The sequence below is a fragment of the Nitrospirota bacterium genome, assembly GCA_020851375.1.
In the GTDB taxonomy this organism is placed as follows: Bacteria; Nitrospirota; 9FT-COMBO-42-15; order HDB-SIOI813; family HDB-SIOI813; genus RBG-16-43-11.
Genome location: JADZCV010000025.1, coordinates 57,672 through 115,342 on the forward strand (window position 1 = coordinate 57,672; position 57,671 = coordinate 115,342).

At 44.7% G+C, this 57,671-nt stretch carries 55 protein-coding genes (2 of these 55 cut by a window edge); 37 read left to right on the plus strand and 18 right to left on the minus strand.

The genetic code is table 11. The features are described from left to right. Together mnmG and mnmE are read right to left on the minus strand one after the other, a co-directional pair. Positions 1-521, minus strand: partial view of a tRNA uridine-5-carboxymethylaminomethyl(34) synthesis enzyme MnmG gene (gene mnmG / locus IT393_05420; GenBank protein ID MCC7202091.1) — the beginning only. 1,483 nt of this gene lie to the left of the window's left edge; only the first 521 of its 2,004 coding nucleotides appear in the window; the start codon lies at positions 519-521; the stop codon falls past the left edge of the window. Between the two features lie 90 nt (positions 522-611). Then, entirely contained in the window at positions 612-1,985 is a 1,374-nt protein-coding gene (mnmE, locus tag IT393_05425) for a tRNA uridine-5-carboxymethylaminomethyl(34) synthesis GTPase MnmE (protein ID MCC7202092.1), read from the minus strand. 162 nt (positions 1,986-2,147) lie between these two features. Between mnmE and IT393_05430 the strand changes: the two genes are divergently transcribed. From IT393_05430 to yidC, 9 genes are all read left to right on the plus strand, one after another. Next, the gene (locus IT393_05430; GenBank protein ID MCC7202093.1) at positions 2,148-2,654 is read left to right on the plus strand and encodes a TlpA family protein disulfide reductase; all 507 of its coding nucleotides are present in this window, start codon (positions 2,148-2,150) and stop codon (positions 2,652-2,654) included. 12 nt (positions 2,655-2,666) lie between these two features. After that, positions 2,667-2,888 carry a DUF4266 domain-containing protein gene (locus tag IT393_05435; GenBank protein MCC7202094.1) on the plus strand — a complete coding sequence of 74 codons (222 nt, stop codon included), beginning with the start codon at positions 2,667-2,669 and terminating at the stop codon, positions 2,886-2,888. Further along, a complete protein-coding gene (locus IT393_05440; protein ID MCC7202095.1) occupies positions 2,875-4,059 on the plus strand; it encodes a DUF3570 domain-containing protein in 1,185 nt (394 codons plus the stop codon). Before IT393_05435 ends, IT393_05440 begins: the two co-directional genes overlap by 14 nt. Positions 4,060-4,076: 17 nt before the next feature. After that, a complete protein-coding gene (locus IT393_05445; GenBank protein ID MCC7202096.1) occupies positions 4,077-4,805 on the plus strand; it encodes a cytochrome c biogenesis protein CcdA in 729 nt (242 codons plus the stop codon). Continuing rightward, positions 4,780-5,781 carry an FAD:protein FMN transferase gene (locus tag IT393_05450; protein MCC7202097.1) on the plus strand — a complete coding sequence of 334 codons (1,002 nt, stop codon included), beginning with the start codon at positions 4,780-4,782 and terminating at the stop codon, positions 5,779-5,781. Before IT393_05445 ends, IT393_05450 begins: the two co-directional genes overlap by 26 nt. 257 nt (positions 5,782-6,038) lie before the next feature. Further along, the gene (rpmH, locus tag IT393_05455) at positions 6,039-6,173 is read left to right on the plus strand and encodes a 50S ribosomal protein L34 (GenBank protein MCC7202098.1); all 135 of its coding nucleotides are present in this window, start codon (positions 6,039-6,041) and stop codon (positions 6,171-6,173) included. Positions 6,174-6,192: 19 nt separating this feature from the next. Beyond that, on the plus strand, positions 6,193-6,531 hold the full coding sequence (gene rnpA, locus IT393_05460) for a ribonuclease P protein component (GenBank protein MCC7202099.1): 339 nt from the start codon (positions 6,193-6,195) through the stop codon (positions 6,529-6,531). Between the two features lie 2 nt (positions 6,532-6,533). Beyond that, positions 6,534-6,749, plus strand: coding sequence for a membrane protein insertion efficiency factor YidD (gene yidD, locus IT393_05465; GenBank protein ID MCC7202100.1), 216 nt, complete (start codon positions 6,534-6,536; stop codon positions 6,747-6,749). Between the two features lie 21 nt (positions 6,750-6,770). Further along, positions 6,771-8,375, plus strand: coding sequence for a membrane protein insertase YidC (gene yidC, locus IT393_05470; protein MCC7202101.1), 1,605 nt, complete (start codon positions 6,771-6,773; stop codon positions 8,373-8,375). Between the two features lie 137 nt (positions 8,376-8,512). Here yidC and IT393_05475 read toward each other — a convergent pair whose 3' ends face one another. Further along, the gene (locus IT393_05475; protein ID MCC7202102.1) at positions 8,513-9,049 is read right to left on the minus strand and encodes an O-acetyl-ADP-ribose deacetylase; all 537 of its coding nucleotides are present in this window, start codon (positions 9,047-9,049) and stop codon (positions 8,513-8,515) included. Between the two features lie 70 nt (positions 9,050-9,119). On the opposite strand from IT393_05475, the gene IT393_05480 reads away from it, so the two are divergent. The 5 genes from IT393_05480 to IT393_05500 are packed head-to-tail and all read left to right on the plus strand — an operon-like array spanning position 9,120 to position 14,174. Beyond that, entirely contained in the window at positions 9,120-9,317 is a 198-nt protein-coding gene (locus tag IT393_05480; protein MCC7202103.1) for a uracil-DNA glycosylase, read from the plus strand. Between the two features lie 2 nt (positions 9,318-9,319). Then, a complete protein-coding gene (locus IT393_05485; protein ID MCC7202104.1) occupies positions 9,320-9,643 on the plus strand; it encodes a divalent-cation tolerance protein CutA in 324 nt (107 codons plus the stop codon). Then, the gene (locus IT393_05490; protein ID MCC7202105.1) at positions 9,619-10,290 is read left to right on the plus strand and encodes an endonuclease III domain-containing protein; all 672 of its coding nucleotides are present in this window, start codon (positions 9,619-9,621) and stop codon (positions 10,288-10,290) included. Before IT393_05485 ends, IT393_05490 begins: the two co-directional genes overlap by 25 nt. A 3-nt stretch (positions 10,291-10,293) precedes the next feature. Next, on the plus strand, positions 10,294-13,038 hold the full coding sequence (gene secA / locus IT393_05495) for a preprotein translocase subunit SecA (GenBank protein ID MCC7202106.1): 2,745 nt from the start codon (positions 10,294-10,296) through the stop codon (positions 13,036-13,038). A 59-nt stretch (positions 13,039-13,097) separates the two neighbouring features. Beyond that, positions 13,098-14,174, plus strand: a complete 1,077-nt coding sequence (locus IT393_05500) for a sensor domain-containing diguanylate cyclase (GenBank protein MCC7202107.1) — start codon at positions 13,098-13,100, stop codon at positions 14,172-14,174. Positions 14,175-14,190: 16 nt separating this feature from the next. Here IT393_05500 and smc read toward each other — a convergent pair whose 3' ends face one another. The 8 genes from smc to IT393_05540 all read right to left on the minus strand — a co-directional run bounded on the left by smc (position 14,191) and on the right by IT393_05540 (position 25,154). After that, positions 14,191-17,850 (minus strand): chromosome segregation protein SMC, encoded by a 3,660-nt coding sequence (smc, locus tag IT393_05505; GenBank protein MCC7202108.1) that lies wholly within the window; start codon positions 17,848-17,850, stop codon positions 14,191-14,193. Positions 17,851-17,950: 100 nt separating this feature from the next. Further along, positions 17,951-18,346 carry a PaaI family thioesterase gene (locus IT393_05510; GenBank protein MCC7202109.1) on the minus strand — a complete coding sequence of 132 codons (396 nt, stop codon included), beginning with the start codon at positions 18,344-18,346 and terminating at the stop codon, positions 17,951-17,953. Continuing rightward, on the minus strand, positions 18,333-18,737 hold the full coding sequence (locus IT393_05515) for a HEPN domain-containing protein (GenBank protein ID MCC7202110.1): 405 nt from the start codon (positions 18,735-18,737) through the stop codon (positions 18,333-18,335). Before IT393_05515 ends, IT393_05510 begins: the two co-directional genes overlap by 14 nt. After that, positions 18,734-19,051, minus strand: coding sequence for a nucleotidyltransferase domain-containing protein (locus tag IT393_05520; GenBank protein ID MCC7202111.1), 318 nt, complete (start codon positions 19,049-19,051; stop codon positions 18,734-18,736). Before IT393_05520 ends, IT393_05515 begins: the two co-directional genes overlap by 4 nt. A 130-nt stretch (positions 19,052-19,181) precedes the next feature. Beyond that, positions 19,182-20,942: an N-6 DNA methylase gene (locus tag IT393_05525; GenBank protein MCC7202112.1), complete on the minus strand. Its 1,761-nt coding sequence runs from the start codon at positions 20,940-20,942 to the stop codon at positions 19,182-19,184. Positions 20,943-20,950: 8 nt separating this feature from the next. After that, positions 20,951-21,319 (minus strand): endonuclease domain-containing protein, encoded by a 369-nt coding sequence (locus tag IT393_05530; GenBank protein MCC7202113.1) that lies wholly within the window; start codon positions 21,317-21,319, stop codon positions 20,951-20,953. 90 nt (positions 21,320-21,409) lie between these two features. After that, the gene (locus tag IT393_05535) at positions 21,410-22,624 is read right to left on the minus strand and encodes a restriction endonuclease subunit S (protein ID MCC7202114.1); all 1,215 of its coding nucleotides are present in this window, start codon (positions 22,622-22,624) and stop codon (positions 21,410-21,412) included. A 172-nt stretch (positions 22,625-22,796) separates the two neighbouring features. Continuing rightward, the gene (locus tag IT393_05540; GenBank protein ID MCC7202115.1) at positions 22,797-25,154 is read right to left on the minus strand and encodes a DEAD/DEAH box helicase family protein; all 2,358 of its coding nucleotides are present in this window, start codon (positions 25,152-25,154) and stop codon (positions 22,797-22,799) included. A 140-nt stretch (positions 25,155-25,294) separates the two neighbouring features. Between IT393_05540 and IT393_05545 the strand changes: the two genes are divergently transcribed. Then, entirely contained in the window at positions 25,295-25,978 is a 684-nt protein-coding gene (locus IT393_05545; GenBank protein ID MCC7202116.1) for a hypothetical protein, read from the plus strand. A gap of 21 nt (positions 25,979-25,999) precedes the next feature. Here IT393_05545 and IT393_05550 read toward each other — a convergent pair whose 3' ends face one another. After that, positions 26,000-26,437 carry a hypothetical protein gene (locus tag IT393_05550; protein ID MCC7202117.1) on the minus strand — a complete coding sequence of 146 codons (438 nt, stop codon included), beginning with the start codon at positions 26,435-26,437 and terminating at the stop codon, positions 26,000-26,002. Between the two features lie 139 nt (positions 26,438-26,576). Between IT393_05550 and tsaA the strand changes: the two genes are divergently transcribed. Then, the gene (gene tsaA, locus IT393_05555) at positions 26,577-27,020 is read left to right on the plus strand and encodes a tRNA (N6-threonylcarbamoyladenosine(37)-N6)-methyltransferase TrmO (protein MCC7202118.1); all 444 of its coding nucleotides are present in this window, start codon (positions 26,577-26,579) and stop codon (positions 27,018-27,020) included. A 31-nt stretch (positions 27,021-27,051) separates the two neighbouring features. Here tsaA and IT393_05560 read toward each other — a convergent pair whose 3' ends face one another. After that, positions 27,052-28,077 (minus strand): ketoacyl-ACP synthase III, encoded by a 1,026-nt coding sequence (locus IT393_05560; GenBank protein MCC7202119.1) that lies wholly within the window; start codon positions 28,075-28,077, stop codon positions 27,052-27,054. Between the two features lie 54 nt (positions 28,078-28,131). On the opposite strand from IT393_05560, the gene bamD reads away from it, so the two are divergent. After that, entirely contained in the window at positions 28,132-28,842 is a 711-nt protein-coding gene (gene bamD / locus IT393_05565; protein MCC7202120.1) for an outer membrane protein assembly factor BamD, read from the plus strand. Positions 28,843-29,002: 160 nt separating this feature from the next. Here bamD and larE read toward each other — a convergent pair whose 3' ends face one another. From larE to IT393_05585, 4 genes are all read right to left on the minus strand, one after another. Continuing rightward, positions 29,003-29,770 (minus strand): ATP-dependent sacrificial sulfur transferase LarE, encoded by a 768-nt coding sequence (larE, locus tag IT393_05570; protein MCC7202121.1) that lies wholly within the window; start codon positions 29,768-29,770, stop codon positions 29,003-29,005. A gap of 68 nt (positions 29,771-29,838) precedes the next feature. Further along, the gene (locus IT393_05575; GenBank protein ID MCC7202122.1) at positions 29,839-31,188 is read right to left on the minus strand and encodes an insulinase family protein; all 1,350 of its coding nucleotides are present in this window, start codon (positions 31,186-31,188) and stop codon (positions 29,839-29,841) included. A gap of 17 nt (positions 31,189-31,205) precedes the next feature. Beyond that, on the minus strand, positions 31,206-32,522 hold the full coding sequence (locus tag IT393_05580) for an insulinase family protein (protein MCC7202123.1): 1,317 nt from the start codon (positions 32,520-32,522) through the stop codon (positions 31,206-31,208). 57 nt (positions 32,523-32,579) lie between these two features. Further along, positions 32,580-33,572 (minus strand): hypothetical protein, encoded by a 993-nt coding sequence (locus IT393_05585; protein ID MCC7202124.1) that lies wholly within the window; start codon positions 33,570-33,572, stop codon positions 32,580-32,582. 94 nt (positions 33,573-33,666) lie between these two features. On the opposite strand from IT393_05585, the gene IT393_05590 reads away from it, so the two are divergent. Both IT393_05590 and IT393_05595 read left to right on the plus strand, forming a co-directional pair. Then, a complete protein-coding gene (locus IT393_05590) occupies positions 33,667-34,824 on the plus strand; it encodes a transglycosylase SLT domain-containing protein (GenBank protein ID MCC7202125.1) in 1,158 nt (385 codons plus the stop codon). 123 nt (positions 34,825-34,947) lie between these two features. Then, entirely contained in the window at positions 34,948-35,316 is a 369-nt protein-coding gene (locus IT393_05595; GenBank protein ID MCC7202126.1) for a hypothetical protein, read from the plus strand. A 12-nt stretch (positions 35,317-35,328) separates the two neighbouring features. Here IT393_05595 and IT393_05600 read toward each other — a convergent pair whose 3' ends face one another. Next, positions 35,329-36,699 (minus strand): MFS transporter, encoded by a 1,371-nt coding sequence (locus IT393_05600; protein ID MCC7202127.1) that lies wholly within the window; start codon positions 36,697-36,699, stop codon positions 35,329-35,331. A gap of 87 nt (positions 36,700-36,786) precedes the next feature. On the opposite strand from IT393_05600, the gene IT393_05605 reads away from it, so the two are divergent. The 18 genes from IT393_05605 to IT393_05690 all read left to right on the plus strand — a co-directional run. Further along, positions 36,787-37,593, plus strand: coding sequence for a phosphatase PAP2 family protein (locus IT393_05605; protein ID MCC7202128.1), 807 nt, complete (start codon positions 36,787-36,789; stop codon positions 37,591-37,593). A gap of 24 nt (positions 37,594-37,617) precedes the next feature. Further along, entirely contained in the window at positions 37,618-38,730 is a 1,113-nt protein-coding gene (locus IT393_05610; protein ID MCC7202129.1) for an MltA domain-containing protein, read from the plus strand. Positions 38,731-39,048: 318 nt separating this feature from the next. Beyond that, positions 39,049-39,699, plus strand: a complete 651-nt coding sequence (locus IT393_05615; GenBank protein ID MCC7202130.1) for a PEP-CTERM sorting domain-containing protein — start codon at positions 39,049-39,051, stop codon at positions 39,697-39,699. Positions 39,700-39,939: 240 nt separating this feature from the next. Beyond that, positions 39,940-41,643 (plus strand): sugar transferase, encoded by a 1,704-nt coding sequence (locus tag IT393_05620; protein ID MCC7202131.1) that lies wholly within the window; start codon positions 39,940-39,942, stop codon positions 41,641-41,643. Beyond that, entirely contained in the window at positions 41,643-42,434 is a 792-nt protein-coding gene (locus tag IT393_05625) for a polysaccharide export protein (GenBank protein ID MCC7202132.1), read from the plus strand. Before IT393_05620 ends, IT393_05625 begins: the two co-directional genes overlap by 1 nt. A 33-nt stretch (positions 42,435-42,467) precedes the next feature. Further along, positions 42,468-43,988, plus strand: a complete 1,521-nt coding sequence (locus IT393_05630; protein ID MCC7202133.1) for a B12-binding domain-containing radical SAM protein — start codon at positions 42,468-42,470, stop codon at positions 43,986-43,988. A gap of 14 nt (positions 43,989-44,002) precedes the next feature. Further along, a complete protein-coding gene (locus tag IT393_05635) occupies positions 44,003-44,755 on the plus strand; it encodes an NTP transferase domain-containing protein (GenBank protein ID MCC7202134.1) in 753 nt (250 codons plus the stop codon). Continuing rightward, complete coding sequence (locus IT393_05640) at positions 44,683-45,699, plus strand: GDP-mannose 4,6-dehydratase (GenBank protein MCC7202135.1); 1,017 nt, start codon at positions 44,683-44,685, stop codon at positions 45,697-45,699. The genes IT393_05635 and IT393_05640 overlap by 73 nt, the downstream gene beginning before the upstream one ends. Continuing rightward, entirely contained in the window at positions 45,689-46,519 is an 831-nt protein-coding gene (locus tag IT393_05645; protein ID MCC7202136.1) for a sulfotransferase, read from the plus strand. Before IT393_05640 ends, IT393_05645 begins: the two co-directional genes overlap by 11 nt. Before the next feature lie 17 nt (positions 46,520-46,536). Continuing rightward, a complete protein-coding gene (locus IT393_05650; protein ID MCC7202137.1) occupies positions 46,537-47,826 on the plus strand; it encodes a methyltransferase domain-containing protein in 1,290 nt (429 codons plus the stop codon). A gap of 143 nt (positions 47,827-47,969) precedes the next feature. Continuing rightward, positions 47,970-48,986 (plus strand): radical SAM protein, encoded by a 1,017-nt coding sequence (locus IT393_05655; GenBank protein ID MCC7202138.1) that lies wholly within the window; start codon positions 47,970-47,972, stop codon positions 48,984-48,986. A 55-nt stretch (positions 48,987-49,041) separates the two neighbouring features. Beyond that, on the plus strand, positions 49,042-49,884 hold the full coding sequence (locus IT393_05660) for a methyltransferase domain-containing protein (GenBank protein MCC7202139.1): 843 nt from the start codon (positions 49,042-49,044) through the stop codon (positions 49,882-49,884). Between the two features lie 60 nt (positions 49,885-49,944). Next, positions 49,945-51,768: a glycosyltransferase gene (locus tag IT393_05665; protein MCC7202140.1), complete on the plus strand. Its 1,824-nt coding sequence runs from the start codon at positions 49,945-49,947 to the stop codon at positions 51,766-51,768. Then, the gene (locus tag IT393_05670; GenBank protein ID MCC7202141.1) at positions 51,765-52,886 is read left to right on the plus strand and encodes a glycosyltransferase family 4 protein; all 1,122 of its coding nucleotides are present in this window, start codon (positions 51,765-51,767) and stop codon (positions 52,884-52,886) included. Before IT393_05665 ends, IT393_05670 begins: the two co-directional genes overlap by 4 nt. 21 nt (positions 52,887-52,907) lie before the next feature. Then, positions 52,908-54,065 (plus strand): radical SAM protein, encoded by a 1,158-nt coding sequence (locus IT393_05675; GenBank protein ID MCC7202142.1) that lies wholly within the window; start codon positions 52,908-52,910, stop codon positions 54,063-54,065. A 31-nt stretch (positions 54,066-54,096) separates the two neighbouring features. Then, positions 54,097-55,530 (plus strand): SGNH/GDSL hydrolase family protein, encoded by a 1,434-nt coding sequence (locus IT393_05680; protein ID MCC7202143.1) that lies wholly within the window; start codon positions 54,097-54,099, stop codon positions 55,528-55,530. Beyond that, positions 55,508-56,647, plus strand: a complete 1,140-nt coding sequence (locus tag IT393_05685; protein ID MCC7202144.1) for a sulfotransferase domain-containing protein — start codon at positions 55,508-55,510, stop codon at positions 56,645-56,647. The genes IT393_05680 and IT393_05685 overlap by 23 nt, the downstream gene beginning before the upstream one ends. A 27-nt stretch (positions 56,648-56,674) precedes the next feature. Next, positions 56,675-57,671: the 5' portion of a glycosyltransferase family 4 protein gene (locus IT393_05690; GenBank protein MCC7202145.1), read on the plus strand. Its footprint extends 128 nt past the window's final position; only the first 997 of its 1,125 coding nucleotides appear in the window; its start codon is at positions 56,675-56,677; its stop codon lies off the right edge, out of view.

The window sequence follows — 57,671 nt, forward strand, 5'->3', positions numbered from 1 at the left end:
GCCCTCCCTGCCGGATAGCTTGTAAGGCCAACATGTATTAGTCCCCGGAGGAATGTGCCTGTTGTCAGAATAACCGCCTTGGCGGTGTACTGCATGCCAAGGTTTGTCTCCACGCCCCGGACACGGTCGCCCTCAATAATAAGCCTCTCGACGACCCCCTGAACAATATCAAGATTGTTCTGTGATTCCAGTAGGTTACGCATGGCGAGCTTATATGCATTTCTGTCAGCCTGGGCGCGCAGTGCCTGTACTGCCGGACCTTTGCTGGTGTTCAGCATCCGGAACTGGATGCCAGCTGCATCTGTTACCCTTCCCATTTCACCGCCAAGTGTATCAATCTCGCGCACGAGATGGCCCTTCGCAATTCCTCCAATTGCAGGATTACAGGACATCAGGGCTATATTGTCTATATTGAGCGTAATGATGAGGGTTTTGCACCCAAGCCTTGAAGATGCCAATGCTGCCTCGCACCCGGCATGTCCGGCGCCGACTACAATTACGTCGTAACATACGTTTGACATAGTGGGTTATACTATCATAATCCAACATGTTACAACAAATTCAGCAATATGTTCCACGTGGAACATTCCTGTGTAAGGCCTTGCATGATATTACTTTCCAATACAGAACTCGCTGAAAATCCTGTTTAGGATGTCTTCTGCTGATACGACCCCTGTTATCTGTCCAAGGCTATCAAGGCTGCCGCGAAGGTGAAGTGCAAGTATTTCCAGCGGTAATTTATTGTGAAGGGCTTTGAGAAAGTTGTTAAGTTCATTCCTCGACTCTTCTAATGCGTTCTTATGTCGCAAGTTGGTAACAACTGCCTCCCCAGCGGTTAAGTTGTCATTTCCGGCTACGGTATCACGTATAACCTTCCTGAGCGATTCCACCCCTTCACCCCTTATTATTGATGTATGAGCGATAGGGGTGTTACATTTGATTAACTCATGTTCGATGAGGTTGCCTTTGTCTATCTTATTGATTATAAAAACCCTTTTCTTTCCGTTTGTCTTTTTGATAAGTTCTAAATCCCATTCCGTCAGTGTCTCACTTCCATCAAATACAATTAATACGAGTTCAGCAGAGCCTATTGACCGGTACATCCGTCTGATCCCTTCCTCTTCAACTGTGTCTGTGGTGGAACGGAGTCCGGCTGTATCCAGGATTCTAAGGGGGAGTCCGTGAACAACGGTAGTGCCATCCACTATATCCCTTGTTGTTCCGGGGTAAGGGGTCACTATGGCGCGCTCTTCACCCAATAGCATATTCAGCAGGCTTGACTTCCCAACATTTGTCCTGCCGACTATTGCTGTTACTACCCCTTCCTTCAGGGGCTTCCATCTGTAGTAACCCTCAATTAGCATGTCTATTAGTTCTATTGATGAACGGACGCGCCCTTCGGCATCATTCATGACAGCGCCTGTGTCTTCTTCCGGGAAGTCAATAAATGCCTCGATAGATGCTGCTGCACTGGTTAGGTTATTGCGTAACTCATTGATAATGCGTGATAATCTGCCTTCAAGCTGCCACAATGCAGTTTTGAGGCCTTCCTCTGTTTTGGCATTTATTATATCAACAACTGCCTCAGCCTGAGCCAAGTCAATCCTTCCATTTAGAAATGCCCTCTTCGTAAATTCCCCTGGCTCTGCAAGTCTTGCGCCTTCCCTGACAATGACTTCGAGAATTTTATCAGTGACCAAAGGACCACCATGGCAACTTATTTCAACCACATCCTCACACGTATAACTATGAGGGGACTTCATAATACTTACGATGACTTCATCAATAGCGTCTAATGATGAGCCCACGACATTACCATAATAAATGCTATGTGTTTTTGCATTACTAAGTGACTTGCCTGACTTGCTTCGAAAGACCCTGGATGCTATATTTAGCGCATCCTTTCCGCTAAGCCGTATAACACTAATTCCCCCAATGCCTGGAGGTGTAATTATTGCACAGATTGTGTCTTCCTGCCTGATCATACTCCATATATTATCATAATCGGCTTGATTAACAACAAGCGCCTTAAGCAACTCATGAGACGTGCAGGAGTATTATTTCTTAATAATATTTAATATCCCTTTAATCTATTTTTAATCCAGACAAGATAAAATCATCTCATTTTGAATAAAGGAGAATCTTTTATGGTCAGGAATGTTATCGGAAGCATAATCTTTGCCTGTCTGTTTCTTGTAACACAGCTCTCCTGGGGGGCGTGGCTTAATGACAGGGCACCCGATTTCAGCCTTCAGGATCGTTATGGAAAGACCATCTCATTGGGAGACATGAAGGGCAGGGTGGTCTTTGTTAATTTCTGGGCCAACTGGTGTCCCCCATGCAAAAAGGAATTCCCTGAACTTAACAAACTCTCAAAAAAATACAAAGAAGCAGACTTTGTTATCCTTGCCATAAACCTTGATAAACAGAGGGCCAATGTGGATGATTTTTTGGGTAAACTACCAGAGCCCCTTTCAGACAGAATGATCATACTGTTAGATCCCCGGTCCAGGGTTGTCTCATCATATGGCGCAAGGGCAATGCCTACATCTTTTATAATTGATAAGCAGGAGACCATCCGGTATGTCCACCTTGGCTTTAATGAATCAGACCCCGGCAAGTGGATAACTGAGATAGACTCACTAATAAAGTAGGATGACGGCCCAATGAAACAAAAGTTTATACTCAGACTTATACTCATTATAATTATTCCAATATTGTCAGGTTGTGCCATGGTCAAACCCTGGGAAAGGGAATATCTGGCAGATCCCATTATGCAGTTTGACTACTGTAAGGAAGAAAAGGCTGTGCGGGAACACTTCCTCGCTACACGGGAGGGAAGCTCAGGTAGTTTCAGTGTTAGTGGAGGCGGTTGTGGCTGCAATTAAGGCAATGAAAAGAACTGGTTATAGATACTTTTTCATTCTTACCTGCCTCTTCCTTCTTACATTTTTTTCAAAAAACTCCAGGGCAGAGGATTATGCGAATGCAGATACATATATCCATGACTTCAATAACGGGATAATTGTCTATAGCGGTGTCTTTGCATTGAATAAGGATATTACACTGGATACATCTGCATATTTTAAGTATACGTTGGACCTTATCAATCCCAGCTTCTTCAGCGAGGAAGGTGAAGGCGAGGATGAAGGTCATGTGAAGGGTGATAAACCTGTGGCAGCCATTTCAGGAGCATCTGCCGCCTCTGGCAGAGGAGGGGATACGAGGAATGAGTTAACAGCAGGTATTACTCATAACTTTGCTGATGTGATTGGTATTGAAATGTATTATGATTACAGCAAAGAAGGTGATTATACATCAAACACGCCCACTGTAACCTTTAAGAAAGACCTCTTTGAAAAGAACACAACACTTACCTTAGGCTACTCAAAGAGCATGGATCAGGTTTATGGAAAATTCATGACCGGTACGAAAGACAGGGATACGGACAACTATTTTTTCGGTATTACTCAGGTCATCTCCCCTGTCACTGTAGCACGGGCTGGATATTCAAGGAGTAAAGTAACAGGTTTTACCTCTGAAGGGATTAGGTTGGTACCGATAGACGGGGCCACACAGGCATCATGCACTGACAAATCCGTCACATGTGTTGACGAGGTATTTCCAGACGCACGTTCAAGGAATGCCTACTTGTTTGGCATCAATTACTACTTCAAAGATGGTTTTATAGATCTTCTGAAGAGGTCGGCCCTCAGGCTCACATTGCGCTATTACAGTGATGACTGGGATATCCACTCTCACACAGAAGAGGTTGAGTATTATAAGTACCTGTCAGATCAGAACATCATCCGGCTGAATCTCCGGTATTATGATCAGGGTAAGGCTTTCTTTGTCAAAGATGCCTACTTGAATTCAGATTTATTTAAATCATCATCCCCTCAGCTTACTGATTTTAACTCACAACTTATAGGCATAAAACTGACACATGCACTTGAGGATATAGAGGGAGGTTATATTGAAGGGAAATATGAATACTATACTCAGTCCATCAATGTAAATGCCAATGTTTTTATGCTTGGGGTGAGATTCAACTTCTAAATTAGGAGACAGGACAGATGGATACAACAGGAAACGTATCTTTTGGTGTAGCATTTATCGCAGGCCTCTTATCTTTTGTATCGCCCTGCGTGCTCCCGTTGTTACCCTCCTATGTCTCATTCATCACAGGCATGTCGTTTGAAGCAATAACCGGGGAGGAGGACAGGGCCAGGGTGAAAAGGATGACCGCTATACACTCCCTGTTTTTTATCCTCGGATTTTCCATTGTATTTGTGTCACTTGGTGCATCTGCAACATTTGTGGGTAATTTCCTGAACCAACAGCAACTCGCATTCCAGAAGGTGGGCGGCGTTATTATAATTCTGCTTGGCACACATTTTACAGGAGTCATAAACTTTGGCCTCCTGCAGAAGGACAAGCGATTTCACATAAAGGATAAACCTCTCGGATATGCAGGCTCCCTGCTTGTCGGGATTAGCTTTGCAATGGGCTGGACCCCTTGCATCGGACCAATCCTGGCCGCTATACTTATGTACGCCACAACAACGAGCAGCATGGGCCATGGAATGGCACTCCTGTTTATTTACTCGATGGGTCTGGGCATCCCGTTTTTTCTCTCATCTCTGGCCATTAACACCTTTTTAAGTACTTTTAAAAGGATTGCCCCGTACATGAAGGTCGTAACTGTCGTAAGCGGCGTATTCCTGATCGGGGTTGGGTTGTTGATATTCACTAATAACTTCGGTATCCTTTCCCATTATGTCACATACTGGTTTTCAGAATAAACGGGCGATTCCCCTTATTGCACTGTTTATTTTACTGATATCACCAATTCCGTCCTTTGCAAGAGTCTTTAAGAAGACCAGCGTATTGATGGGTACAGACATTGAACTGACTGCTTCGGATTCGGATGAGTCCAGAGTCAATACTGCATTTAATGCTGCTCTTCATGAAATAGACCGGATTGAAAATGAGATGAGCGAATGGAAAGATGGGACTCCGCTATCCATAATCAATCAGAAGGCAGGGAAAGAGGCGGTACCCGTGCCTGAAGAGCTGTTCAATGTCCTGCTTGCGGCTCAAAAGATCTCTGAATTATCTGAGGGTGCATTTGATGTATCGTGGGCCTCGATGAGGGGGGTGTGGAACTTTTCAAAGGGAATGGAGCATGTGCCATCCGCAGAAGATGTCAGTGAGAAGCTTTCGTTGGTCAATTATAAGGATATTGAACTGGATGGGATAAAGAAGACCGTATTTCTTAAAAGGCCAGGGATGGCCATCGGTCTCGGCGCTATTGCAAAAGGGTATGCTGTAGACAGGGCCATGCAGGCATTAGTAAACTCAGGGATTAAAAATGCAATAGTTAAGGCCGGGGGAGATATGAGGGTTCAGGGGACTGATGATGGAAAACCATGGGAGATTGGCATACAGCACCCGAGAAACAGGGAGAAACTGTTGGGAAAGCTGGCCCTCAGCAACATCTCTATCTCTACATCCGGAGATTATGAAAGGTTCTTTATAAAAGATAACATCCTGTATCATCACATTATGAACCCTAAGACAGGCTATCCAGCCAGGGGCTGCCAGAGTGTAACCATTCTTGCTCCAGACACCATGACATCAGATGCACTGTCAACTGCTGTCTTCGTCCTCGGCCCTGAAGAAGGTATGCAGTTGATTAAAAGTCTTCCAGGAATAGAGGGGATTATAGTGGATAGTAATGGAGATGTGCTCCATTCACCGGGTATATACTTACATTAGTAAAACGCTTCACAATTTACATTGAACTGGAATTTACCTTTTTAGGCGGTTTTTCCGGTACAAATCTTTGCGGGCTTATTAGGTGCGACAATTCTATGTTCTTCTTTATGTATATCTATGCTCTCTTTAGTCCGGTCTTCCTGGTTAATCATTTATTTCAGGGAAAAGGCGTATGATGCCTGATACCTGTTTAATAGGAAAATTCTCTTGACATTTCAACTGACTGAATTATAATTATCTTTTTCGAAGGAGGCATTATGTCGCTTACATACAGACCACACAACAAGAGCAGGAAAAGGACCCATGGCTTCAGGAGACGGATGAAGACAAAAGGCGGGAGAAATGTCTTAAGCCGTAGAAGGGCCAAGGGGCGTGCAAGGTTGACAGTTTAACCTATTTGAAATACCTGTATTGAGTGAATCGAAATATAAGATCCGGAAGGGATGGGAATACCGGCATATTTACAAAATCGGGCGGAGAAAGGCCAGTCGTTATTTAGTCCTCTACTATGTAGAAACCAACCTTGGATACAGCCGGATTGGATTATCTGTCAGCCGAAAACTTGGCAATGCCGTTAAACGCAACAGGGTTAAAAGACTTATCAGAGAGATCGTCAGGGCTGATGATTATGCATTCCTAAATGAGGCAAGTATGGACATGGTAGTTGTTGCCCGTCAGGGAATGGTCGGAATAAAACTGGCTGAGGCAAAGGATGCGTTTACTAATTTAGTCAGGTCAATAGAACGTTGAATATTAAAGGTTCACAACTCTTTGTTATTACTATCAGGAATTACCAAAGGTACTTGTCCATATTAAAACCCCCATCCTGCAGATTTTATCCGACGTGTTCACAATATTCAATAGATGCGTTTGAACGATTTGGGGTCTTTAAAGGAATTATTAAAACTGTTTTGAGGTTATTCAAGTGCCATCCGTTTCACCCGGGCGGGTACGACCCGGTCAAATAAGAGACTCTGCTTATGGATAGTATGAATAAAAGGATATTGATTGCTATAGTGTTGTCAGTAGCTGTGCTGGTGGTATATCCATTTATTGTGCCGGCGCCAAAGGTCTCTCCAAAGAAGGAGCTGCCTGCATCTCAGGGAGTAGATCAGGTGGCAGAGAACAAGGAAGGCAAAACACTTACTGAAATAGTTACGACTCATGCCAGGGGTGAGGTCGGCAAAGAGGAACGTATGATAGCTGTAGATACGGATCTCTATAAGGCGATATTCACCAATAAAGGCGGGGTCATTAAACACTGGGAATTAAAGAAGTATTGGATGGATGTTACCAGGCAGAAAAGTATTGTCCTCTTTGATCCAGGACAGGACATGGTGATGTCCTACCCACTTGGTATTTCTGTGGGGAACAATGAATTAAGCAGAATGTTGAAAGACGGTCTCTATAGTGTTGATGGCTCTGACTTACAGTTAAGCGCCGGCAATCCAACAGGAACACTTGCCTTTACCCTTGTGGATCCAAAGAGCGGTAAAGGTTTTAAAAAGAAATTCACCTTCCACAATGACACATATAATGTTGATGTAGATATCCTTCCGGTAAACATCACAGAAAACTATTCAGTTTCAACAGGATCAAACTTCGGTATCCATGAGTGGGGTGAGGAAAGGATACTTGGATTTGTAGGGCCGCTGACTATGGTTGGTTCTAAGGTAAATAAAGACAAAGTGGCCAAGATAGAGGGACCGGTATATCACGATGGCGATATAAAATGGACGGCCATTCAGGACAAGTATTTCATATCAGCCCTGATACCAAAAGATAAGGTCAACAGGGTTATTGTCATAAAAAATAAGGCAAAGGATGTTCAGTCTTCCATTGAAGTTACGACCGGACAGAAGATTTCCTTAGAGCTTTATGCAGGCCCAAAGGAGTCTAAGAGGCTGGAGGATCTTGGGGTTGGGCTTGATAAGAGCATCCCATTTGGCTGGTTTATGTTTTGGGAGCTGGGTCCAATAAGCTGGCTGGCAAAGGGGTTGTTCTACGTCCTCCAGATTTTCCACAAGTATAGCGGTAATTATGGGATTTCTATTATAGTCCTTACTGCTGTTATCAAGATCATCTTTGTACCGCTCACATACAAGAGCATGAAGTCTATGAAAGACATGCAAAAGCTTCAGCCTGAACTCCAGAAATTACAGAAGAAATACAAGGATGACAGGGCTGAGCTTAATAAGGCAATGATGGAGATGTATAAAACCCACAAGGTCAATCCTCTTGGTGGGTGTCTTCCTATGTTGCTGCAATTGCCGGTCTTTATAGGACTGTATAATCTGCTTGCAAGCTCAATAGAGCTGAGACAATCTCCTCTATTCTTATGGGTTAAGGACCTTTCTTTAAAAGACCCTTACTATGTACTCCCTATCATAATGGGGATAAGCATGCTTCTGCAGCAGAAGATGAGTCCTACTACTGTTGATCCGACGCAGGCAAAGATTATGCTTATAATGCCTGTTATCTTTACCTTCTTCTTCCTGAACTTCCCCTCAGGGCTGGTCCTTTACTGGCTTGTAAACAACCTCCTGACGGTTGGCCAGCAGGTCATTCAGAACAAATATTTTTCAGGCAAGTAGCGCCGGCCTTTAGTTCGATAGTTCGACAAGCTCACTACTCACTACAGGTGTGGCCGGCTTCATGTGGGGGATGAACCCCCACGCTACGGTAATTGGGGACACTTCCCCCACAGGTGGCGCGATGGGAAGTGTCCCCGTCAAAACGGAACAATTTTCTGCAATGCCGATTCGTATGCCTTGTAAGCCTCCGGCCCGAACAGAACAAAACGTACGATCTCAATCTCCGGATGAGATTTCACATATTCAATAACGGTCTTCAATGCAACCGGCGCTGCTTCGTCAAAGGGATAACCGTATGCGCCCGTGCTTAATGAGGGGAATGAAATGCTACCGATGTTATTGTCAGTTGCGCGCTGAAGGCTGTTTCGATAGGCGCTTGCAAGAAGTTCCGCTTCTCCTTTATTACCTCCATGATAAATTGGCCCTACCGTATGTATTACATATTTCGCCTTCAGTCGTCCGCCTGAAGTAATCACGGCGCTGCCCGTGGGGCATCCTCCGATCTTCCTGCACTCTTCCATAACCTGCGGTCCGCCTGCCCTGTGAATAGCGCCATCAACACCACCACCACCCCGGAGACCTGAATTCGCAGCATTAACAATTGCCTCAGTCTCCTCTTTCGTAATATCACCTTCGACTAATTCTATAATGGAGTTATTTACTTTTACTTTCATAAGTACCTCCTTTTGAATGTATAGTCGTTGTCCCTGTTAATAAATTTATGATATGATACACCGTTGAAAAATGCAAAAAGAACGGGAAAGGATAGACTGTTTTAAATGCAGGCACTTCTATATCACATGGGAGCAGGATTTTCCAAGGGGTTGCAAGGCGATGGGATTTAAGACGAGGGAGATGCCCTCTGATGTTGTTTTTCAGTCGTCAGGTATGGAGTGTATGAGGTTTGAAGGCAAGGAGACCCCGGAAGGATCTCGTAATTAAATATGGTGTCCCAGGAATTCTGTATTATACTGATTACTGCAGGCTCTGTTGAAGAGGGTGAAAGGATAGCCGGTTCACTGGTGGACAATCACCTTGTGGCCTGTGTGAATGTTGTGCCTTCAGTTACATCTTTCTTTTTCTGGGAGGGAAAGAGTGACAGGCAGTCAGAGGTACTCCTCATTGCAAAGAGCAGGAAGTCCCTTCTGAATAACATAATAGATCATGTAAAGAAAATTCATAGTTACACGGTACCGGAGGTCATAGCCCTCCCCATAATTGGCGGTCCTGAAGATTATCTTAAATGGGTAGAAGAAACCACTTCTTAGAAATATACAACGTGCTCCTTAAACACTTTGGCCCTCAGCACTGGTGGCCTGGTGAAACACCCTTTGAGGTCATAATCGGGGCAATCCTGACACAGAACACCTCCTGGGATAATGTTGAAAAGGCGATTCTATCACTTAAGGCATCCGGGAACTTAACTCCGCATGGACTATATAAACTCCAATTAGACAAACTTGCACTCCTAATCAGGTCATCGGGTTATTTTAATATCAAGGCAAAACGCCTTAAAAACTTCCTTTCTTTCCTCTTTAATGATTATGAGGGTGATTTAGGCCGTTTATTGAAGGAGGATGGCAAAATATTGCGGCACAAGCTTCTTAGTGTAAATGGTATTGGACATGAGACTGCTGATTCAATACTGTTGTATGCTGCAGAATACCCCGCTTTTGTAGTAGATGCGTATACAAAAAGAATATTCTCAAGACATGGTTATGTAACTTCCGATGCAACTTACCATCAAATTCAGGAACTGTTTGCAGCAGCCCTTCCGGTAGGTACTCAATTATACAATGAGTATCATGCCCTGATAGTCAGGGTCGGCAAAGAGCTGTGCAGGAAAACGCCCCGCTGTAATGAATGCCCTATTGAGTATGATTTGCATAAGAAGGGCAAAAATGCTATAAGATAAAAGATGTTTGACTTCTTTAAAAAGATAATAGGCACGAAAAATGAGCGGGAAATAAAGCGTCTTGATGAGATCGTAGACCGGATAAACTCCCTTGAGCAGTCAATCTCTTCTATCACTGACAGCGCCTTAAAACAGAAAACAGATGAGCTTCGCTCTGCTTTGTCAGCAGGAAAGACGCTTGACGAAATCCTGCCTGAGGCATTTGCCGTAGTTCGTGAAGCATCCAAAAGGACTATTGGTTTGCGCCACTATGACGTCCAGCTTATAGGCGGAATGATCCTGCATGAAGGCAAAATTGCCGAGATGAAGACCGGCGAAGGCAAGACCCTTGTGGCAACATTGCCTGTATATCTTAATGCACTGACAGGACGTGGAGTTCATGTTGTAACAGTTAACGATTATCTGGCAAGACGTGACAGCCAGTGGATGGGGCAGATATATAAATTCCTGGGACTTACGGTTGGGGTTATTCTTCACGGTTTGAACGACAGGGAACGGCAGGTGTCGTATGCAAGTGATGTTGTATACGGAACGAATAATGAGTTTGGTTTTGACTATCTCAGGGATAATATGAAGTTTGACGCAGCAACGTTTGTCCAGAGGGAGCTTAATTATGCCATAGTGGATGAGGTGGACAGCATCCTTATTGATGAGGCAAGGACACCGCTTATTATTTCAGGCGCTACTGAAGAATCAACTGACAAGTATTATAAGATAAACAAGATTATCCCTAATCTGAAAAAGGAAGTTGATTATACCATTGAAGAGAAGACGCGCACAGTTGCATTAACAGAAGATGGAAATGCGCAAGTGGAGAAGCTTCTTGGACTGAAAAACCTTTATGATATATCTAACATGGACCTGGTTCATCATGTGGTTATGGCCCTTAAGGCGCACGTCATCTTCAAGCGTGATGTGGATTATGTCGTAAAAGACGGCGAAGTTCTTATTGTTGATGAATTTACCGGCAGATTGATGCCTGGACGCCGTTATAGCGACGGCCTGCATCAGGCATTAGAGGCAAAGGAAAATGTAACTATTGCACAGGAAAACCAGACCCTTGCCTCCATTACATTCCAGAACTATTTCAGGCTGTATAATAAATTAGCCGGTATGACCGGCACTGCGGACACAGAGGCTGCAGAATTTCAGAGCATTTATAATTTAGAGGTCGTTGTGATACCTCCAAACAAGCCTATGATCCGTGCTGATCAGGCTGACCAGGTCTATAAGACTGAACGTGAAAAATTTAATGCAGTAGTGAGCGAGATTGCAGAAAAGAATAAAAAAGGGCAACCCGTATTGGTCGGAACCGTTTCCATTGAAAACTCTGAAAAACTTTCGGAACTTCTTAAAAAGAAGGGGATTAAGCATACGGTTCTGAATGCCAAGTTTCATGAAATGGAGGCAGAAATAGTTGCGCAGGCAGGGAGAAAGGGTGCTGTAACAATAGCCACTAACATGGCCGGTCGCGGTACTGACATCCTGCTTGGCGGTAACCCAGAGTTTCTTGCGAAAAAAGTATTTGCCGGACAACCGGAGTTGCCTACTGAAGAATGTGACAAGATATTCAGAGGGCTTAAGGATGAATGTGACAAGGAGAAGGAGGATGTCCTGAAATCGGGCGGACTCCATATAATCGGCTCAGAGAGGCATGAGGCAAGACGTATAGATAACCAGCTTCGCGGAAGGTCAGGCAGACAGGGTGATCCGGGGTCTTCCCGCTTTTATCTGGCGCTGGAAGATGACCTGATGCGCATATTCGGGTCAGACAAGATTGCCGGACTGATGAACAGGCTTGGCATGGAAGAGGGGACACCGATAGAACACAGGATGGTTTCAAAGGCCATCGAAAATGCCCAGAAAAAGGTTGAAGCCCATAACTTTGACATAAGAAAACACCTCCTCGAGTATGATGATGTAATGAATCAGCAGAGGACGGTCATATATAGTCAGCGCAGACAGATCCTTCAGGGTGAAGGCCTTACTGATGTCATATTTGACATGATCGAAGACCTTGTTGATGAAAACTTGTCCCTATATTGTGGAAAAGATATTTATCCTGAAGAGTGGGATATAAAAGGTCTTAAGGAGGCACTGTCAAGACAATTCGCCCTTGAGATAAGTGACAACGATATTGACTTTCTCCACACCGCTGTAGAAGGACTGAAAGACATTTTATTGGAGAAGTTACGGAAGGAATATGCTGATAAAGAAGCTGGGTTTACCAGTGAGGTCATGAGGCAGGTAGAAAAGGTAGTCCTGCTTCAAGTAGTAGATACCCACTGGAAGGACCACCTCCTTTCTATGGATCATCTGAAGGAAGGGATTGGACTTAGGGGGTATGGACAAAAAGATCCCCTTATTGAGTATAAGCGTGAAGGCTTTGACATGTTTAATGATATGATTAACAGAGTCAAAGCAGATGCAGTGGAACGGGTATTCAAGATCCAGCTTGTCAGGCAGCCTGAACCTGTTCATCATCACCAGCAACACGATCACGCCGGGCAACACGAACACCATCAGGGCCAACAGACTCAGTCCGAACAACCCTCTCAGCTTCAGCAGACACAGGTGCGCCCGCCGGTGCTTAATCCTGTTCCGGTGATGAGGCCTCAAAGGATGCAGCTTAATCGCGGTATGCCGCCGCCTCAGGCAAGTCAGGCACATAAGGGTGATAAAGTAGGGAGAAATGATCCCTGTACCTGTGGAAGCGGGAAAAAATATAAGAAATGTCATGGTGCGTAGCCTAATAAAGTTAAAAAGTTCTGCCGATAGTTAGTTGCTCGTATATAACCAGGGGCAACATGAGAGACCTTAAACAGGAAAATCAAAAACTTCGACGCACCCTTAAACAGGTACAGAAAGAACTTGCCTTCTTTATTAATGTAGGAAGACTTTTTACCTCTACCCTTGAACTCACTAAAGTAACAGAAATTATTACAGAAAATGTTCAGAAAATAGTCCCTGCTGAGGCATGGTCTCTTTTATTGATGGACGAAAAAATGGACGAACTCTATTGTTCTGTTGCCAAAGGGGGCTACCTTCCAGGAGAGCTTAAAGATGTCAGGCTCAGCATAGGGGACGGTATAGCTGGAATTGTTGCAAAGCGGGGCAAACCCATGATTGTGCGGGATGTTCTAAGTCATAAAAATTGTAGTAAATACCTCAGGCAAATCAAGGGGATTGTACCAAAAGACGTCCTCTGCGTTCCAATTATCAGCAAGAAAAATACAATTGGGGTGCTGGAGCTTATAAACAGAAAAAATGGCAAGTCGTTTTCAAAGAGCGACCAGGACCTTATGATGAAATATGCTGACCAGGCATCCATGGCCATTGAACGTGCGTCCCTCTATAATAAGATGGCCAATCTTGCCATAACAGATGACCTGACGAAGTTATTTAACCTGAGATACCTTTACAGGGTACTCGACACAGAGGTTAAGCGGTGCAGAAGGTATCACTCTACATTCGCCATTATATTTTTAGACCTTGACTCCTTTAAGCTTGTTAATGATACACATGGTCATCTTATAGGCAGCAAGACCCTTGTTGAGGTGGCGAGGATGCTGGTAAGCAGCCTGAGGGATGTAGATATTATCGCACGTTATGGCGGAGATGAGTTTGTCATTGTTTTACCTCATACTACAGTTGAAATGGCCTACCGGATTGCCGCCAGGATTCAGTATGACATAAACAAGCACCCATTTCTTACAGAAGAGGGATTGTCACTTAATATAACTGCGAGTTTTGGAGTTGCAGGGTATCCGGATCATGCTGGTGACGAGACCGAACTTCTCAAAATAGCTGATTTGGCTATGTATACTGCCAAAGGCATGGGCAGAAACCGTGTTGTGGTTGCGTCAGACCCTGCCTTGAAATGAGGTTTACCCTGTTTTTCTATCCTACAGGCTGTAACGCCATTTCGGATTGATATTCTTCTTGTTTTTCCCGTTTTGCCAGGTGTACAGAGATTAGTTTTGAGACGCCCGGTTCTTCCATTGTTACTCCATAGAGCATGTCAGAGCCTTCCATGGTGCGTTTGTTGTGTGTAATGACCACAAACTGTGAGAAGCCCATCATTTCACGAAGGGTTCTAATATAGCGCTCCGTGTTTGTCTCATCGAGTGGTGCATCAATTTCATCAAGAACACAGAATGGGGTCGGACGGGCAAGGAATGTTGCAAAAAGCAGTGACATGGCTGTAAGGGCCTTTTCACCACCGGAAAGGAGTGCTAATTGGCTTACCCTCTTTCCAGGGGGCTGGGCAATAATCTCGATGCCTGATTCAAGGACATTGTTTTCATCGGTAAGTGCAAGCCTCGAGGTCCCTCCCTGGAAGAACATCTGAAACATCTGCTGGAATTTCTCATTAATAATATTGAAAGTATTAATGAACATCTCTTTTGTGGTCTTGTTGATTTTCGAGATGGTCGAGTGCAGGGTTTCACATGCCTGGGTTAGGTCAGCCTCCTGTGTGGTCATGAATTCATAACGCTGATTTAATTCCTGATATTCTTCAATGGATGCGAGGTTAACGGGCCCCATCCTGTTTAGTTTCTCCTTCAGCGCTGCGACCTCAGCAGACAGTGTTTCCATAGTTACGTTATTCAGTAATTCCTTATGAGCAGGGTTCCCGATCTCCCCTTCCAGTTCGACCTGGTAGGCAGTGTAAAGTGAATCCTTCAGGTGCCCTATCTGCAATCTCAACTCAGTCTTTTGCAGTTCTATCTGATTTAGGGAGCCCTTCAATCCTTCAATCTTCCGCCGCCTGTCCTTTATAGCCTCTTCCAGAGTCTTAAGCCTTTCCTCTCTGCTGTTTCTCTCCTGCTCCTTGCCGGTGACGTCTGCACAGAGGGCCTCTTTTTTAAGCCACTGCTCCTTAATAGCTGATTCTACGCCGGTTTTTTCAACAAGATACTCCTCAATGCGACCTCTTATCTTCAGGATTTCACCTTCCTTAATATCTATAAGCCCGCTTGCCTCCTGGATGCGCAATTCAATCTCTTTTATACGTATGGACAAAGACTCCCGTTTCTCTTTCTGTGTTGCAAGTTCCAGTTTCTTTAGCGTAACTTCCCGCTGTGCCTCCTCCCACCTTTCGCGGCCGAGCCTCTGTGTCTCTATGAGTTCCTGGATATGCTGTTCTATCGAAAGTTGTTCCGCCACCAGGGCATGGATGTCACCTTCATGTTTCCTTAATTCTTCATTTAAGACAGCCACCTCAGAATCTATCTCCCTTTCCTCTGCGGATAGGGTCTCAATCTGGAGCTTCCGCCTTTCTTCTTCATCCCGCAGTGCCTCAAGGTCCTTCTCTGTATTTACCAGCGACAGCTCAGTCTGACGTGTCTGGCTATTGATTTCTTCGATCTGATCATTTACCAGGGCACTCTCATCTTTTGTCCGTTCAAGCTCACCCTCAAGCGAGGATACTTCCTGACCAAGTTTAACCACATCGCCCTTGAGGTTCTTAAGTTCTTTTCTCTTCTCAATCAGTCCCTGCGATTTTCCGGTTGATACACCGCCGGCAATACGTCCGCCCGGTTCAACAATCTCGCCATCCAGGGTTGCAAATGTATAGCCTGTCTTGTCATCATTCCATAACGACAAGGCAGTATCAAGGTTATCTACAATTATGACATCAGAGAGGAGATATTCGGCAAGCGACCTGTACTCATCTTTGCAGGTTACAAAATTCAGCGCCGGGCCGATTACAGCGTTAGAAATGGGTATAGCGCCCAATTTTTCCTTCAATAAATGGGCGTTGTCCCCATTTATCCGGGGCTTCACAGGAATAAATGAAGAGCGTCCGGCGCTCTTTGTCTTTAAAAATTCTATAGCCTTTTTCGTTTCCCCGTGATCAGTTACCACAATATTCTGAAGGCGGTCACCGAGGACGGTTTCAATTACCTTTTCCGCAGAGAAACCCTCAGTCCCTGTTACTTCAAAGAAATCGGCAACTATCCCGCGGACCCCTTCAGCATTAATCTCATTTTTTGCCTTGGAAAGGAAAAGTGACCGGACCCCTTCCTGATACCCCACAAGGTTTTTCTCCATTTCCTCAAGGGAGTGATAGCGTGCCTCACTCCTGTGAAGAAGTTCCTTCTTTGCATTAAGGCGATCTGTCAACTCATAAATTGCATCATCCAGAGAAGCAGACTTGTCTGACAGGGATTCAAGATTACGTTGCTTTTCATCCAGTATACTCCTGGTGGAGTTTCTTATATCATCAGTTGAAGATATCCTGGTTCTGACATCTGATATTGCACCCAGGCTGTTGTTCCTCTCTGAGACGATGCGTTCCTTTAGTCGTGCCAGCTCAGAGGCCCTTGATTGAAGAGAGACCTCCCGGTTTCTTGCCTCTGTTATCCTCGTTACAATGCCAAAGAGGGTTTTACGGGCATTTTCAATCGTTTCCTGCAGGCTATGAAACTCCCTGCTTGCAGCCTCATATCTTCCCTCAACTTCATTGATGGAATCTTCCCCTTTTGAGAGGAAGTCATCAACAATGACCTTTTCCATATTATATGAGTCAAGAGATGTGGAAAGTGACGAAATATCTTCCTTCAGTCTCGCTATCTCAGATGATATACGTTCTATCTCGCTATTTTGGTGAGTCATCTGATTGTCAATGAGCAGCAGCCTGTTTTCTTTTCCTCCGATCTCTTTTTCCATCTCGTGGAGGAACTGTTTCATGGAAGCAAGGTTCTTGTCCTCTTCTATAATAGCTGTACGCGTCTCTTCTCCATCTGCCTCAATCCTGGTGAACTCAGACAGTGCCTGCATCTCCTCATTCCTCAGCGATTCCTCCCGGCTATTCATATCCTTAAGGCTGCCATCAAGATCAATATATTTTGCAACTGTAAGGGCTACGTCACGCTCCCTTATGCTGCCGGCAAGTTCCTGATAGTCTTTAGCCTTTCTGACCTGTCTGTCGAGAGAGTTTATCTGTCTCTTAACCTCTGAGATGATGTCCCGCACCCGCAGCAGGTTATGCTGAGTTGATTCTAATTTTCTGAGGGCTTCGGTCTTTCTGAACTTGTACTTCATTATTCCGGCGGTATCTTCAATGATGGCCCTCCGGTCTTCAGGGGTAGAGGTAAGGATCTTCTCTACCCTCCCCTGTTCTATTACGGTATGTCCTTTGAACCCTATGCCTGCATCAATGAGAATATCCCTGATGTCCTTTAACCTGCAATGGACCTTATTGATAAGATATTCGCTCTCACCAGAGCGGAAGAGCCTTCTGGTAATCTCTATTTCAGAATATTCGGAGTACTGGGAAGGGAGTTCGCCCCTTATATCCCCTATTGTGAGGGTGACCTCTGCCAGACCAATGGTCTTTCGGGACTCACTTCCGAAGAATATGACATCTTCCATCTTGTCCCCCCTGAGGGTTTTGGTACTCTGCTCGCCCATAACCCAGAGGATGGAATCAACGACATTGCTCTTTCCGCAGCCATTTGGTCCAACGATACACGTTATCCCTGGCTGGAAATGGATAGTGGTCTTTTCGGGGAAGGTCTTAAAGCCGAAGATTTCTAATTTCTTCAGACGCATGTGACAATTCTTATACCATACCCAAATTGGAAAGTAAAGGGAAAAATACTATGACAAGGGTAGACAGGTTCTGATTGCTACAATATAGAGTAGACGAAACTTATGCCCTTATAAGCTTCCCGGTCGCGGTTGCGATACAGGTACCGTTGCTGTCAACGACCTCTGCAATTGCCTCGAAGAAATTATTTCTTTCTTTGATAATGTTTGCTGACACAAAGACTCTTTCCCCCGTTGACAGGGGAGACTTGTAGCGAACCTCCATCCATGCAGTCACAGCATAGATCCCAAGCTCAAACAGGAGCCTGCCCATTGCCTCATCAAGCAGCGTAGCTATTATCCCGCCATGGGTTATACCCTGATAACCCTGATGCTCAGGGCAGGGAGTAAACTCACCAGATATCGCCTTCTTTTCCCTGTCCAGGGTAAAGGCGATCTTAAGGCCAAGGGGATTTTCCTTTCCGCAGCCAAAGCATCTGTTGTTGTCAGTGAGGTTCATTAGTTGCTGGAGGAGTTGGGCCTATGAGACTTTCGGCTAATGTTAAGAAATCTTCTGCACGCTTGATCTGTTCTTTAGCCTGTTCTAATGTCACTCCACATTCTACATCATAATCACAAGTGTGCCTCATTTCTTGTGCTTCCATAAGAAATCTGTGAAACTCGACCGGCACTTTACCTGTGTGAGCAAACTCGCGACCAAAAGCAGCGATAACCGCAGAATGTTTGGAAAAAGATAAGGACTCACCTTCAAGGAAGGCCTCTGCAATATAGAACATTGCATAGTATGCACGCACCACAGCAAACTCTGGATATCCGCCAGTTACGAGCAGTTTTGCAGCCGAGATGCTTTCGCGTGATTTCAAGAGGAGTCCTGATTGCTCTTCAGTCATGCTGCGATTCCTTCCTTGCGAATATTCCTTAAAAGGGGGCCATTTCTGTGAAGAAAACGGTTCTCATCCATAAAGACGCAACTTATAACAGTATCATTCTCCAATGACAACCCTGTAACTATTTCGCCGGTTCTCTGTATTTCTTCTCCAGGATTAACCATTCCCCGTAACACGACAAGCACATCTATATCTGAATCAGGATCGGCATCGCCCCTGGCATGAGAACCAAAGAGGATTACATGTGCAAGTCTATTGCCATAAAGCGCTTCCAATTGTTTTCTCAATTCAGATACAATTTGCCTCACATCATACATCTTCATCTCCTCGTACTTGTTGTACGTGTTACAAATATTTTATTATAATCGTTACATTAAATGATGGCAATTTTAACTTTCTTGTTCTTTTTTGTTCTGCACCACTCTTTTCTTGTCTTGTTCTATTGGACTACACATTCAGTTTCCGCAGAGCTGATAATGCCCCTACGATCTCCTTTTCCTTGACCTCGATCAAGTCCAATAATTCTTCAGGTCTCCTTGTGTCCTCTTCTCCTTTTGCGTGGGGATTCACGGCCTTGAGGTCATAGACGGCGTCTTCGATTTCTTCCGCCTTGGCCGACTGCTCACGAGCCTCTTTTATCAGTTTCGTGACCTTTTGCTCGACTTCCATAATAGCCGCCTTGTCAGATGAAGTAGTCTTTTTCAGCTCACTCAGGCGCTCTTTCCATTGGGCAGCCTGCTGTTCCTTCTCACGGGCTGCGGCCTTAAAAGGCCCGGCCTCCTCCATTGCCTTATGTTTTCTTGCTGTGAAATCTATAGTCCAGCTTCGTTCGCTATCTCCCCTGGCTGGCAAGAGCTTAAAGAACTCAGCAAACCTGTCCATCGTAAAAGGGGTTTTCTTCCCGACCTTTATGTCTGAAAGGTCATAGTACCATATCTTTTCCGTGTGCTTTCCCCTGGTAAAGAAGAGGAGGTTTGTCTTCACACCGGCGCCTGCGGTGGTAAAGACACCTGCGGGAAGGCTGATGATACACCAGAGGTCAAACTCCTCAAGAAGTTTCCTCTTGGTCTGGACAAAGGCGGTCTCATTCGTCCTGAACAATACCCCTTCATCCAAAACGATCCCACAGCGGCCTCCCGGCTTCAGAGAATCCATCACATGCTGTAAAAAGAGGACTTGAGTGGCGCCTGTCTTATATGCGAAATTAGTCTGTGCCGACTTTCCCTCTTTGCCACCGAAAGGGGGATTCATGAGCACGACATCATATTGAGGAGGGGCATCGAGGAAGAGACCGTCATAGGTCTTCTCATTCGTCAGGGTATTGCCATGCCAGATGTTGGGCTGGTCTATGCCGTGAAGGATCAGATTGGCAAGGGCAATCGGATAGATGAGGTTCTCCTTTTCGCGGCCATAGAATGTCCTGTGTTTCAGGGTCTCCAATTGATCAGCGGTCGTATCTGCACCAAGCGCATCTTTCATGTATTCATAACTCTGTGCCAGAAACCCTCCGGTTCCGCAACCCGGATCATAGACAGTCTCACCTACAACCGGATTGATCGTCTTAACCATGGCCCTGATGATCTCACGGGGTGTGAAGAACTGACCGCCGTCATTATTCTTTTCTCCCATCTTCAGGAGAAGCCCTTCATACACCTGGGAGAGACTGAATATGTGGGTGGGGTCTATCGTATGGACACTGACATCATGCACCTTGTCGAGCACGTCAAGGAGGTTACGCTCCGTATCAATCCGGACCCTTTCAATGCCGGACATGATCTCGCTGATGACCTTCTGGCGGGGAAAGGCATTCGGCATGCTCTCCAATCCTCTCAGATGAGGGATCAGCTCCTGATTGACAAACCTGAAGTAATCCCCCATCGGCCCATCGGTAAGCTCCTTCCGTTTCCACCCCTGCTTGTGGCCATTTTGCGAAACTGTGATTTCTTTATCAAAAGGGGCCGCCCAGTCCTGCCAGCGGTAGGGTGCGGATAAGGAGGGCTTAAACTCTATGCCAAGCGCCTCGTGCTCATCCGCCTCCCGAACCTCGGTCTCATCAAGGATGCGGAGGAACAGTATCCACGTCAGCTCAGGAACATACTGCATCGCCCCAGCACAGTTCGACCGCCGCATGATGTCGCAGATGGATTTGATGGCGGAGTTAACCGATTGTGGGGTAGATAATTTACGGGAATTGTTATTTTCGGGCATCTAACTTCTCATCCTTTTCCCCCTCCCTTGATGGGAGGGGCGAGGGGAGGGTGATCTAAACAGGTTCCCCTTATTACTTCTAATATCCCTTCGATATTTGTTAATACTTCATTATTCCAGAATCTTAAAACCTTAAATCCTTCATCTTTAAGCCATTGGTCCCTTGTATTATCCTCGTTTTCCATCATTGAATGCTGTCCACCGTCAACTTCAATAACAATCCGCTTTTCATAACAGGCAAAATCTACAATATATTTACCAATTGCCTCTTGCCTTCTGAATTTCAGTCCTTCCATCTGCTTTGCTCTCAAATGCCTCCATAACAGATTTTCTGTGTCGGTCGACTTCTTTCTAAGAATCTTAGCTATACTGGTCATATCATTGCTCAACTTCTGAACACCCCCACCCTGCCCTCCCCCATCAAGGGGGAGGGAATTAAAATTGAACCCCTTTACACCTGCACAATATCACAACTCTCCACTGAATGCCTGGCGCAGGAGCGCTGGAGGCAGGGATTTTATGGTTTCAAGCTGATCTTCTATGGATTTTCTCAGTCTATCTGTTCCTGTAATCTGATTGTAAAGAATAAGTGCAATGCTTTTTTGTTCAGCAAGGGGAGGAAAGGGAATTATTAGATTGCGAAGCACATTGAGAGAAGCAAATTTTTGGATGCCACCCTGTAATGATTTGTCTAATTGCCTTGTCACAATGGAAGATTGCAATAAGAAGAAAAGAAAATCTCTGTTGATAGGGCTCTTATTTATTTTGAATAATCCCACATTTTTTATAGAAAATTCTCTATCTGTGTTTACAATCACCGGGTTACCAATTGTCCCTATCATTGCAAAAAGGATATCACCAACATCCACTTTTGAACGTCTTTTTATTTGTTCATGATCTTCTTGGGATATATATTGAACATTCGAAAAATCTAATCCGGACGATTTAAGATTTTTTGATGTAACAAGAGGAATACCTTTGTCTACATATTTGGGTGTATCATGTGTCCCATCCCTTACTTCTATTATTTCTTGACATCTTTTCTTTGGCCATTTCTTCGCTTTTTCTTTCTCAAAAACCTTCCTCAGATATGCGCCTGGTAAAGTCTTGGCTGCTTCAACCTGCGCCTCTGCTGCAACCCGCGCCTTCTCAACCGCTGCCATCTGCTCATTGAGGATTGCGGCAATGCGCTTTTGTTCAGGGAGCGGGGGAAGAGGGATTACTTGAGCTTTTACTTGCTTGTCGGTTACTGCTGGATATAGAGCGCCCTTGACAAGATCAGAAAGATTTTTCACAAAATTAGGAGAACATACGTAGGCAAACAGAAAGTTACGTTCTAATTCTTTCTTGGGTCGCAGCACGCAAAAACCTGTACTGCATATTTGATTGTCAAGTTCATGGGGCACTAATGCAACTGCATTCAGATTTGGTCGAGTTGTTGAGACGATTACATCCCCCGCCTTAATGACCTGCCTCGCCCGACTTGGTGCATCCTTCCCAAGCAAAATACTGGTACCAAGAATACGCTTTTGATTATTACCAACACTCGATATATCAACATAGCGAAACGTATCTTTAGGTTGCAATCGAGGATCCTTAGTGCCTGTCTTTTCCTCACACACCTCCCCCAGCCTCACCCATCGCCAGCCGTCAGGTAGTTTTGCCACATTATTCAAGTTCATCCGAAAATCTCCATAGCTCACCCTCCCCCGGGCCCCCTCCCGTCAAGGGAGGGGGAAGTTTAGCTGCTCGAACCAGTCTCCCCTTGCGGGAGGGGGAATAGCAACAGCCTTTTGCTTTGCTTCGCATCTCCCCTCCCCTCGTGGGAGGGGATTAAGGGGAGGGAATAATATTTCATGCTGAAAAGATCCTCTCTTTTGTCTCCCTCAGCACGTTTGCAGGATTTCCAAGAGCTCTCAAAGCCTCAAGTCCTCCTGCCCGCATAACCGCTGGTGTTTTAAATATCTGCTGATTCTCAAGGCCTTCCGTCCCGCCACGCGTAAATTGGGCTGCAATTGCCTTGATGACATCTGCCGTGACCGGAGGCATCTCCCTCAGCCACTCTTCATGCTTGTAGGTGAAGGCCTCTGCCCGTCCCTTACGGGTCCTCGGCGCCATGCCGTAAGCCGCATCTGCAAGGACATCATAGAGGTCATAGTCCTCCATGGCCTCAACGATGCGGAGGACATTCGGTGAATAACCGGACGAAACAAGCCGGTCAATGAGCGGCTGGCGAACGGCAGGAGTAATCCAGTCTTTGCGGAATATGTCAATCGTCGGGGCCTCATGAATGAGCCTCTCAGCCATACGGTTTTTATACTCTTCCACAGTAACCGGCATGGCCTTTCCGTCAACATCTGTAACAATATAACGCCCGGCAGGGGTAATCCTTACATCAAACCCTTCTACTACAATAGAGTGCTCAGGTTCTCCTTCGTCGCCTCCACCACCTTCGCTGCCACGACTGCTTTTAGATTGTTTAGTGATAAACTCCTCTCCAAAGAGGCGGGTGGCGTCTGTATAGTCATAGACCCGGAACATGAGTTTGCCGGATGGGAGATCAATCCGTGTCCCCCTGCCGACCATCTGGTAAAAGGCTATAGGGGACTTCACGTATTTGAAAAAGACGATGTTGCGTACACAGGGGACATCAACGCCGGTAGTCAGTAGATCCACTGTCGTGGCAATGAAGTGATGCCGCATCGCGCCTCTGAGATCAGGGAGATAATCACTTCCTCCGGATGCTGCTGTACACTTGAAGGCATAGGGCTCAAGTCGTGGCCTCCCGTTCTCCTTACACCATTCAGTATAGAGGTTGTTCATGGTGGCCGCCACATCGTCTGCATGACGGTCGCGGGCGCAGAAGATAATCGTCTTTTGTTCAGGGCCTCCGGTCTCAAGGAGGTATTTGAAAAGGTCCTGACACATCACAAGGACACGGTCAGGAAGAAGGAGCTTGTCTTCAAACAGATATTTCTCATACAGGTGACGGATATCCCCTGCACCCACAGCCTCTCCGGTTACGGCATCTTTGGGTTTGCGGGCGATGATTTCTTCCAAACTGACCCCGGTGTCATCGAGATTCACCCGCCCTTTATATATCTCGCAGGCCGCCAGGTATCCATCTTCAATGGCCTGGGCCATGTCGTACTCATACACTGGCTCGCCGAAATGTCTCACGTTGTCTGCCGTAATCTGCTCGTCTCTCGCGCCTTCATCCGTATCTGCAGTAGGGAATCTTCTCGGTGTCGCAGTCAGGCCTATCTGAACCGCCTCAGGATTCCGTGTAAGGACCTGAGACCACTTTCCCCATGCCGAGCGGTGACACTCGTCTATGATGATATGGCTGAAGTAGTTTTCAGGATAGTGCTGAATGAGGAAGTTCGCATCGGCTTCGTCTGAATCCACATCGAGGGTCTGATAGGTTGCCACAACCACCCTCGCATTTTTGACAGGATCATTACCAGCCGCGGCAGCGGCATCCGACCCAAAGAGTCTCTGCATAGCGCCGAGTCCCTGGGTGCGGAGTTCCTCGCGGTCACAGACAAAGAGGGCTCGCCGCATATTGCCGGCGTCCGCGATCTTTTTGAGGAGGTCGACGGCGATAAAGGTCTTTCCCGCCCCTGTGGCAAGGGAGAGCAGTGCCCGTTTCAGTTCACCGGATAGCTCGCACCGTGCCATCTTTTCGAGGAGGGCCCGGATCGCGGCATCCTGATAATATCTCCGTGCACCCTCGCCGCCGGTATAAGGCGTCAGGAGCGCCATGGCGGCAGGAGAATCGAGGCGGAACCCTTTCCCATTCTCATAACGGACACGCAGGTCATCAGGAGATGGAAACTCCGACATGGAACGGGGAGCACTGGTCATACCCGTAAAGAAGTCGTACTCGACAAATTGGTGACCATTGGAGGAAAAGACAAAGGGGACATTGATCCGCTTACAGATGGCATAAGCCTTGGCCTGCTCAAGGCCATGACCCGGCGGAAGCCTTTCAGCCTTAGCCTCAATGAGGGCCAATGCTACCGGCTGACTGTCTGCATTTACCCTGATACGAAGGGTATAATCAACCCTCCCTTTGGCCCTGCGCTGTGCCTTGCCCTCGATAATCTCAATCGTCCCTGCACTGACCTCCCGCTTGATGTGGTCCTCTGTCCATCCACGGGTATGAATGGCAGGGTCAATCAACTTGGCACGAGTATCCGCTTCGTTCAAGGACATGGGTGGATAATACAATAAACAGAGGTTGGATTCAATCTGAACTTAGGGATATAAGTTGCATGCCTATTCGGAATACTGTATAAAAAATAATATTTTGTTTCCATTTCAAATGGAATGGGATTAACACTAAAAACATGACACATGATGAAATATTTAAGCAATGGAATGAGTGGCTGGGGATCATCTATACCGATATTCAGGAATTGGTTATCCGGCGTTATATTTTCTGGGAGGTGCAAAAGATAATTCGGGCAAACCCTCGAATTCAGAAATCCAGTTCTTTTTACACATGGCTGGGAAGCGTGTTTGCCGCCGCTGCCTCTATTGGTGTCAGGCGACAAGCAGATAACAGAACAGACGTTATCTCTCTTTACCGATTACTTTCTGAAATTAAGAAAAAACCGGAGGTTCTTTCCAGGGAAAGGTATGTAACTCTATATAGTGATCCAGAAATCAGGAAAGGAGTTGCCAATTGTCACTTTGATAGATTTGCAGGTGTCGGAAACACCCATGTAGACCGAAGGAAAGTTGAAAAAGATATAGGCGATATTGCCGCTATAACATCCAGATTAAAAGACTATGCCAATGAACGCGTAGCACACTATAGCAAAAAAGATCCCAAGACAGTTCCAACATATAATGACCTGAACAAATGTATCGATTTCTTAGAAGAACTTATTATAAAGTATTGGGCCCTCTTTCGTGCCGAAACTGCAGTGACTCTTCTCCCTACCTGGCAGTATGATTGGAAGGGGATTTTTCGTGAACCTTGGATTCCTGCAAGCATCCGTAATACTAAGAAGGGATATGCGGAATAGCATAAGATTAAGCCTCTATTTTTAACCCTGGGCTTCTATTCTTTCTATGCCATGTTCCTCAAACTCTTCCTCATATTTTTCAATGAAAGGGGCCTCTTTTTCTAAACGCTCCTGCCAGGTCATTTTTGTTACTTTGTCTTCTCCATATTCTCTAATAAGATCACGCCGCGCCAGACGATAAATCAATTCATCCCAGAAATTATCATTATTGTAATCGTCTATATACTGATCTAATTCTCCTTCTTCCAGTTCTTTGGCAACAAAGTATTCTTTCAGGTCATTATCATAGATGATGCTTTGTTTAAGGCCAAACTCTTTGAAATAAGAAAGAATATATTGCTCCAACTCATCAAATTTCTTGACACGATCATCCGTGCGAAAGGCATTGACCATCCAGGTCCCCAAATAGACTAACTTTACCAGATCTTCATATTGTTCTTTTGTAAATCTGATCTCCATTGGTAGTGCTCCTTGTAATGAAGTTTAAGTATATGTGTGGATGATACAATAAACGGTCGTGGGATTCAATCGATGTTGCGGAGAATCGCTCCTTGTGCTAACCTCGCCTTATCAAACAGCCCTTGAAGGAAGCCATGAGATGAAGAATGTTTTTTCATACACGCCGATCGGCCATCTGCGGACCCCATACACGACTGCGGAATCTATCCCGAAGGCGATGGGAAAACCGCCGGTGGCTGAAGGCGTAATCGAGCTTGATCCGGCCTATGTGGAGGGTCTCCTCGACATAGAAGGTTTTTCTCACCTGCTGGTGATCGTGGCATTCCATCTCAGCATAGACAAACCTCTTCGGGTTATGCCGCCGGGACAATCAAAGGAACGCGGGGTGTTTGCTACCCGTTCCCCGCACCGGCCCAATGCCATCGGTGTTCTGACCGTAGAACTCCTTTCACGTCGTGGGACCAAATTAAACATCCGTGGAGTGGATGTAGTAGACGGTACACCAGTACTGGACATCAAACCTTATCTGCGGCATTTCGATTGCCGTCCGGAAGCTGGAACGGGTTGGATTGGTGAACAGTAAACAGCAATGTCATAAATTAGAAAAAAGTGCATCATATTAATGTTATTAGTGACGCACCCCACGTCAGCCCCCCTCCAAAGGCAGCCATTAAGACTGTGTCGCCCTTTTTTATCCTTCCCTCTCTTACAAGTTTATCGAGTGTGATCGGGATAGAGGCTGATGAGGTATTTCCTGTATGAGTAATGGTAACAGGCACCTTTTCTTCAGGGATGCCGAGACGTGAAGTTACCTGTTTGATGATGCGAAGGTTTGCCTGGTGGAATATAAAGTGGTCTATATCGTCAAGATTGAGGCCGCACTTTTTTGCTGTGTCTGTCAGTAGCGACTCAAAGGTCCTGATGGCCTTGCGGTAGACCCTGCTGCCGTCCATCCGCATAGCATGAAGACCGGATGATACTGTATCATCTGTTGATGGGATTCTTGATCCGCCTGCCGGGAGATGGATCCACTTCCAGCCGGTTCCATCGGCAAAGAGCCAGGTGCCAAGCAGTTTTGCTGACAGGCAGATGGGATTATCATAAGGGCTTGGGTTGAGTCTTGCATTGTTGCTGCTAAGTACTACTGCGCCTGCCCCATCGCCAAATAATATGGCAGTCTCCTTATCTTTGGGATTTACAAATCTTGATTTTACTTCTGCGGCAATAACAAGCGCCTTGTCTGTCTGGCCGCTCCGGATAAACATCTCTGCTGTGTTCATGGAATATAAAAAACCTGAACAGGATGCGTTGATGTCAAAGGCTGCTGCCTTTTTTGCCCCTATTTTTTTCTGCACGAGACAGGCTGTAGACGGCATGAACATATCCTGGGAGGTTGTTGACAGCACAATAAGTCCCAACTCATCCGCAGACACCCCTGCAGATTTAAGCGCTGACAGCGCAGCCTGAGTTGCCATGTCAGACGTTGCTTCATCCTCGCCTGCCCGCCTGCGCTCAAGTATTCCGGTCATCTTTTCTATTTCGTCTGGCGTTAAACCTGTGAGTCTTGCAAGTTCTTCATTAGCAACGATCTTTTCAGGCAGATATGAGCCGGTTCCTATGATGTATGCCTTGCTGGTCATTAAATATCCCACCCTGAAATTAACTCTTGCTATTTTATCAAATTTTTGTTTATAATGTACAAAGTAATTATGAGAAGCAAAACATTTGCAGTATCATCCGCTGTAGTCCTTCTTTCAGCCGCCCTGCTTTTTAACGGTTGCGCAGGGAGCAATAAGACTGATACCCTGTCAAAGACTGATGGTCTTACGGACAGCCTCAGGGAATTGTATGATGCAGATACCCTTATAAAGAAGGCTGACAAGCTTTTTAAGGAAAAAGACTATCCAGGGGCTATACAGGAATACAAACGGTTTCTGGAACTGCATCCAATTCATAAGTCTGCCTCTTATTCCCAGTACAGGATAGGACTTTCCTACTTCAAGCAGATCAAGTCAATTGACCGGGATATAGAGCCTGTTCAGAAGGCCATGACTGCGTTTGATACAGTTATAAAGGTATACCCTAACAGTGACTATATAAGTGATAGTACGGAAAAGATGAAGATATGCAGGGACAGGCTGGCAGAGCGTGAGTTTTATATCGGCAATTTTTATCTGCACAAGGAAGATTATCAGGCGGCCATTGTCAGGTTTAATAATGTCCTTTCAGACTATAATGGCTCCTCAGTAGCAGAAAAGACCTTATATCATCTTGGGGTAGCATACAGCTCCTCGAGCAAAGCTGACAAGGCCAGAGAGATTCTACAGAGCCTCCTCACTGTTTACCCTGAGAGCAGATACAAAGAAGACGCCTCTCAACTCCTTGCCAAACTAAATGGCAATTAATGCCAACGCAGATAACATAGCCTCCATACGGACGGCATAAATGGCTTTCGACAAGGCTTCGATGTGAGCTCAGCCGAACGGCGGACGACGATGAAAACCGGAGGCGTACTTATTAGTAAGTCGAGGATTTTCTGAGGAGTCCAACGCCGTATAAAGCCATTTAGAACGTTCGTATGGCTTCGTTCATACTGCCGGTGCGATATCCTTCCAGATCAAGGGTAATATAGGTAAATCCAAATTCCCTGAACTTCTTTGCGATAGTATCTCTTAAGGACAGGTCTTCCATGAAGCGGCTTAACTCATCTGATGCAACCTCTATCCTGGCTACTTCTCCATGATAGCGGACACGGAATTGTTTAAATCCGAGCTGGCGCATATATGTCTCACACATCCCAACCTTCTCCAATCTCTCCTCTGTAATCTCAGTGCCATAAGGAAACCTTGACGAAAGACAGGCAAACGAGGGCTTGTCCCAGTTTGAAAGTCCGAGCATCCTGCTGATTTCCCTCACCATTGCCTTTGTAAGTCCTGCCTCTACAAGCGGACTCCGTACCCCGAGCCTTTTCGCGGCCTCTATACCGGGACGGTAATCCGACAGATCGTCTATGGTGGTACCACAGGCGATATTGTCCATGTGCAATTCATCTGCGATTGCCTTTAGTTTATCAAATAACTCCATCTTGCAGTGATAACAGCGGTCACTGTTATTTTTGGCGAACTCTGCTATGTCGAGCTCGTTTGATTCAATCAGGATGTGCCTGATGCCTATTGCTGATGCGGTTTTTTTAGCCTCTTCTATTTCATATGAGGGATAGGTGGGGGATGTTGCCGTAACAGCAACTGCACGGCTGTCAAGGGAATCATGGGCGACCCTGGCTATAAGGGAACTGTCAATACCACCGGAAAAGGCGACTACAAGGGATCCCATGGACTCAACGATTTCCCGGAGTTTAAGATAGTGTTCCCGGACAATGGCCTCATTAAACGACTGTTTGTTCACTTCCTCAATCCTGTTTTTTCCTGTTTGCCTACGACAACTGTTACACAATTTTCTGTGTCAATATACTTCCTTGCCACACGCAGAATATCATCTTTGGTAACACTGTTTATCTTATTTGGGTAGTCTCTTATATAGTCAGGGCCGAGGTTGTAATACTCGACCATCAGCATAAAGTTTGATATCTTTGCATTCGTATCCAGCCTTAGTGGAAAACTGCCGGTCAGATACGCCTTGGCATCGTTTAACTCATCGTCACTGACCTGCTCTTCCCGGATCTTTTTCAACTCTGTCCTGATCCCTTCTATTGCATCTCTGGCTGATTCATTTTTTGTCTGCACCTCAACTGTAAAGGCCCCGGGAAACCTGTTTACGTCAAAGTGACTGTAGACAGAGTAAGCAAGCCCCTTGTTATCCCTGATCTCCTTTGTCATTCGCGACTCAAAGCCGCCGCCGCCCAATATATAATTCATCAGGCTCACTGCATAATAATCCGGGTTGTCTCTTGAGATGCCTGTATGGCCCAACACTATATTAGACTGGGTGATATTGCGGTCAATCAGGATTGAGTCCCCTTTCGAAACCTTATTCACAGGAGGGACTTCAGGTAATTTAAGCCTGGACTTATCCCATCGCACAAAAGATGTCTCTATAAGTGAGACGGCCTCTTTGTAATTAAGATCACCGGTAACTGAAATAATAGTGTTGTTCGGTTTATAAAATTGCTGATAAAAATTCATTATGTCATCCCGCGTAATCCTGCTGACAGATTCTTCATCACCTTCAACAGGAATTCCGTAAGGGTGTCCCTGAAACACTGCCCTGTAAAATTCCTTTGATGCCACTGCTCCTGGATCATCCCTTTCCGATATGATTGCGGCTATGGTTTCTTTCTTCTTTCTTTCCAGTTCTTCTGCAGGAAATACGGGATTCAGCAGTATATCAGTCAACAGTTCCATGCCTGTTGAGATGTCTTTTTTGAGCACTACCAATGAGGCAGAGGAATAGTCTTCACCTCCGGCTGCTGAGAGTTTTCCCCCTATAAAATCAATTTCCTCTGCAATCTGACGTGATGTCCTTGTCGTGGTCCCCTCATCAATCAAGGCAGATGTGAGACTGGCAACTCCCCCCTTTCCAGGGGGGTCATAAATGGCGCCAGCCTTGATCGCAACAGATATGTTGACCATGGGAAGGGCATGGGTTTCAACAAAAAGCAGGGTTATGCCATTTTTCAGTACCACCCTCTTTGGCTCAATGCCAGGGGATGCAAGGCTGATTGATGTCCAGAGGAGAATTATTATTAATAAAGAGGGAAGTATCCTCATAATGTGTCTTGTCTTATAACTCATTGCTCATTGCTTTCGACTCATTGCTTCTGGGGTAGCGGCACCAACACCCCCACAGTCCTGTTGTCATCCATGAAATATTTGTTAGCCACCCGCATTATATCCTCTGGCGTGACCTGACGGATTTCATCAATATAGCTTTCAAGGTACTTTGCCCCGGCGCCGGTAGTTTCAAGCTGGCCTATGAGCATAGCCTGATAGAAAACAGAGTCCTGTCCCATAATGAATGAGGCCTCTATCTGGTTTCTTGCCTTTTGAAGTTCCCTTGTTGAAACAGGCTCCCTCTTAATCCGCTCTATTTCTTCCTTTAATGCAGCCTCAGCCTCTTCAGTCGTCCTGTCAGGTTTAAGTTGTGCATAAAAATAGAAAAGCTCAGGGTCGGTCTGTACAGGTGTAAAACCGCCGCCTGCTGTTAATGCAATCTGTTTAGAGTAAACGATATTCTGATAGAGCCGCGAACTCTTGCCGCCTGACAGTATATTATTCAAGAGCTCAAGTGCATAATGATCCCGGTCTTTATAATTAGGGGCATGATATCCGTATATAACATAAGGCAGCTGCGCTTCACGCTTATACAGAAACCGCCTCTCACCTTTTTGATCATCCTCTGAAATCTTTACATCCCGCATAGGTTCACCTTTTGGAATGCCCCCAAAATAGTGACCAATTTTATTAATAAGGTCTTCCGTATTAAAATCCCCGACAACCACGATTGTGGCATTGTCAGGCCTGTAATATGTTTTATAATAATTATAAGTATCTTCCCTGGAGAGGTTGTCGAGGTCCGTCATCCATCCTATTATAGGTGAATGGTATGGATGGATCTTAAAAGCAGCGGCATAGAGTTCTTCTATCAGGGATGATACCGGGTCATCTTCAGTGCGGAGCCTCCGCTCTTCCTTAACAACATCACGCTCCAGCATGAACTCATTTGGGTCAAGCAGGAGATTGACCATGCGGTCTGATTCCAGGTCAAAGGATATCTCAAGCCTGTCGCTCGATATGTTCTGAAAGTAGGCGGTGTAATCCTGGCTTGTAAAGGCGTTTTCATTGCCCCCATTTCTTGCCACAATCCCTGAATACTCACCTTTCCCATATTTTGGTGTTCCCTTGAACATCATGTGTTCAAGCAAATGGGATATTCCGGTCCTGCCGGTGATTTCATTGCGTGAGCCCACCTTGTACCAGACCTGAAATGTCACGACCGGGGATTTATGGTTTTCTACGGTTACGATTTTAAGGCCATTTGGCAGAAAGTGCTCTCTTATTTCTGAACCAAATGCTGAACCCGTGAATAAATATAGTACAGCTAATGCTATGGCTATGAGTCTTGACACACATCCATATTACAGATAGCAGAAGAAGGTGTCAAGAAAGGGGGAACCTGGGTATTTTCAGTTGTGGTGAGGCAGGAGTACAGCTGCATCAGCCCAAAGGTTTGCATCATAGGTGTTTTCTGTCCCCTTAACTACATCGTAGACCAATATCCCGTCGTCTGAAAGGGTAAATATGAGCTGCCTGTCTGTATAGCTGTTAGCCACGTCAATGTCTGATGGTGGTTCCATGTAATCATTATGAAAATGGAACAGCCCTATATATTCCCCTTCAATCTTCGTAGAGCCAAGAAAGGATTTGAAGGCAAGGGGGGAGAGGACAAATTTCAACTGTGAATGGATATCATACGTTCTGATAAAATCTTTGATGAGTTTGTCCTTTATGGGATTACTGACTGAATTCCCGGTCAGGACATCGATCAATCTTGCCGTTACCGCACTGTCAACTTCAACCTTTGCAAGTATCTCCCTGCTTTCTTCTTTCTTTAAAAGGGCAAGGAAATCACTTACAGATGATTCAGAGGCTGCCCTGAGTTTGTCCGAGAATGCCTCGTTTACCGATGGAATCTCATAAAGCCTGAGTTTTGGTTTGTCCTGATCATAAGATATTGTTGCTATACCGCCTATTTCAGTGTTTGAGTAAGCCTTTGACGCGATGACTCTGCTAAATATCTGTTGGACATCACTTCTGTTTGTCAGCGCTATTGAAATATCTGCTGACGGCACCTGATCTATACCCAGGAAATATTTTTTTACTATGGCAATCTCTTTAAAATGCCCTATAAAGGTATAAGGAAAATCTGTGGATACCAGACTATAGATAACGGCCGGCCCTTTAAAGAAATAGGCATTCCTCTCGGTAATGTTTCTGAACGGAGAATCAACAGGTGGGATCAAGGCAGTAAATAGTTCCAGATATAAGACGAATACAGGAACAAGCCAGTAATTGTTAAGGTTCCTCCTTACCCTGTTCCTGATTGTCCTTTTTCTCCGGTCAACAAAATTAAACTCAAAAAATGGTTCCCTGTAATAGTCAATGTTGTTTGCGCTCATACAGTGACTACTTCGCAATATCTATGCCATTATTTTGGCTGTCAGCAAAAGAGGTTGCAATCTGAGTGCATACTTTATTATAATAGACCCTTCTATGAAGAGATTTAAAACTTTTTTAGCCGGCACTATATTTCTGCTCCTGGCAGTTTTTATAATGAACAGTGCAGGAAATAGGGAGGCCCGGGCTGAGTATCCTTATTCTATAACATCATATCTGGATGGCTCTATTTTTAACAATGACAACAGGGAATACGCTGTTGATTCATCTGAGGATGTGCCACCGTACGTATTGGAGAAGGCGTCCTCCTATATGGAGCTGTTCACAACATCCGGCCGTGAGTTATTCCAGCAGTGGCTTGATCAGTCCATGCAGTATATGCCGCTTATTAAGGCAATTTTAAGAGAGGAGGGCCTTCCTGAAGACCTTGCCTTTCTTCCTCTCATTGAGAGTGGATTTAATGTTAATGCGAGGTCAAGGGCCAGCGCTACCGGAATGTGGCAGTTCATGTCTTCAACAGGGGTGTCGTATGGGCTTAAAGTCAATGGCTGGATAGACGAGAGGCGTGATCCTGTCAAGTCCACAAGGGCGGCAGCGAGGCATCTAAAGGATTTATATGAGACATTTGGTTCATGGCCTCTCGCCCTTGCGTCGTATAATGCCGGCAGCGGTAAAATACAAAGGGTACTTGATAAGAACGGGTCATCTTCATTCTGGGAGATAGGACAAAGCAGGGCACTGGCTGCAGAAACCAAAAACTATATTCCGAAGTTTATGGCTGCAATGATAATTGCAAGGAATCCTGAGGCGTTTGGTTTTACCTTCATGGAGGTCCCCGAATTTCAATACGACCTGCTGGAGGTTCCATCAGGCATTGACTTACACACAATAGAAGAACAATCCGGCATAAGTCTTGGATTGATTCGTGCAATAAATCCAGAACTTAAAGGCAATATTATACCATTAAACGAAAACCGGTATGTTCTTCGCCTTCCAAATGGTGTTGGCTCTGTTTTTATAGAAAACTTTGCACTGCTGCTGCCTGAACAAAGAGTCAGATATAAGGAATATAAGATTAGGAAGGGTGACAGTTTGAGCAAGATAGCAGCCAAATTTAATACTTCAGTTGCTTCTGTCAGACAGGCTAACAGACTTAAGAAGAACAGGATTGTCTCTGGTAAAACCATTCTAATTCCGGTAAGGCTTCCTTATTCAGATGATATTGTAAGGTTGTTAAACCCTCCGGTCGTATAATAATTCCACAAAGATAATTTATTGTAGTAAAAGTAATCACCTTCATTACAGTATATTTACTGTTATAACCACATCATGTTGATTTAATTGACAAATGTTGCGTTGTTGTAGTTTGCATGGATTTTGCAAAATAAAATCATTAACAAAACAGCAAAGGAGACCACCATGGACGACGGACATAAGATGCGTGACCCGCAGACATCTAAGATTGCAATGGAATTGCACCTTGCAAAGTTCAACTATTATATGGCAAGGCAGGATTGGAAGTCAGCTGTTGCTGAACTGCAACACGCCCTGAATGCTGTTATTGATATTCTTGACCATGCCAACAAGACATTAAAGAAGGTAGTTGGAAAGTATCAGCCTGTAAAGGCAGAAACCAAAATTGAAGGGGCTGTCCGGAGTGAGAAGATATCAGATGATATGCTTCTGATTGAATATCCCGGTGATAAGATTGTCTTAAGGAAACAGGCGCCTCCCGCTGTTAATTAAGCGGTGGAATATTTAATCATGTTCACCTCCGTCTTTCTTCCTGCCTGTAAATAGATCAAAACGGAGTCCTGACAGGGGCCTGATGGATGATACCCGGATTATGAGTTCTTTATAAGTGATCGGCTCAACATCCCGTATTTCCATGATTGTGGGGAGAAAGATCAGAGACATAACCAATCTTAGCACTCCGGAGATCAGGAAAAGCCATTGCAGATTTGATATGATGTGTATCCTCGCATCAAAAATGGAAATTGAACCTGGAAGATAGCCTGACAACCAGCCGCCGATAGAACCACCCAGAAAAATACCGCATGCATTCAATATGTTGAATATGGCGACACATTTAGCGAGCCTTGGGGAAGGGATTGCGTCATATATGAAATTTGCCATGCTCAGGCTGAAACCAGCCCATGTGAGTCCAGCAAGCATTTGTATCACAAGGATTAAATAGAAGTTGTCTGTAAAAAGCCAGAGCACAGGGACTATAGGGAGTGTAAAACCGGTAATCTCAAGGACCTTTCTGTTGCCGAATCTGTCGCCGAATTTACCCCAGTTATGAAGTGTAAAGTATTGCATCAACACAGCCATTGCAGCGGCAAACATGAACTGAAGGTATGAGAAGTGAAGGTCTCTGAGCATATAGACAGCAAAGAAAGGGCCTGCAAGCATGACAGAGAAATGCATGAGCCCGGTATATATTACAAAACGTACAAATGTTGAATGCCTGAAACCTGAAAAGAACTCAATCAGGCTGAAATCGTCCTTTTCGTCAACATGATAATAAGGGTTGTCCATCCTGGACAGAGAATATGCTGATAATAATCGCGAAATTACTGCAGCAACAAAGAGGATTGAAAATCCAAGCCACGGTTTTCCTGCCTTTTCAGTGCCATGGAGAAGCAGGCCGCCAATGGCAATGGCCCCCAGGCTGTAAATGCTCATGATTCTGTTGCGATATCCAAAGTATGCGCCGCGATTGTACTCAGGAACAATATCACCCATCAGGCTGTTCCAGGGAGGTGTTGCGAGGTTTCCAAATATATAATATGCAGTGACGCTGATTATTAAAAGGGGGGAGGCGTATGGTACAAATAGAAGAGGCAGGATCAGCAGCGGTATCCACGAGATGGCCTGAGCAACTACACCGTAAATTATAAGAGGCATCCTGTTCTTTAGTCTGTTTAGCACACTTACTGAGATTAACTGAACGAAGGCGCCAAGGAGCTGAGGTATTGAGGCAAGCAGTCCGATCTGGGAGTTGGACAGCTTTAAGAAAATGGCAAACGGGCTTATATAACTTTCTCCTGCGCCGCCCATTATGGCAAAATATATGCCGTCTTTGATTGCATAGCGAAGACTCTTTGAATAGGTTTTCTTAACCATCACGTGAAAGTTTTGCCCAAAAAAAAATTTCTGTCAAATAGGGCAGTAATTTCTTTTTTTTTATTTTAAGTTATGATAAATTTGGCCATGTTTAAAAGCAGGGTAATCCTCGCAGTCCTGACTTTATTCGTATGCTGTTCATACGCATTTCCTGACAGGACTTTTGCTGATGAAGAGGTTTCTGTCAAAGACTACGGTTATCTGCTTGTTCAGGATACCGGACATATATTATCGGAACCTCTTCGCTGGGAGAAAAAGGAGTGGAGAACATTTTCCTTATATACAGCAGGGATAGGCTCCATACTCCTTCTGGATGATGAAATATATGATGTAATTCAGCGAAACAGGACTGAAACAACAAGCGATACGGCAAAAGTTGTCGAGGAGTTTGGGTCGTATCCCTCATTTGGCATAATGGGGGCCTTTTATCTTGGCGGGGCGATGTTCGATAATTACAAGGCAAAGGAAGTAGCTATGGATGCCTTTGCCGCCAGCTTCGTAAGCGCCGGGATAATTACGACATCGCTTAAAATAATTGCAGGCCGCAGCCGCCCTCAGGATGATGAAGGGACATACAAATTTCAACCATTTGGCGGACGCCGCTCTTTCCCATCCGGGCATACTACACAGGCATTTTCCCTTGCATCTGTTATCGCAGAACATTATGATGAGTGGTGGATAGATGCCATCTCCTATGGTATTGCTGGTGGAGTAGGACTTGCAAGGATTGAACAGGAGGCCCATTTCCCGTCAGATGTCGTTGCAGGGGCTCTGATCGGTGCTATTGTGGGAAAGGCAATCGTACGATATAACAGAACATTCCATAATAATGTTATAATCGGGCCGGCGGCAGATATTAATGGTACAGGCCTTAGTGTCAGGATAGAGTTTTAGGACACCGGAGGGACATGATTCCCCATGCGTAAGATAGTTATCCTGTTGTTACTGGTAATGGTTGCCAATAGTTGTGCAGTCAGTCAGGCGAACCAGCCATTGTCAGACAACAACTATTCCCTTGTTTATGTTGAACCTCCTCACGCCTATGGCAATATTGACAGAAAGGCCTTGCGGGAAGCGATCATGACTAATCTTTCATTCCTGCAGGGGATTGACCCTGAGACAGAATTTGACTATGGCGGTAAGATCGTAAGGGCACGGGATGTTGCCAAAACTCAGAAAACCCTTCTGCAGATCCTTGATACCGCTGAGTCTAATGAAATGATAGAACTGCTCATGGATTATATGTTTGAGTGGTATAAGGCATCGGGTGTTGATGGCAGGGGAAATGTAGTGTTTACAGGTTATTATGTTCCTGAAGTGGAGGGCAGCCTTTCTCCGTCGGATAAATATCGCTACCCCATTTATCGCCCGCCGGATGGTCTCAAAAAAGATACAGAGTATTTTACACGAAGGGACATAGACGGAGGCAGGGTTTTAAATGATATGGGACTTGAGATTGCCTGGCTTGCTGATCCGGTTGAGGCATACTTTCTGCACGTTCAGGGTTCAGGAACAATAAGACTGCCTGATGGATCAACAATAGGGGTTCACTACGCCGGCAACAACGGGCATTCCTATACGAGCGTAGGCAAGCTCATGATTGAGCGGGACCTCCTTAAGCCGGGTGAAGGCAGTATGATGGGAATGAAGAAATACCTGTCGGAACACAAAGAGCAAATGTCAGATATATTATATCAGAATCCCAGATATATATTCTTTAAGCTTGATAATGGAGGTGCAAAGGGAAGTATCCAGGTTCCTTTGACGGCAGGACATTCCATAGCAACTGACCCAGCCATCTTCCCAAAGGGTGGACTGTCTTTTATTAAAACTTCAGCCCCTGTTGTTGATCAATCAGGCAATGTTCTGAAATGGGAGCCGGTTAACCGCTTCGTCCTCAATCAGGACGAGGGGGGTGCAATAAAGGGTCCCGGAAGGGTAGACCTCTTCTGGGGTGCCGGCCAGGACGCCGGTTTTTCCGCAGGTTCAATGAAAGAACGCGGGGAGCTGTACTTTATTTTACAAAAATAAGTCTTATTCCTTATATGTAATATACACAAATTAATATACTTCACCCTGTCTGGAGTATTTAGTTAGTGACAAAATAATTGACACTTCCGATATTAAACTATCTTACTGAATTATTTAAACTTTTATGAATTCATGCCTGAAAAACACCATTTTTTAACAAAAAAAAGCGCTAAAAAGCGACATAAAATTTAACACTCTACTCTGGCAGTGAAAAAATAGTTCTTATTAGCCTTTTAAAATCAACCTGTTATATTAATGGCAAGAGTTATGCAGTTACTGAAATACGGAGTTATGTCTATACAAAAAGGAGGGCATGAAATGAAAAAGATATGCTTGTTTTTAGTATTGGTGACGATAGTGGTTTTAATTCTTCCTGAAACAGGAAAGGCCACTGTGGTCAACCCTTATCCTGCATTTTTTGCAGACGATGATGGTTCAGAACTATTTGTGCCAAATTCTACGGTACTGAGTGTCGAGGGTTATGATTATGCTGGTTCTCTGGGGTTTCCCAGTTATTTTGGTTTCTTTTATAATAGTGCTCCACTCGATCCCATTGTAATATTTGGTCAGGAGGATCAAGGCTCAACTCAGGCAGCCCGAATAGATTTTGATAACGGCGTAGTTTACGATGTTGATGATAGTAATTCAGTACAATCAACATTTACTGTTGAAGGAAATCCAATTGGATTCTTTCTCTGGTTTGATCCAACCCCATATGGATCCCCGCTGTTTTTAACTACAGTGCCTTCGTTTAACCCTGGTAAATTCGATTTCGCAGGGACATTCCCTTATTTAAATAATCCTTCGAATTATGGGATTATTTTTGAACTACCGAACGGAACGCCTCTTTCCCTTCATCTCGTTGGCGGTCTAACGGCTGTTCCAGAGCCATCGACGCTGTTTTTGCTCGGCTCCGGGTTAATAGGACTTGCAGCATATGGGAAAAAGAGGTCCAGGAAAAAAGTATGAATTTGACCATGGAATTATCTTTTGAAGGGGCTATGGCACGAGTATGAAAATTGCAACTACTTGTATCATTTGTTATTATGAAAGCAGCTCTTCATTGAGAATCTGTGCTTTCTCGATGAGGGGGCCTTTACCTGATAGTCCGTAGATACGGCTACCGCCGTATATGGCGGCAGCTTGTCTATTCCGCCAAAGTCTGACTTCCGGTTCTTTGTAATTCTTCGACGCGCTTGGTATGCACCAATGACAAAAAAGGCAGTTATCCTGGCTGGTGGCCCCAATCAATTTAATCTCAACAGGCCCCTGGCTCTATGGCCACTGATCAACTATTCTATCTTAGAGCACCTTATCCTCTCTTTATCTGTTGCAGGATTTGATCACATTATCATAGCCCTGTCTGATTCTCCTGATAAAGCTTATATCCAGAATCATGCGAGGAAGGTAATTCCTTCAAAAACATCTGTAACTTTCCATTGGAGTATGTCTCATAGAGGCACGGCTGGATCTCTAAAAGAATTAGAAAGGGAAATAAGGGATGAAGATGCCTTTATTCTGATGAATGGAAGTATATTCCTCAATGGAGTGAAATGGGACAGTCTGTACAGATCTCATCAGGATAATGGCGCATTGATTACAGCAGTAGTCTGTAGCAACAAAAAAAAAGATGAACGGCTTGAAGGGGTTCGGATTACACCGGATTGGCAAATCCAGGAGGTATACAGGCCTCATTTCTCAATGGACCGAAGGAATGGATATCAACTTGCTGGAATTTATCTTCTTTCAAAAAAAATCCTAAGCTATATCCCGGACACTGGTTATATGGATCTCAAGGAGCAGCTTATTCCCAAAATTGCAAAAGAGGGTAGATACGGAATTGCCTTTAACGATTTCTGCTCTAATCCTCCGCAGATAGAGTCTATAGAGGATTATTTCCTTCTACACCGAACCCTGCTGCATAATGAGAATTTTGTCAACTCTCTTAAAAAAGAGTTTAAAGAGGTGATGGATGGGGTTTGGATAGAAAATGAGGTTGAATTATCGCCTAATGCCTATGTGCTTGGTCCGGTGGTATTAAGAAAGGGTAGCAGGATAGAAGATTTCGCACAGATAATTGGTCCCTCGGTGATTGGAAATAACTGCCATATTTCGAAAGGGGCGCTGGTTCGTGAAAGTGTACTGTGGGATAATGTAAAACTTTCTTCAAATACGAAGTTACAGTATTCTGTACTGACAAATGAGGCCATATCAAATATCAAAAATATTCCTGTCTCTTTTAATACTTTAATGACTTCGAATAAAGTGGATGTCCGAAACACTTTTTTCATCAGCAGATTTGACTCTAACTGGACATATAAAATAGGGAAACGGATTATTGATATTGTTTTGGGAGTTATATGTATTCTCTTTTTTCTGCCTCTTTTTTTCCTGATAAGTCTTGCAATAAAGTCAGATAGTAGCGGGCCTGTTTTATTTTTTCAAAAACGTTGTGGCAGGGATGGCAAAGAGTTTTGTATGTTTAAATTTCGAACGATGGTCAAGAATGCAGAAAAACTCCAAAAAGAAGTATCTCCCAGGAATGAAGTTGATGGTCCTATGTTTAAAGTCTCCAATGATCCCCGTGTTACCAGAGTAGGCAGATTTCTCAGAAAATCAAGTCTTGACGAACTACCCCAGTTATTTAATGTCCTCAAAGGAGAGATGAGTTTTGTGGGCCCAAGACCTCTAAAAATGGAAGAGATGGCGTTTTGTCCAAGCTGGCGGGATTTAAGGTTACGTGTGAAACCTGGTATTACAGGGCTCTGGCAGGTTAGTGGAAAATCCCTTGTTTCCTTTAACAAATGGATTTATTATGATGTTGAATATATAAAAAATCAATCCCTTGGGTTGGATATTAAAATCTTATATAAGACCTTAAGAGTAGTTTGGAAAGGTCAGGGGGCGACGTGATGCGTAAGATTCAACTAACCGTACTACTTTTTCTGTTTGTTTACGGCTGTGCTACTACGGGAGAGCAGCATGGATTTAATAATGCACTTATGGAAGAACAAATGCAAATCCCAAAAGTTCAATTAAATGAATTCATCGTTGGCCCCGGTGATTCCATTGAGATTCAGGTTTGGCGCCATCCAGACCTTACCAGGGCCATAGAAGTCCAGTCGAACGGGTTTATCGCTTATCCTCTTTTAGGTGACGTTAAGGTAGCAGGTATGAATCTTACTGAGCTTCAACAACTCATCACACAACATCTATCTGAATATATTGTAAACCCGCAGGTCACTATACAGGTGCGACTCCCGAAATCGCAGAAGGTATTTGTTCTTGGAGAGGTTAGAAGACCTGGGGTCTATCTCCTTGATAACTCCATGACTGCGCTGGAGGCGATTGCTCAGGCAGGCGGATTTACCTTAGATGCAAAGAAAGCAAAGGTATTCCTGATAAGGCAGAAGCAAGGCAAGGCATCCGAACCTGTATTTCTGGACATAGATAGCACTTTGAAAGGAAAAGATATAGAACAGAATGTCTCCCTTCAAAGAGGGGATATTCTTTATGTGCCTCCGAGTAATCTTGCCCAAACAGACCGATTCTTCAGGCATCTGGCGATAGCACTGGGTCCTATTGTCACCTTGGAGCAGGGTATTGTCCTATATCCGCAGGTAGAAAATGTAGTGACAGGGAAAGAAACATCGGGGATAACAACAGTAGCGCCTGTTGTGGTTATAACGCCAACCTCCCCATAGAGTTAATCAAGGACAAAACAAAAGGGGTATATCATGAGAGCATTGTTAATTTATCCGGATATGCGGGTACATGTTAACTATCCACTGGGGTTAGGAATTATCTCGTCTGTGCTGAAAGAAAATGGTCATGAGACCAGGATCCTTCACTTCAATGAAGAGATGAATTTCCCGGTGGATATGACTGTGCTTGAAAAAAATATCCTGGATTTTGACCCCCAACTTATAGCTTTTTCATCAGTCAGCAATCAGTTTCGCTATGTAAAGCAGATGGCTTCCTTCATCAAACAGAGGTGGGACATACCCATTCTCTGCGGCGGAATCCATGCCACCATTGCCTCGGAAAAGGTCTTGCAACTTGGCACTATTGATATGATATGCCGCGGAGAAGGAGAATACCCGACTCTCGAATTGGTAGAGAAGATGGAGAAGGGGGAGGATTACACGACCATCCTCAATATGGGTTTCAGAAAAAATGGTGGAACGACGATCAATCCAATACGTCCCCTGATTGATGTGGAGACCTATGACACGCTCCCCTTCCCGGACAGGGATGGTTTTGATTTCAGAGAGATTGTAAAGAAGAAGCGGGGTTGGGCCAATGTCATGGCCAGCCGGGGATGCCACATGAACTGTACGTATTGTGTAAACCACTATTATCATAAGATGTACTCTCCTTTCCATACCACGGCAGAAAACCTACGGTACAGAAAGATTGGTACAGTACTAAGAGAAATAGAAGAGATGCTGGACAAATATCCAGAAATTACCCTGATTAACTTTGATGATGATATTTTCACGCTGGATAAGGAATGGTTATCCCAGTTCTGTGAGGCATACCCAAAAAAAATCAAACTCCCATTTGCCTGTAATGTCTATCCTACAAACATTAATCAAGAGACTGCCAGTATGCTTGCTAAGGCTGGCTGTGCAGAAATAAAGATCGGCCTTGAGTCTGGAAGTGAGCGTGTAAGGCGTCAGATATTAAAACGTCCAAGCCGTGACAGTGTCAATACAGATGCCTTTGTAGTGGCTGAAGAAGCCGGCATACGTTCCTGGTCATTCAATATGATTGGTGTCCCTACTGAGACCAGGGAAGAGATGTTAATGACAGCCAAACTCAATGCGAAAGTCAGACCTTATATCGTGCGTTGCTCCATATTCTACCCCTATGAGGGAACGGACCTGTATCGCTATTCTGCAGAGAATCAACTGCTGCATGAAGAACGGGCGGAGAATATCTCCTCTCACCTCGAGGATACCGTGCTGGATATGCCCCAATTGCCGAGGGAAGATATATTGATGTTTAAAACTATGTTCAAGTGGTATGTTGATGCCCATAGTGATATAGAGGCAGCACCAATCTTCCAGATACTTATCTCTCATTTTGAAAGACTACCAAAAGAGGAGTGGTCTTCCGGCAGGGCCAAAGAGCTGTTTCAGAGTGTGGATCAGTCATTAGATATGCTTCTTCGGGCATTAAAGATGGAGCATTATGCAACCCGCCGGCACCTGGACTTGAATTTTACAAAAAAACTCAACTACGAATTGCCTTAGAAAGGAGATGTTCAATGCAAGTCTTAATCCTATGTGGTGGTAAAGGGACCCGTGCGTATCCTTATACAGAGCATTTACCGAAACCGATGCTCCCTATCAATGGCCAACCAATTCTAATCCATGTGATGCGGATATTCGCTGAACAGGGACATAAGGAATTCATATTATCCTTAGGTTATAGAAAAGAGGTCATCATAGATTATTTTGACCGAAAGACCCTGGATTGGGATATCCAGTTTGTAGATACAGGTGAGGAGACAGACACAGGGGGGCGTATTGAGAAATGCAGGCACCTGCTTAGGGACACATTTTTTGCAACGTACGTGGATGGCCTTTCGGATATCTCGTTGGACAAACTCATCCGCTTCCATAAGTCACATAATGGGTTGGCAACAATTACGAGCGTTCCCCTCATATCTCAATATGGGACGCTGGATTGTGATGAATCAGGAAAGATCATTGCCTTTAAAGAAAAGCCGGTCCTTAGGGAACACTGGATCAATGCCGGTTTTTTTGTCTTTAATCCAGATGTGTTTAACCACTGGGAAGGGGGTAACCTGGAGAGGCAGGTCTTTCCATCTCTATTGAAAAAAGGGTTACTCTATACCTACAGACACGACGGTTTCTTTAAATCTATGGATACCTATAAGGATCAGCAGGAAATAGAACAGATGTATCAGGAGGGGAAGGTTTTATGGAAAGACCGGCAAGAGGAGGATCAGTCGTGGGACAAGACAATTTCTGGCAAAATAGAAGCGTCTTTATAACGGGATGCACGGGTCTTCTCGGCTCATGGCTGACTAAGACCCTTTTGGACAGGGGCGCTAACATCGTTGGCCTGATCAGAGATAACGTTCCCAATTCGAATCTCTATCGCTTCAGATTGGAAGATAAGATAAATAGTGTCAGAGGTGCATTGGAGGATTATTCTATACTTGAACGATGCCTCAATGAATATGAAGTGGATACCGTATTCCATTTAGGGGCGCAGGCTATTGTAGGCGTGGCAAACAGAAATCCTCTCTCTACCTTTGAGACAAACATTAAAGGGACATGGAATATCCTTGAGGCCTGTCGCCGGAATTCCAAGGTAAAGCGCATTGTCGTGGCCTCCAGTGATAAGGCATACGGCCAGCATGAGCAGTTACCCTATAAAGAAGACTTTCCCCTTCATGGTATGCATCCCTATGATGTCTCAAAGAGTTGTACTGATCTGATTGCCTACACCTACTACAATACTTACAAGTTGCCTGTATGTGTCACTCGATGCGGAAATATTTATGGAGGGGGGGATCTGAATTTTAACCGGATTATTCCCGGCACCATTCAATCCGTCCTGAGTGGCAAACCACCTGTTATCAGAAGCGATGGGTCATTCGTACGCGACTACATCTACGTTCAGGATATTGTTTATGCCTATCTTGTCCTGGCGGAAAAGATGGATAACTTAAATATTCAGGGGGAGGCCTTTAATTTCAGTAATGAACACCCGGTCAGTGTTACGGAGATCGTCCAGGCAATACTTAAAGTGATGAAGCGGGAAGATCTTGCCCCAGTCATTATGAATGAGGCGACAAATGAGATCAAATACCAATATCTGACTTCAGAAAAGGCCCGGACTATATTAAATTGGAAGCCTCAGTATACGCTTGATCAGGGTTTGATGGATACCCTTCATTGGTATGAAGGGTATTTTAGGGATGTCTCTTAAACCAGGTGTTAAAACTACGTTTGTAATTGGACTACCGAGGTCTGGCACAACTTTGCTGGCATACATGCTTGCCGGAGGGGGTGGTGTTTTGTCTTTAAGCGAACCATTCCTTTCACTATCCGCGCGTCGCCATAGATTGCTTAATTGGCTATACTTCCCTGAAATTCTAAAGTGCCGAATCAATCCACCCATGGATTGCAATGAGGAAGATTTCCTACATTATTTAAAGGGCTTCTCTAACAAACTCGGACTCTCGTCACTGGTCATCAAGGAGACATATCGCCTGGCCCCTTACCTGGAAAACAGGGCGTTGATGAACTATATAGCAACCTGTGGCGATCCGGTAGCAGCGATTATGCGACACCCCTACGACACAGCCAGTTCAACACTCCTGTGGGCCCGTCATCAATTACGGGGGGTACCTGGAATAGTAAATCGAATTGTCGTTCCCCGCTTTCCGGAATTTTCGGACGACCGTCAGGTCGTTGAGTGGTTTGCAAGAAACTGGGTAAGCTTTGCAGACTGGTGCAAACGTACGCAGCCTTTTATCATCAAATACGAAGATCTCGTGAGGAACCCAGGCCCTGCGTTGGAGATGCTTTGTGAACGATGTGCCATTCCTTTTACCCCCAAAATGCTTGATAATAACTCCCCCCGCTTCTTTTCCGGCATGAGTGGCGATCCCGGAGGGATGAATAAGCACAGAAAGAAGCTTAACGTGAGGCCGGTAGGCCGGAGCGACGATCTGAAGCCGGAATTTCTGGATATTATAAAGAAGACATGCGGCGAGGCTGCAGAGGAAATGGGGTACACACTATAAGGGCCGACTTTACAGTTATGGGACAAACCACACATAAATATCTCACAAAATATCTTCAGAATCACAGCATTCACCGAGGTTCTGTTTTGGTCCTTGGGAATAATCCAAAATCTTTAGCTTTCCAGTTGGAGCAACTTGGATTTGACGTGCAGAGCATGCCCCTTGACCATTTGAGAAATATGGTGCGAAATCCTGAAATAATTATGAATAATCTTACAAAAACTTTCGACATCGTTATATTAGATGATCTACTCCAATACCTGCCCAATCCTAACTCGGTCATTAAATACTTAAAGAAACAGATGGCAAGAGGTGGAATCCTTATTGTTACGAGTCCCAATGCCGTAAGGGGAAAAATCAGGCTAAAAATATTGATGGGCAAGAATTCATATCCTCTTTTATATAGCGGAAATGGCAGTGACAGTATTGTATTTGATTATACCAATGCCTTTTATCGGGAAAGTACGTTGGAAGAAATAAGAACGCTATTGTCAAAGGAGTCATTCTATGTTATTACAGCTTACTTTTTTAATAGGAATAGTGATGGGAATCAAGACAAGCATATCTTAAGATATTTTTATCGAATGCTGCAAAAAATCATACCTTCATTCAGAAACGATTTTTTTCTGATGGCCAGGGGAAATTTTTCAACAGATTTACCTACTATTAATAAAATGGATGATTTCAAACTTACAAGTATGCATGTATTCAACTCCAAGTGGCTTTATAACTATGAAACTCCAACATTATTCAACCGTTTTTTTACCAGGCGATGGGATATAGAAGTTTTTAAACAACTACCTGTAAATGTCAGTTCTTTGCGGATTTTGGATGTTGGTTGCGGATGGGGACGTCTTTTAACTGCATTTGCTGATGCCGGAGCGCTACATTTGGCAGGTATGGATATAGCTCCCCGAATGGTTGACCTTGTACGGCAGCGCCTTTTTGAACGGGGTGTAACGGCAGAGGTGAAAGTAGGTGATGCTGAGGATGCTATTCCCTGGGAAGATGAATCCTTTGATGTGATAACCCTGACAGGATCTCTTCATCATTTTTATCGGCCTTTTGATGCTCTTAGGGAAATGTATAGAGTACTGAATAAGAACGGGCTTTTAATAATCACGGACCCGTTGTTCTTTCCCCCGATAAGGCAAATACTTAATTACCTCCTGACTTTTAAAGCTGCACAAGGTGACTATCGTTTCTATACTCCCCATGAAGTATCAGAAATGTTAGTTTCAATGGGTTTTACAATGAATAAAAAACAACAATGGATCAATTCGTTCCTTGTTAGTGCTTTGAAATAGCAGCAAAAAAATCTATGACTTCAATCAGCAAGAAGATTAAAAATGGGACCCATGTTCTTCGTTCTGTTCTGCAGGCCCCGAAACCAGAGGATTTCTTTTTCCTAACGTTTGCCATAACCTATCTCTGCAGTTCAAAATGCACGATGTGCAATATATGGCAGAAGTACAAGGAAGATCCTCATAAAAACAAAGAAGAATTAAACGTTCAAGAGATCAGGGAAGCATTCAGCAGATCAAATATTCTGAAGAAAGCCCGAATAATCCTTATAACGGGAGGCGAGCCGTTTCTCAAAAGAGATTTCAGTGACATAATTCTTTTTTTCAATGAACTCAATCCTACAGCTTCTATTATTATAGCTTCAAACGGACTAAGTCCTGATCTCATTAGTGATAAATTGAGAAATATAAGGCAGGCCCTGGTGAAGCGGGGGAACAAGGATGTCGTGATAGGGGTAGGCGTGTCACTGGATGGGATGGAGGAAACCCATGATAGAGTAAGGGGAGTAAAGGGGTCTTTCAAGAACGCATTAAAGACAGTGGAAGTCATAAGGAATATAGAGGGAATATTCACCGGACTCTCCTTTACATTTACCCCCGAGAACTTTAGAGAATTTTATTCTGTCCGCGAGCTGGCAAAAGAAATGAAGTTGGGTCTCACTTTCCAGTTTGCCCAGACAAGTGGTCATTATTACGAGAATAAGGATATACATTTCAATTGGAACCGGAAACAAATTGACGAAGTGAGAGATATTTTAAAAAAGACAAGGTATTTTGATGTAATCCGCAAAGGATTTTTTGATTATGGGACCAGCCAGGCGCTCAAGGACCGTTTGCTGAGTTACAATCGTTTTTTTCTGGAACATGTCCTTGAGTATCAGCTTCATCAAGAGAGGCATTTTAATTGTTTTTCGGGAACACATTCATGTTTTCTCGACCCCTATGGCAACGTTTATCCATGTATCCCCCTTGAAAAAAAAATAGGAAATATTTGTGAAAATAATTTCGACGATCTGTGGACATCTCCCATGGTGAATGAAATCAGGGAACATATATCGCAGCGGCAGTGCCACTGCTGTTCATTCTGTGATATCCCGAACTCGCTCCCAAGAAATCTGTGCGTGATCACGTCCAACCTGAAGAACATATTGATGTCAGGATAAGACAGTGTGGGAACGCTCGAATGATTGAATCGTAAATGAAAAGAGGTTATAAAAAATGTTAAGGCGGTTTTCAAAACTAATAAAGGTGATGCACATGAATAAAGAAGATAAATTAAATCATGCAGATGAGATACGCACAGACAAACACGGAACACTCTGCGATGAAACTCCCGAACAGAAAGCTATCCTTCACAGGGTCTCGGAAGTCGAATGGTATCATTCTATTGATCTTGGGCATGGGGTGGTGACACGGGGATTATTTGATCACCGTCCTCTGCTGCCGCACTATCATCTTCCGGAGAATTTAAAAAATATGCGGGTTCTCGATGTGGCTACTTATGACGGATTTTGGGCATTTGAGTTTGAAAAGCGGGGAGCTGCCGACGTCGTGGCTATGGATATAAAAACCTGGAATGATATTGATATACCACCCCGTATCAGGGCCGGAGCTTCAAAAGAGATATTGAATACTGAGATGGGAACAGGGTTCAATATTGCCAGGGATATCCTTGGTTCAAAGGTCCAACGGGAAATAATGAATGTTTATCACCTTAGTCCTGAATGGAGGGGCAAGTTCGATTTTGTGTTTTGCGGTGACTTGTTGCTGCATTTAATGAATCCCATGAAAGCGCTTCAGAACATTCACAGTGTCGTGTCAGGCTATGCCTACATAGTTGATGTGTTCAATCCGGAATTTGGCGAAGATGATTCAAATGCAATTCTGCGCTATGCAGGCGGTACCAGCAGAATGGTGTGGTGGAATTTCGGTCTTGGCAGCTTAAAAAAGATGATAAAAGATGCCGGATTTACGAAAGTCGAGGTAATCAGTAAATTTGAATTTAGTGTACAGGGACAGAAAGAAAAACACTGGCATGTCGCATTCAAGGCTTATCCGTAGCACCCGAAAACCTTAAATAATCCTTACAGGGCTTCCTCATTAATTCACTATGCAGAGATTATGGGACTGAAGATCGCTATTACATCAACAGTGAGCTGGCCTTATGTCCGGAGAGGGAGCCGCATTACATATGAACTTGCCGTCTATCTTGCTAAACAGGGACATGAGGTTCATTATATCAGCACAAAACCGGGGAATGTCAGCAGAATGAAGGCGCAGGATGGAATTGATGCGGAATATTACCGGCTCATTGAACACCCACTACTCAATGTATGCAGAATACAGAAATTCGATACCTTCTCTCTTTCATGTCTTGGTGCACTTCTTAAGAACGATTATGACATTGTGCAAACAACGTTTCCCATGGATGCCTTTGCTGCCAGTATTTACAGATCAATTAAAGGGACTCCTTTTGTGCATTATATGTTCGATAGATTTTATCCCAGATATTACATCACCCCATATGGGAAATTGGTATTTAACAGGTGTATAAGGACCGCCTCCCGAATAGGAACAATAAGCAGCTTTATCAGAGATGACCTAAAGGAGAAATTTGGTGTTGAAGGAGTTGTGATCCCCGGTACGGTAGATACCGAGCAATTTACACTTTGCAAAGACAAGGATTTCAGTACTCCCTGTATACTGTCAACTTCATCGCTCCAGGAGCCAAGAAAGCGGGTTGACCTCCTTGTCAGGGCCTTTGAGCGACTCCTTGATCACATGCCGAATGCAGTATTGAAACTCTCCGGCCATACTGTTCCGGAAAGAACGACAACACTCCTTCAGTCTGTCAGTTCACGAACGCGAAAGTCTATTGAGATACTGGGGGTAGGCAGACGTGAAGACTTGCCCTCGCTTTACCGGAATGCGGCTATTTCCGTTTTGCCTTCAGTAAATGAGGCTTTTGGATTAGTCATCCTTGAATCTCTCGCCTCCGGTACTCCCGTTGTAGGCACAAGAAGCGGCGGCATTCCTGGCATTCTCAATGATCCAAAAACAGGGGTTCTGTTTGAAGAAACAGACGGACCTGAAGAACTATCCAAAGCACTGATTAAGGGACTGGAGCTGAGCCGTGATCCAGAAACGAGAATGAGGTGCCGCAACCATGCTGAACAATATTCGTGGAGCAGGATAGGGCCGCTATATGAAAAACTCTATTCAGATGTCCTCAATGGCAGACGGCCGGGAAAATCCGGTATAGTGAAAAAAAAGATGGCGTCAAAGAAGATCCCGGCATCCGCTGAGAGTGTGGGAATACATTTAAATTACCGATCAAACAAGAAGTCATTAAGTTGTCTTTTTGATGATGCCATTGACGAGTTAGATATTGATTATGACAATTATTACAGGATCGATCTTTATAAACCATATTGCACATACGTTTTGGGGTGGTTGTTTGATCATGGGGTACGAAAAGGCAATGTTCTTGTTGTCGGCTTCTTCACGCGTCCTTTGAAGGCATTACTGGAGAAGTGTGGTTTTATTGTCAGGGAGGCCGGGATTGCACAAGGAGACGAATCATTGGAAGATATACCCGGGACCTATGATGTCATAACCTGCGACGACATCATTCAGCACTGTGAACATCCAGGAATAATACTTCAGGTGCTGAGAGACAAGCTGAATCCCGGCGGGAAGATCCTGCTTACAACGGGAAATGCCGCAAATGTGAGTGAAGTGGAGAAATTAATAACTGACGCAGGTTTTTCTATAAGCCAGAGCGGGTATATGATGAAAGAAAAAGCCATTGCAGGAAGTCTGTTTCCACCCCCTGTTCGTTTATACTTTTATAAAAATTTGTACTATTTTGCTCAAAGGGCATTTCCCCGTATGAGAAGTCATTTCTTTGTCGCAGCGAGTAGAAAATCAATGTCACAAGTATGAAGATAGCAATTACTTCGCCTTTTGGCTGGCCGTATGTACGACGTGGAAACCGTTTTGCCCATGATCTTGCCGCCTATCTTGCGGAGAGGGGTCATCAAGTGCATTTCATTACGACTAAGCCCGGGGTCACCAGCAGAATGAAGCTGCGAGGCAAGGTACTGGAAGAACACCGCAGGCTTTTTTGCTACCCTTTTCTGTCTCTTCTGAACATTGAAATGTGGGAAACATTTGCGTTAGGATGTTTTCGTTCTCTCATGAGAGAGAAGCATGACATTGTTCAGACATTCTGGCCTCCGGATGCCTTTGCTGCCAGTCTTAACAGGTCCTTAAGGGGCATCCCTTTTGTACTTCTGATGGTGGACTCAAATCATTTTTATCGCCCGACCGCGTTCGGCAAGCCGATGCTAAAAAGGGCCTTGAAAAATGTATCCTGTCTTGAAGTACCCAGCACCTATGTGAATGAAGAGCTGAAATCGCAGCTTAACCTGGAAGGGACATTGATCCCCATGCCTGTCAATATGGACGAGTTTACCCCTCGCAATGATAAGGGGCTCAATCCCCCCCGCATTCTTTGTACATCCTCGTTTCTTGATGCGAGGAAACGGGTATATCTCCTTGTTCAGGCATTCGAGCTGCTTCTTAAGGAGATTCCAAACGCCATTTTACAACTATCCGGCCACGGGACCATTGACCAGGCAGCGATGGGGATTCTCAATCTGGTTACGCCGAAAACGAGAAGGTCCATCGAGATACTGGATGTTGGTAAATTGGAGGATATGCCAAAGATTTACAGCCAGGCCTCGTTAACCGTCCTTCCTTCACTGAGGGAAGCTTTCGGGATGGTCATCATAGAATCACTTTCCTCGGGAACCCCTGTAGTAGGTGCGAGGAGCGGTGCTATTCCTGAAGTGATTAATGATCCGGAAGTGGGTATACTGTTTGAGGAAACCGGGGGCCCGAAGGAATTATGCGAGGCCCTTGTCAGGGGGCTGGAACTGGCCCGTGATCCTCAAACGATCACGCGGTGCCGGAAATACGCCGAACGCTATAGCTGGCATGAGCTGGGTCCCCGGTACGAGGCTCTCTACCTTGGGATCCTGAATGGGCATAAACAGTGAATAAAAACGAACGGAAACATCATGCTGTCAGGACTTAAGCAAATAAAAAAAGCTTTTTCGAGAGATATATTGGGATATGCTGATTATCCAGCCAATGCCTTCATAGAAGTTAATTATGACTGTATGTTTCGGTGCAAGATGTGTCAGTTGTGGACCGCTGATTTTAAAAAGTACCGTATAGGCGATGGTCAGATCCTTTCTCAGGATGAAATAAAGAAGGTCATTGATGAGTTCGCTTCAGCAGGTATGAAAGAAATCGCGTTTTTGGGCGGAGAACCTTTTCTGAGAAAGGATCTGTGCGATCTTATTGCATATTGCAAGGTCATGAAGTTGAGCACCTTTACTGTTTCAAACGGTTATTTAATAGGAGAAGACCTGGCTGACAGGATTGTGCGGTCCGGCCTGGATTTGCTGGCGATATCCATTGACGGCCCAAACAGCGAGATACATGACAGGATACGGGGGGTGACCGGGGCATTTGACCGGGCTGTGGGAGCAATAAGGCTGATCATGAAGCGCCGGAAAGAACTTCATACGGACCGCCCTCTGATCGGAATAGCCTGTACGGTATCATCAAATAATTTCCTCAACCTGCCGGATATGATTGACCTGGCGAAGAGCCTTGATGTAGGAACTGTTCGCTTTCAGTACATTTCAGTTATTGATAAATCCACTGTTGAGCAAACTGATAAAATGATGGGAGAGCAGGTTGTGGGCGTGCATAATTTCGTAGACGTACCCCAGCACTATTTAGTTCCGAAAGAGCAGCTTGTTACATTAGATGATGTGATAGTGGAAATAAAAAAAAGGGCCGGCACTCAGGTGGAGTGTGGTATTGAATCTGTTTTCTTTAACAAAGACAAAAGTTTTATAGAAAAAGGGATATTCCCTGTGTGGGACTGCAAAGTGCCATGGGCACAGGCCTTTGTAACACCGACAGGCGATTTTATTCCGTGTCCGATGTTTCCGGATTATAAAGAGGGAAACATCAGGGAAAGGTCATTTGAACAAATATGGAATGGCCGGCGTGCAAGAGACATAAGAAAACGTCTCAGCAAAGGTCTTCCTCCGATTTGCCAGAAATGCTGTTTCGTACATTCAGGGACAGAGAGCAGATGGAAGAAGGTGTATCGCAGACTTGCCGGGGGAGTCTTTAACAAACATCACAAGCCGGAATGACGGCAAGTATGTATCTGCATAAAGGACGGTCATGAAGAACGGTTCTCCTGTATCAGAGAAGATAATTTGGGCCATAGGAGCATGTTTCATTATGGCAGGTGTTATTCTCAATGAGAAAATTCTTGCTGCAATATTCAGTGCAGACGGAGCCATAGCTGTTCCGCATCGAATCGTAATCGGAATCATTGATATCCTCTTAATAGGCCTGGGGTTGGCAGTTATCATTTACAGAAAGCGCCTTACGGGAGAGATATTGTCTGGTATAGCAGGTGTATTAATTATCCTGTCAGGTTTGCTGTTCAATGTGAGGTTCCTTGCGATATTGCTGGATTTAGAGATGAGCCCTCTGAATAAGGTCATTGTGGGGGTATTTGAACTTTACCTGATAGGTACCGGGGTATTATTTATTTTATTGAGAAAGGCTTTTCAGCTAAAAAATGTATTACTGTATGTGTTCTCAAGTGTGCTCTCTCTTTCCCTGTTTTTGGCATATGACTGTTATACGGCCTATCGGTTTTTTTCAAAAGACAACCGGTTGCATATATACAATGTTCACGTTGAGGACAAATACCTTGGCTGGAAACCCAAAGCCAACAGTATCGGCAAGCATGTCTATTACTCAAATTTTAATGTTGAATATGTGATTGATGAAAATGGATACAGGAAAATAAAAAAACCGAAAGAGCCTGTCTCCAGCATCTATTTTTTCGGTGACTCCTTCACCTTTGGCCAGGGAGTGAGCGATGATGACACATTCCCGAGCATTATAAAGAGGAAATATGTCAAAGAGGATATTAGTGTATATAATGCAGGGGTCCTTGGATATGGAATTGTCCAGATGTTTCAACGATTCCTGAATATGGAGGACCGGATAAAATCCGGAGATATGATCATTTTTACCCCTCTGTCGCAAGATATAGAAAGGAACATGAAAGATTTTTATATGCCCTATCTTCTTTCCTTTTTCTATGAGAAACTGGAATATTACCCCTCGTATGATAATGGGGTCATAAGGCCCTGCAAACTGGAAAATAATATGTTCAACTTATTTAAGTTGTTGATTCTTAAGGCGCCGTATACCGGGAACTTCTGGACAGCTATATACAAGAAAACTATTCCGGACACGACAAAGGAAGCCATCGGGATCATGGATATCATCAGGGAAAGAACAGAGGCAAGGGGCGGTAAATTCTATCTCTTCTTCCTGCCTAACCTGGAGGAATGCCTTCGTGGTAAATATACTAACGATATCTCCGGATTTGATCATTTCGATATCATGCTTTACTTCCCGTCCAAATGGAAGGAATTGGAAAAGATAAAATTCGAAAATGACAGGCACTGGAATGTTCGCGGACATGAGATAGCAGCAAGGGCAATCGTTAAGACCCTCATAGATAAGGGGGCACTTGAACGGCAAGACTTAAGGCAGAAGGGAATTGATAGTGGATCCTTTTCGTATTACTAAATTTCAGGACATCACTGAAGGCCGGAACGCCGGGGATAAACTGAAGAAGCTGGGAGTCTCAGCGGTACTTAGTGATGCGAATGAGTTATATGTGTCCACGGAGCAGGTAGACAAGGCTATCGAGGCTTTGGGGCTTCCATATGATTGCAGGGATGCCAAACAGCCGGGACCCTGGTGTCCGCAGTGCGGCAGACAACTCGTTTCGAAGAAGGGTGGATTCAGCACCATTCCGGGTTTATTTGCCTCTTCGCGAAGCTGGCATTGTCATGAGTGCAACGAGGAAAGAAGGGATAAAAAATCCACGATAAACCGGTTAAGAAAACCAATCAAGAGGGCTCTGGTTAAAATTGGGTATCACTCGAAACCGTCTTTTCTCATCATCGGCGCTCAAAAGGCAGGAACAAGCGCTTTGTTCCAAATCCTGCAGCAGCATCCGCAGATCGTTGCTCCCAGGGAAAAAGAACTTCGCTTCTTTGATGATTATTGGCGAATCAAGTATGGCGATTTCGTGTCGTATCATGAGATGTTTCCGCTCCCCTACCGACTGAAGACAGACAGATTGACGTTCGAAGCATCTCCAAGTTACCTATTCAATCCGGCTTGTGCACAACGGATTTACCAGTACTCTCCAGGTATACGTCTCATTGTTATCCTGAGAGAGCCTGTATCCAGGGCATTCTCCGCATGGAAAATGAACAGGAAATTCGCAATGTCAACGAATCCCTATCTTCAATCTCTGGGAGACAGAAGAAGTTTTGCAGAGGCTGTAAAAGAGGAAGCGAGGGTGCTTGAAAAGACTGACTGGGAAAAGGAACGAATTGGATATATAAAAAGAGGGATATATATAGAGCAGCTGGAGAAATACCTGCAGCATTTCTCCAGGGAGTCACTATTGATACTTGAACACTCCCAACTTTTGTGCGACTCCCAGGCCATCTTTGCCGGTGTGTTTCGTTTTCTGCATATAAACGATAAGTTCGTCATCCAGAATCAGCGTGTTAACGTGTCTGGAAATAATGATGAGATGCCGAAAGAGGCGCGAGACATTCTTCATTCGATCTACAAGCCTTACAACGAGAGACTCTTTAATCTGCTCGGAAGGGAGTATGGCTGGTGATTTGCGGAAAAGCACGGCTGAATCAAGATGAGTCTTAAAATAGCAGCAACATCACCTATTGGCTGGCCCTATGTGAGAAGGGGAAATCGCTTTACGTATGAGCTTGCTGTTTATCTTGCAAGTCAGGGTCATCAGGTGCATTACATCACATCAAAACCCGGAAGAGTGAGCAGGGAAAAGAAAAAGGATAATCTCCGGCTTAAATATCACCGGCTCTTCGGACACCCCATGCTTTCCCGTCTGAACATCCATTTTTATGAGACCTTTGTCCCCATATGCCTTTACTCGCTTAGTCGGGAAAGGTACGATATTGTGCACTCCTTTTTGTACGCCGACGCTTTTGCAGCGGGTCTGGTGAAGAGATTCAAAGGAATGGCCCTGGTTCCTACTCTGACCGATGGGATCCCGATGTATTGGCGAACGAGATTCGGAAAGTCCATGTTCAGCAGCGTTGTGAAAAGTGCGTCCCGGTTTCATGCGCCCAGCGAGTTTGTAAGAGACTGTTTTAAACGGGAGTTTCATGCGGAATCAGAGGTAATTCCTCCTCCTGTGAATACTGAACATTTTACCCCATGTGATAAGAAGGATCCCGGCAGCACTAAAATCCTATGTACGTCTGCTCTCCACGTTGGATCAAAAGGGATTGACATGCTGGTCAGTGCCTTTGAGCTTCTTCTGGGGCATATTCAGGACGCTGTTTTGCAATTATCAGGTCACATTGACGACAATACAAAAAGAAAGTTACTGAAATCTGTAGGTCCAAAGACCAGAAAGGCCATCGAGATCAGAGGGGTTGGACTTCAGGCGGCTCTGCCGATGCTGTATCGCGAGGCGTCAATCACCGTTCTTCCTTCTCTTGATGAACCGTTCGGTATGGTGATGCTTGAATCTTTGGCCTCCGGCACTCCCATAGTTGGAACACGGAGCGGCGCCATTCCGGAGATCATTACTGACCCCGATATCGGTGTATTGTTTGATCATTCAGATGGTGCAGAAGGTTTGTGCGAGGCGATGATCAGGGGCG

What these genes read in the sequence shown, in the direction of transcription:
- mnmE (MCC7202092.1), bottom strand. Translation starts at nt 1,985, where the DNA reads ATGATCAGGCAGGAAGACACAATCTGTGCAATAATTACACCTCCAGGC.
- IT393_05430 (MCC7202093.1), top strand. Translation starts at nt 2,148, where the DNA reads ATGGTCAGGAATGTTATCGGAAGCATAATCTTTGCCTGTCTGTTTCTT.
- IT393_05435 (MCC7202094.1), top strand. Translation starts at nt 2,667, where the DNA reads ATGAAACAAAAGTTTATACTCAGACTTATACTCATTATAATTATTCCA.
- IT393_05445 (MCC7202096.1), top strand. Translation starts at nt 4,077, where the DNA reads ATGGATACAACAGGAAACGTATCTTTTGGTGTAGCATTTATCGCAGGC.
- IT393_05450 (MCC7202097.1), top strand. Translation starts at nt 4,780, where the DNA reads ATGTCACATACTGGTTTTCAGAATAAACGGGCGATTCCCCTTATTGCA.
- rpmH (MCC7202098.1), top strand. Translation starts at nt 6,039, where the DNA reads ATGTCGCTTACATACAGACCACACAACAAGAGCAGGAAAAGGACCCAT.
- yidC (MCC7202101.1), top strand. Translation starts at nt 6,771, where the DNA reads ATGAATAAAAGGATATTGATTGCTATAGTGTTGTCAGTAGCTGTGCTG.
- IT393_05475 (MCC7202102.1), bottom strand. Translation starts at nt 9,049, where the DNA reads ATGAAAGTAAAAGTAAATAACTCCATTATAGAATTAGTCGAAGGTGAT.
- IT393_05480 (MCC7202103.1), top strand. Translation starts at nt 9,120, where the DNA reads ATGCAAAAAGAACGGGAAAGGATAGACTGTTTTAAATGCAGGCACTTC.
- IT393_05485 (MCC7202104.1), top strand. Translation starts at nt 9,320, where the DNA reads ATGGTGTCCCAGGAATTCTGTATTATACTGATTACTGCAGGCTCTGTT.
- IT393_05490 (MCC7202105.1), top strand. Translation starts at nt 9,619, where the DNA reads ATGGGTAGAAGAAACCACTTCTTAGAAATATACAACGTGCTCCTTAAA.
- secA (MCC7202106.1), top strand. Translation starts at nt 10,294, where the DNA reads ATGTTTGACTTCTTTAAAAAGATAATAGGCACGAAAAATGAGCGGGAA.
- IT393_05500 (MCC7202107.1), top strand. Translation starts at nt 13,098, where the DNA reads ATGAGAGACCTTAAACAGGAAAATCAAAAACTTCGACGCACCCTTAAA.
- smc (MCC7202108.1), bottom strand. Translation starts at nt 17,850, where the DNA reads ATGCGTCTGAAGAAATTAGAAATCTTCGGCTTTAAGACCTTCCCCGAA.
- IT393_05510 (MCC7202109.1), bottom strand. Translation starts at nt 18,346, where the DNA reads ATGAACCTCACTGACAACAACAGATGCTTTGGCTGCGGAAAGGAAAAT.
- IT393_05515 (MCC7202110.1), bottom strand. Translation starts at nt 18,737, where the DNA reads ATGACTGAAGAGCAATCAGGACTCCTCTTGAAATCACGCGAAAGCATC.
- IT393_05520 (MCC7202111.1), bottom strand. Translation starts at nt 19,051, where the DNA reads ATGTATGATGTGAGGCAAATTGTATCTGAATTGAGAAAACAATTGGAA.
- IT393_05525 (MCC7202112.1), bottom strand. Translation starts at nt 20,942, where the DNA reads ATGCCCGAAAATAACAATTCCCGTAAATTATCTACCCCACAATCGGTT.
- IT393_05530 (MCC7202113.1), bottom strand. Translation starts at nt 21,319, where the DNA reads ATGACCAGTATAGCTAAGATTCTTAGAAAGAAGTCGACCGACACAGAA.
- IT393_05535 (MCC7202114.1), bottom strand. Translation starts at nt 22,624, where the DNA reads ATGAACTTGAATAATGTGGCAAAACTACCTGACGGCTGGCGATGGGTG.
- IT393_05545 (MCC7202116.1), top strand. Translation starts at nt 25,295, where the DNA reads ATGACACATGATGAAATATTTAAGCAATGGAATGAGTGGCTGGGGATC.
- IT393_05550 (MCC7202117.1), bottom strand. Translation starts at nt 26,437, where the DNA reads ATGGAGATCAGATTTACAAAAGAACAATATGAAGATCTGGTAAAGTTA.
- tsaA (MCC7202118.1), top strand. Translation starts at nt 26,577, where the DNA reads ATGAAGAATGTTTTTTCATACACGCCGATCGGCCATCTGCGGACCCCA.
- IT393_05560 (MCC7202119.1), bottom strand. Translation starts at nt 28,077, where the DNA reads ATGACCAGCAAGGCATACATCATAGGAACCGGCTCATATCTGCCTGAA.
- bamD (MCC7202120.1), top strand. Translation starts at nt 28,132, where the DNA reads ATGTACAAAGTAATTATGAGAAGCAAAACATTTGCAGTATCATCCGCT.
- larE (MCC7202121.1), bottom strand. Translation starts at nt 29,770, where the DNA reads ATGGGATCCCTTGTAGTCGCCTTTTCCGGTGGTATTGACAGTTCCCTT.
- IT393_05575 (MCC7202122.1), bottom strand. Translation starts at nt 31,188, where the DNA reads ATGAGTTATAAGACAAGACACATTATGAGGATACTTCCCTCTTTATTA.
- IT393_05585 (MCC7202124.1), bottom strand. Translation starts at nt 33,572, where the DNA reads ATGAGCGCAAACAACATTGACTATTACAGGGAACCATTTTTTGAGTTT.
- IT393_05590 (MCC7202125.1), top strand. Translation starts at nt 33,667, where the DNA reads ATGAAGAGATTTAAAACTTTTTTAGCCGGCACTATATTTCTGCTCCTG.
- IT393_05600 (MCC7202127.1), bottom strand. Translation starts at nt 36,699, where the DNA reads ATGGTTAAGAAAACCTATTCAAAGAGTCTTCGCTATGCAATCAAAGAC.
- IT393_05605 (MCC7202128.1), top strand. Translation starts at nt 36,787, where the DNA reads ATGTTTAAAAGCAGGGTAATCCTCGCAGTCCTGACTTTATTCGTATGC.
- IT393_05610 (MCC7202129.1), top strand. Translation starts at nt 37,618, where the DNA reads ATGCGTAAGATAGTTATCCTGTTGTTACTGGTAATGGTTGCCAATAGT.
- IT393_05615 (MCC7202130.1), top strand. Translation starts at nt 39,049, where the DNA reads ATGAAAAAGATATGCTTGTTTTTAGTATTGGTGACGATAGTGGTTTTA.
- IT393_05620 (MCC7202131.1), top strand. Translation starts at nt 39,940, where the DNA reads ATGACAAAAAAGGCAGTTATCCTGGCTGGTGGCCCCAATCAATTTAAT.
- IT393_05625 (MCC7202132.1), top strand. Translation starts at nt 41,643, where the DNA reads ATGCGTAAGATTCAACTAACCGTACTACTTTTTCTGTTTGTTTACGGC.
- IT393_05630 (MCC7202133.1), top strand. Translation starts at nt 42,468, where the DNA reads ATGAGAGCATTGTTAATTTATCCGGATATGCGGGTACATGTTAACTAT.
- IT393_05635 (MCC7202134.1), top strand. Translation starts at nt 44,003, where the DNA reads ATGCAAGTCTTAATCCTATGTGGTGGTAAAGGGACCCGTGCGTATCCT.
- IT393_05640 (MCC7202135.1), top strand. Translation starts at nt 44,683, where the DNA reads ATGGAAAGACCGGCAAGAGGAGGATCAGTCGTGGGACAAGACAATTTC.
- IT393_05645 (MCC7202136.1), top strand. Translation starts at nt 45,689, where the DNA reads ATGTCTCTTAAACCAGGTGTTAAAACTACGTTTGTAATTGGACTACCG.
- IT393_05650 (MCC7202137.1), top strand. Translation starts at nt 46,537, where the DNA reads ATGGGACAAACCACACATAAATATCTCACAAAATATCTTCAGAATCAC.
- IT393_05655 (MCC7202138.1), top strand. Translation starts at nt 47,970, where the DNA reads ATGTGCAATATATGGCAGAAGTACAAGGAAGATCCTCATAAAAACAAA.
- IT393_05660 (MCC7202139.1), top strand. Translation starts at nt 49,042, where the DNA reads ATGTTAAGGCGGTTTTCAAAACTAATAAAGGTGATGCACATGAATAAA.
- IT393_05665 (MCC7202140.1), top strand. Translation starts at nt 49,945, where the DNA reads ATGGGACTGAAGATCGCTATTACATCAACAGTGAGCTGGCCTTATGTC.
- IT393_05670 (MCC7202141.1), top strand. Translation starts at nt 51,765, where the DNA reads ATGAAGATAGCAATTACTTCGCCTTTTGGCTGGCCGTATGTACGACGT.
- IT393_05675 (MCC7202142.1), top strand. Translation starts at nt 52,908, where the DNA reads ATGCTGTCAGGACTTAAGCAAATAAAAAAAGCTTTTTCGAGAGATATA.
- IT393_05680 (MCC7202143.1), top strand. Translation starts at nt 54,097, where the DNA reads ATGAAGAACGGTTCTCCTGTATCAGAGAAGATAATTTGGGCCATAGGA.